General features: G+C 69.4%; 51 protein-coding genes (1 of these 51 running past the window's edge). 17 read left to right on the forward strand and 34 right to left on the reverse strand.

The window, feature by feature from the left end:
- Positions 1–185: 185 nt before the first annotated feature.
- Positions 186–614 carry a DUF4189 domain-containing protein gene (locus tag ACRWNM_RS33165; protein ID WP_431972109.1) on the reverse strand — a complete coding sequence of 143 codons (429 nt, stop codon included), beginning with the start codon at positions 612–614 and terminating at the stop codon, positions 186–188.
- Between the two features lie 188 nt (positions 615–802).
- Here ACRWNM_RS33165 and ACRWNM_RS33170 point away from each other — a divergent pair, with 188 nt between their 5' ends.
- The gene (locus tag ACRWNM_RS33170) at positions 803–1417 is read left to right on the forward strand and encodes a hypothetical protein (protein ID WP_431972110.1); all 615 of its coding nucleotides are present in this window, start codon (positions 803–805) and stop codon (positions 1415–1417) included.
- A 41-nt stretch (positions 1418–1458) separates the two neighbouring features.
- Here ACRWNM_RS33170 and ACRWNM_RS33175 read toward each other — a convergent pair whose 3' ends face one another.
- Genes ACRWNM_RS33175 through ACRWNM_RS33200 form a run of 6 tightly spaced genes read right to left on the reverse strand, consistent with a single transcriptional unit; the run spans position 1459 to position 9106 of the window.
- Positions 1459–2937 carry a flavin-containing monooxygenase gene (locus tag ACRWNM_RS33175; protein WP_431972111.1) on the reverse strand — a complete coding sequence of 493 codons (1479 nt, stop codon included), beginning with the start codon at positions 2935–2937 and terminating at the stop codon, positions 1459–1461.
- A 41-nt stretch (positions 2938–2978) separates the two neighbouring features.
- Positions 2979–4385 (reverse strand): cytochrome P450, encoded by a 1407-nt coding sequence (locus tag ACRWNM_RS33180; protein WP_431972112.1) that lies wholly within the window; start codon positions 4383–4385, stop codon positions 2979–2981.
- Between the two features lie 29 nt (positions 4386–4414).
- Positions 4415–5443, reverse strand: a complete 1029-nt coding sequence (locus tag ACRWNM_RS33185; protein WP_431972113.1) for an NAD-dependent epimerase/dehydratase family protein — start codon at positions 5441–5443, stop codon at positions 4415–4417.
- Positions 5440–7158 carry a fatty acid CoA ligase family protein gene (locus tag ACRWNM_RS33190; RefSeq protein WP_431972114.1) on the reverse strand — a complete coding sequence of 573 codons (1719 nt, stop codon included), beginning with the start codon at positions 7156–7158 and terminating at the stop codon, positions 5440–5442. Before ACRWNM_RS33190 ends, ACRWNM_RS33185 begins: the two co-directional genes overlap by 4 nt.
- Positions 7155–8063, reverse strand: coding sequence for a hypothetical protein (locus ACRWNM_RS33195; protein ID WP_431972115.1), 909 nt, complete (start codon positions 8061–8063; stop codon positions 7155–7157). The genes ACRWNM_RS33190 and ACRWNM_RS33195 overlap by 4 nt, the downstream gene beginning before the upstream one ends.
- A 5-nt stretch (positions 8064–8068) precedes the next feature.
- Positions 8069–9106, reverse strand: a complete 1038-nt coding sequence (locus ACRWNM_RS33200; RefSeq protein WP_431972116.1) for a 3-oxoacyl-ACP synthase III family protein — start codon at positions 9104–9106, stop codon at positions 8069–8071.
- A 281-nt stretch (positions 9107–9387) separates the two neighbouring features.
- Between ACRWNM_RS33200 and ACRWNM_RS33205 the strand changes: the two genes are divergently transcribed.
- Genes ACRWNM_RS33205 through ACRWNM_RS33220 form a run of 4 tightly spaced genes read left to right on the forward strand, consistent with a single transcriptional unit; the run spans position 9388 to position 15275 of the window.
- The gene (locus ACRWNM_RS33205) at positions 9388–10767 is read left to right on the forward strand and encodes a cytochrome P450 (RefSeq protein WP_431972117.1); all 1380 of its coding nucleotides are present in this window, start codon (positions 9388–9390) and stop codon (positions 10765–10767) included.
- Positions 10768–10775: 8 nt separating this feature from the next.
- Complete coding sequence (locus tag ACRWNM_RS33210; protein WP_431972118.1) at positions 10776–12164, forward strand: wax ester/triacylglycerol synthase family O-acyltransferase; 1389 nt, start codon at positions 10776–10778, stop codon at positions 12162–12164.
- A 1-nt stretch (position 12165) separates the two neighbouring features.
- On the forward strand, positions 12166–14091 hold the full coding sequence (gene asnB / locus ACRWNM_RS33215) for an asparagine synthase (glutamine-hydrolyzing) (RefSeq protein WP_431972119.1): 1926 nt from the start codon (positions 12166–12168) through the stop codon (positions 14089–14091).
- Positions 14088–15275, forward strand: coding sequence for a cytochrome P450 (locus ACRWNM_RS33220; RefSeq protein WP_431972120.1), 1188 nt, complete (start codon positions 14088–14090; stop codon positions 15273–15275). The genes asnB and ACRWNM_RS33220 overlap by 4 nt, the downstream gene beginning before the upstream one ends.
- On the opposite strand, the gene ACRWNM_RS33225 is transcribed toward ACRWNM_RS33220, so the two are convergent.
- The gene (locus ACRWNM_RS33225; RefSeq protein WP_431972121.1) at positions 15245–17416 is read right to left on the reverse strand and encodes an MMPL family transporter; all 2172 of its coding nucleotides are present in this window, start codon (positions 17414–17416) and stop codon (positions 15245–15247) included. The two genes, ACRWNM_RS33220 and ACRWNM_RS33225, sit on opposite strands and share 31 nt — an antisense overlap.
- Positions 17417–17922: 506 nt before the next feature.
- Here ACRWNM_RS33225 and ACRWNM_RS33230 point away from each other — a divergent pair.
- The 3 genes from ACRWNM_RS33230 (at position 17923) to ACRWNM_RS33240 (ending at position 21490) form a co-directional block, all read left to right on the forward strand.
- Complete coding sequence (locus ACRWNM_RS33230; RefSeq protein WP_431972122.1) at positions 17923–19962, forward strand: CocE/NonD family hydrolase; 2040 nt, start codon at positions 17923–17925, stop codon at positions 19960–19962.
- 79 nt (positions 19963–20041) lie between these two features.
- The gene (locus ACRWNM_RS33235; protein ID WP_431972123.1) at positions 20042–20686 is read left to right on the forward strand and encodes a TetR/AcrR family transcriptional regulator; all 645 of its coding nucleotides are present in this window, start codon (positions 20042–20044) and stop codon (positions 20684–20686) included.
- A 132-nt stretch (positions 20687–20818) separates the two neighbouring features.
- Positions 20819–21490, forward strand: coding sequence for a hypothetical protein (locus tag ACRWNM_RS33240; protein ID WP_431972125.1), 672 nt, complete (start codon positions 20819–20821; stop codon positions 21488–21490).
- Between the two features lie 261 nt (positions 21491–21751).
- Here the strand turns inward: ACRWNM_RS33240 and ACRWNM_RS33245 are convergent, their stop codons facing one another.
- The 4 genes from ACRWNM_RS33245 to ACRWNM_RS33260 form a co-directional block, all read right to left on the reverse strand.
- Complete coding sequence (locus ACRWNM_RS33245) at positions 21752–22516, reverse strand: ESX secretion-associated protein EspG (RefSeq protein WP_431972126.1); 765 nt, start codon at positions 22514–22516, stop codon at positions 21752–21754.
- A 257-nt stretch (positions 22517–22773) separates the two neighbouring features.
- Positions 22774–23934 (reverse strand): WXG100 family type VII secretion target, encoded by a 1161-nt coding sequence (locus ACRWNM_RS33250; RefSeq protein WP_431972127.1) that lies wholly within the window; start codon positions 23932–23934, stop codon positions 22774–22776.
- Positions 23931–24404, reverse strand: coding sequence for a hypothetical protein (locus ACRWNM_RS33255; protein WP_431972128.1), 474 nt, complete (start codon positions 24402–24404; stop codon positions 23931–23933). Before ACRWNM_RS33255 ends, ACRWNM_RS33250 begins: the two co-directional genes overlap by 4 nt.
- A 36-nt stretch (positions 24405–24440) precedes the next feature.
- The gene (locus ACRWNM_RS33260) at positions 24441–25034 is read right to left on the reverse strand and encodes a DUF3558 domain-containing protein (protein WP_431972129.1); all 594 of its coding nucleotides are present in this window, start codon (positions 25032–25034) and stop codon (positions 24441–24443) included.
- Positions 25035–25389: 355 nt separating this feature from the next.
- On the opposite strand from ACRWNM_RS33260, the gene ACRWNM_RS33265 reads away from it, so the two are divergent.
- Positions 25390–25860 (forward strand): DNA-directed RNA polymerase subunit beta, encoded by a 471-nt coding sequence (locus ACRWNM_RS33265; RefSeq protein WP_431972130.1) that lies wholly within the window; start codon positions 25390–25392, stop codon positions 25858–25860.
- The gene (locus ACRWNM_RS33270) at positions 25857–26282 is read left to right on the forward strand and encodes a DUF4254 domain-containing protein (protein WP_431972131.1); all 426 of its coding nucleotides are present in this window, start codon (positions 25857–25859) and stop codon (positions 26280–26282) included. The genes ACRWNM_RS33265 and ACRWNM_RS33270 overlap by 4 nt, the downstream gene beginning before the upstream one ends.
- A gap of 312 nt (positions 26283–26594) precedes the next feature.
- Here the strand turns inward: ACRWNM_RS33270 and ACRWNM_RS33275 are convergent, their stop codons facing one another.
- Together ACRWNM_RS33275 and ACRWNM_RS33280 are read right to left on the reverse strand one after the other, a co-directional pair.
- Positions 26595–28235, reverse strand: coding sequence for a WXG100 family type VII secretion target (locus ACRWNM_RS33275; protein WP_431972132.1), 1641 nt, complete (start codon positions 28233–28235; stop codon positions 26595–26597).
- Positions 28232–28558 carry a type VII secretion target gene (locus ACRWNM_RS33280; RefSeq protein ID WP_431972133.1) on the reverse strand — a complete coding sequence of 109 codons (327 nt, stop codon included), beginning with the start codon at positions 28556–28558 and terminating at the stop codon, positions 28232–28234. The genes ACRWNM_RS33275 and ACRWNM_RS33280 overlap by 4 nt, the downstream gene beginning before the upstream one ends.
- Positions 28559–28814: 256 nt before the next feature.
- Between ACRWNM_RS33280 and ACRWNM_RS33285 the strand changes: the two genes are divergently transcribed.
- The 5 genes from ACRWNM_RS33285 (at position 28815) to ACRWNM_RS33305 (ending at position 35283) form a co-directional block, all read left to right on the forward strand.
- Positions 28815–29819, forward strand: a complete 1005-nt coding sequence (locus ACRWNM_RS33285) for an NAD-dependent epimerase/dehydratase family protein (RefSeq protein ID WP_431972134.1) — start codon at positions 28815–28817, stop codon at positions 29817–29819.
- Positions 29820–29850: 31 nt separating this feature from the next.
- The gene (locus tag ACRWNM_RS33290; RefSeq protein ID WP_431972135.1) at positions 29851–30873 is read left to right on the forward strand and encodes an Rv2578c family radical SAM protein; all 1023 of its coding nucleotides are present in this window, start codon (positions 29851–29853) and stop codon (positions 30871–30873) included.
- Positions 30874–31000: 127 nt separating this feature from the next.
- The gene (locus ACRWNM_RS33295) at positions 31001–32965 is read left to right on the forward strand and encodes a 2-oxoacid:acceptor oxidoreductase subunit alpha (protein WP_431972136.1); all 1965 of its coding nucleotides are present in this window, start codon (positions 31001–31003) and stop codon (positions 32963–32965) included.
- Positions 32962–34041, forward strand: a complete 1080-nt coding sequence (locus tag ACRWNM_RS33300) for a 2-oxoacid:ferredoxin oxidoreductase subunit beta (protein ID WP_431972137.1) — start codon at positions 32962–32964, stop codon at positions 34039–34041. The genes ACRWNM_RS33295 and ACRWNM_RS33300 overlap by 4 nt, the downstream gene beginning before the upstream one ends.
- A gap of 90 nt (positions 34042–34131) precedes the next feature.
- A complete protein-coding gene (locus ACRWNM_RS33305; protein WP_431972138.1) occupies positions 34132–35283 on the forward strand; it encodes an FIST signal transduction protein in 1152 nt (383 codons plus the stop codon).
- 39 nt (positions 35284–35322) lie between these two features.
- Here the strand turns inward: ACRWNM_RS33305 and ACRWNM_RS33310 are convergent, their stop codons facing one another.
- From ACRWNM_RS33310 to hisS, 3 genes are all read right to left on the reverse strand, one after another.
- On the reverse strand, positions 35323–36330 hold the full coding sequence (locus ACRWNM_RS33310) for a malate dehydrogenase (RefSeq protein ID WP_431972139.1): 1008 nt from the start codon (positions 36328–36330) through the stop codon (positions 35323–35325).
- Positions 36331–36492: 162 nt separating this feature from the next.
- On the reverse strand, positions 36493–37140 hold the full coding sequence (locus ACRWNM_RS33315) for a hypothetical protein (protein WP_431972140.1): 648 nt from the start codon (positions 37138–37140) through the stop codon (positions 36493–36495).
- 122 nt (positions 37141–37262) lie between these two features.
- Complete coding sequence (hisS, locus tag ACRWNM_RS33320) at positions 37263–38543, reverse strand: histidine--tRNA ligase (protein ID WP_431972141.1); 1281 nt, start codon at positions 38541–38543, stop codon at positions 37263–37265.
- A 139-nt stretch (positions 38544–38682) separates the two neighbouring features.
- On the opposite strand from hisS, the gene ACRWNM_RS33325 reads away from it, so the two are divergent.
- Positions 38683–39549 (forward strand): peptidylprolyl isomerase, encoded by an 867-nt coding sequence (locus ACRWNM_RS33325; RefSeq protein WP_431972142.1) that lies wholly within the window; start codon positions 38683–38685, stop codon positions 39547–39549.
- A gap of 411 nt (positions 39550–39960) precedes the next feature.
- On the forward strand, positions 39961–40515 hold the full coding sequence (locus ACRWNM_RS33330; RefSeq protein WP_431972143.1) for a hypothetical protein: 555 nt from the start codon (positions 39961–39963) through the stop codon (positions 40513–40515).
- Positions 40516–40577: 62 nt separating this feature from the next.
- On the opposite strand, the gene ACRWNM_RS33335 is transcribed toward ACRWNM_RS33330, so the two are convergent.
- From ACRWNM_RS33335 to ACRWNM_RS33415, 17 genes are all read right to left on the reverse strand, one after another.
- A complete protein-coding gene (locus ACRWNM_RS33335; RefSeq protein ID WP_245668691.1) occupies positions 40578–40961 on the reverse strand; it encodes a DUF4913 domain-containing protein in 384 nt (127 codons plus the stop codon).
- A 295-nt stretch (positions 40962–41256) separates the two neighbouring features.
- Entirely contained in the window at positions 41257–43098 is a 1842-nt protein-coding gene (locus tag ACRWNM_RS33340; protein ID WP_431972144.1) for a type IV secretory system conjugative DNA transfer family protein, read from the reverse strand.
- A 40-nt stretch (positions 43099–43138) separates the two neighbouring features.
- Complete coding sequence (locus ACRWNM_RS33345; RefSeq protein WP_431972145.1) at positions 43139–43666, reverse strand: hypothetical protein; 528 nt, start codon at positions 43664–43666, stop codon at positions 43139–43141.
- Positions 43667–43767: 101 nt separating this feature from the next.
- Complete coding sequence (locus tag ACRWNM_RS33350; protein ID WP_431972146.1) at positions 43768–45438, reverse strand: peptidoglycan DD-metalloendopeptidase family protein; 1671 nt, start codon at positions 45436–45438, stop codon at positions 43768–43770.
- A 61-nt stretch (positions 45439–45499) separates the two neighbouring features.
- The gene (locus ACRWNM_RS33355; RefSeq protein ID WP_431972147.1) at positions 45500–45808 is read right to left on the reverse strand and encodes a transposase; all 309 of its coding nucleotides are present in this window, start codon (positions 45806–45808) and stop codon (positions 45500–45502) included.
- A gap of 79 nt (positions 45809–45887) precedes the next feature.
- Positions 45888–48212 carry a hypothetical protein gene (locus tag ACRWNM_RS33360; protein ID WP_431972148.1) on the reverse strand — a complete coding sequence of 775 codons (2325 nt, stop codon included), beginning with the start codon at positions 48210–48212 and terminating at the stop codon, positions 45888–45890.
- A 7-nt stretch (positions 48213–48219) separates the two neighbouring features.
- Entirely contained in the window at positions 48220–49710 is a 1491-nt protein-coding gene (locus tag ACRWNM_RS33365; RefSeq protein ID WP_431972149.1) for an SCO6880 family protein, read from the reverse strand.
- Positions 49707–51188 carry a hypothetical protein gene (locus ACRWNM_RS33370; protein WP_431972150.1) on the reverse strand — a complete coding sequence of 494 codons (1482 nt, stop codon included), beginning with the start codon at positions 51186–51188 and terminating at the stop codon, positions 49707–49709. Before ACRWNM_RS33370 ends, ACRWNM_RS33365 begins: the two co-directional genes overlap by 4 nt.
- Positions 51182–52033: a hypothetical protein gene (locus ACRWNM_RS33375; RefSeq protein WP_431972151.1), complete on the reverse strand. Its 852-nt coding sequence runs from the start codon at positions 52031–52033 to the stop codon at positions 51182–51184. Before ACRWNM_RS33375 ends, ACRWNM_RS33370 begins: the two co-directional genes overlap by 7 nt.
- Positions 52027–52839: a hypothetical protein gene (locus ACRWNM_RS33380; protein ID WP_431972152.1), complete on the reverse strand. Its 813-nt coding sequence runs from the start codon at positions 52837–52839 to the stop codon at positions 52027–52029. The genes ACRWNM_RS33375 and ACRWNM_RS33380 overlap by 7 nt, the downstream gene beginning before the upstream one ends.
- Positions 52836–53498 carry a hypothetical protein gene (locus ACRWNM_RS33385; RefSeq protein WP_431972153.1) on the reverse strand — a complete coding sequence of 221 codons (663 nt, stop codon included), beginning with the start codon at positions 53496–53498 and terminating at the stop codon, positions 52836–52838. Before ACRWNM_RS33385 ends, ACRWNM_RS33380 begins: the two co-directional genes overlap by 4 nt.
- 31 nt (positions 53499–53529) lie before the next feature.
- Positions 53530–53802, reverse strand: a complete 273-nt coding sequence (locus tag ACRWNM_RS33390) for a hypothetical protein (protein ID WP_068067780.1) — start codon at positions 53800–53802, stop codon at positions 53530–53532.
- 7 nt (positions 53803–53809) lie between these two features.
- Entirely contained in the window at positions 53810–54106 is a 297-nt protein-coding gene (locus ACRWNM_RS33395) for a hypothetical protein (RefSeq protein WP_431972154.1), read from the reverse strand.
- Between the two features lie 40 nt (positions 54107–54146).
- Positions 54147–54791, reverse strand: coding sequence for a hypothetical protein (locus ACRWNM_RS33400; protein ID WP_431972155.1), 645 nt, complete (start codon positions 54789–54791; stop codon positions 54147–54149).
- A complete protein-coding gene (locus tag ACRWNM_RS33405; protein WP_431972156.1) occupies positions 54788–55669 on the reverse strand; it encodes a MinD/ParA family ATP-binding protein in 882 nt (293 codons plus the stop codon). The genes ACRWNM_RS33400 and ACRWNM_RS33405 overlap by 4 nt, the downstream gene beginning before the upstream one ends.
- Before the next feature lie 16 nt (positions 55670–55685).
- Positions 55686–56591 carry a hypothetical protein gene (locus ACRWNM_RS33410; RefSeq protein ID WP_431972157.1) on the reverse strand — a complete coding sequence of 302 codons (906 nt, stop codon included), beginning with the start codon at positions 56589–56591 and terminating at the stop codon, positions 55686–55688.
- Between the two features lie 77 nt (positions 56592–56668).
- Positions 56669–57671, reverse strand: partial view of a cutinase family protein gene (locus tag ACRWNM_RS33415; RefSeq protein WP_431972158.1) — the 3' portion only. 635 nt of this gene lie beyond the right edge of the window; the window shows 1003 of its 1638 coding nt (coding positions 636–1638); the start codon falls outside the window, past its right edge; the stop codon is at positions 56669–56671.

A 57671-nucleotide genomic window follows, 5' to 3' on the forward strand; every position in this document is an offset into this window, starting at 1 on the left:
GGCCCGCCCGACAGACATCCGCGTGCCCGCACGGATTTACCGGGCGGTGTCCGGAAACGGTCGGATTCCGATACCACCGCCCTTGTGAATGTGTCAGGGCGCCAGCCCGACAACGGCCACTACAGCCGATCGGACCGACGCCCCACCCTTGGAACCGCTGACGCCGAGGCGCTGGTTCCGGTGCGTCACTCCACGCTCGGAGTGCAAGCGACGTAACTGATCGCCGCGGGCAGCGGAACGATACTGGCGCCGACCGCGTTGGACAACGCCAGCGCGTTCTGAATGGCCGCTTCACGATTCGGCCCCTCGGCCCACTGGTAGTCCACACCGCGCGTTGCGGCCGCCACGCACGCGTTGCTCCAGGTGACCAGATCGCAGACCGCGTCCGGGTTGCCCGACTCCGAGCCGCATCTGGCCGCCGCGGCCTGCCTGGCAACCTCGGGCGTCGCGGCGTGGGATCCGTAGAAGTACGTCACACCCAACGGATTCGGAGCCTTCTCGACAGCGATCGCCCCGAATTGATCTCCCGCGGCATGCGCCGTCCCCGCACCGACGACAGTGAGCGACGCGGCCCCGGCGACCAGGGCGATGGTGAGCTTTCGAGCCAGAGACATGGCAGTATCCCCCTCCCCAATGGGTGTCCGACTTCGGTAGATCGACACACCGAACTCCCCGCCAGGGAAAGTAGGCGAACCCAATGGGAATGTCAAAGGTACGCTCTACGGCACCCTGAGCCGCTGCGCCGGAAAGAGCTCACTTCCCGGACGAGGCGGACGGTCGACGCTATCGAGATGGGAATTCCATGCGACGAACGATATCGGCTCTGCTTGTCCTCGCGATGACGTTCACCGCCGGATGGGGCGTTGCCGCCGCCGATCCGGCCAAGCAGGCGCCGCAGCCCCCGGCAGCCGAAACCCACACTCCCGCAACGGAAAACCCGCCCGCGCTCGCCGCTCATCCGCCCCTTCCGCTGCCCGCACCCACGCCCGCGAGAGCGGACGTCGCGCTTCTCACGCTCACGACGATGCCCGCGGGCTGGCAGGACCGGATGGATCTGCGGCCCGTCCTCGAGGTCTACGCAGACGGCCACGCCGTCCGCAAACCGGATGCCGTCGCGCCCGAACGGGATCGGAACACCCCGCCGCGCGAGGTGAGCGGCGCGGTCCGCAGGGAGGTCATCGATACCGCCCTCGCCGAGCTCACCGCGCTGTCCACCCTCGACCTCGGCGTGCCCGGCTCCGGCGACGGCGGCAGTCAGATCGTCGACGTGATGCCCGAACCGCCGGGCCAGAACCTGCACGTGATCGTGTACGCGCCCGACGCGACCGACGGCCTGTCCACCGAACAGCAGAACGCGCGCAAGCGCTTCGCCGACGTCTACCGCAGCCTGCTCGACGCCTTCGTCGCCGACCGCTGACGGGCCCGTCGCCGTGCGCCGTCGGATTCGTTTCCGGACGATCAGCCGGCGGCGGCCGAGCGGCGGTCCCAATCCTCGGGGTGGATGTGGCGGCGGTCGCGGCGAACGCTGCGAGTGCCGCCCGGCCAGGTGAGGGTATTGGTGCCGGTGGCAGTGACGAAGTAGCTGGTGCAGCCACCGGTGGTCCAGACGCGGTCGGCGAGAACCCGGCGACAGCGGGCGACGAAGCGGCGCTGGGCGGTGTCCGTGGGTGTGTAGCGGGTGACGGCGCGATCACGCATGTGGGCGATGATCCGGGCGATGAGGCGAGTGGTGGGTTCGATGGCCTGGAACTGGGAGGTGTGCGGGAGCGCGGTATTGGGACCGGTGACGCAGAACAGGTTCGGCAGGCCCGCGAAGGCGATGCCGCGATAGGCGGTGAAACCGTTGCGCTCGTAACTGTCCCGTAGCGAGAAGGCGGGTGTGCGGAAATCGGGGAAGCGCGGGATCGAGTCCTGGACGTGGTAACCGGTCGCCCACACGATCGCGTCGACCTCGTGGACGACACCGTCGGCGGTGCGCACACCGGCCGGGGTGAGGTCGACGATCTTCTCCGTCACCAGGTCGACGTTGTCCCGGGCGAAGGCCGCGTAGTACTCGTCGGACACCATCGGCCGCTTGCACCCGAAGCGGTAGTCCGGTCGCAGCGCCTCGCGCGTGCGCGGATCGGGCACCTGGTTGCGCAGCGCACGCAAGCAGATCTGCTCGTAGACCGGCAGCAACCGAGGATGGAACTCGGCCAGATGCACCAACTCCAGCAGCGAGAACACGGTGCAGCGTAGGGCGAGTCGCGCGGGCGGGAACTTGCGCAGCACCGTCCGCACCGGTCCGGGGATCGCCCGGTCCCCGCGCGGCAGCACCCACGCCGGACTGCGCTGGAACGACACCACGTGCGCGCCTTGTCGAGCCAGCGCGGGCACGATCTGCACGGCGCTCGCGCCCGATCCGACGACGGCGATCCGCTTCCCTTCCGGCTGGAAGCCGATATCCCATGAGCCGGAGTGCATCTGGACGCCGGGGAACACGTCTCGGCCGGGGATGTCCGGGACGAACGGCACGTGCAACGAGAAGTACCCCATGACGACGGCACGCGCGCTGACGATGCGTCCGTCGGCCAGCCGCACGGACCACCGGTGCGTGGTCTCGTCGAACTCGGCCTCGACGACCTCACTGTTCAGCCGCACGTGGCTCCGCAGCTCGAACGCGTCGACCACGGATTCGGTGTAGGCGCGCAGCTCCGGTTGGGTGGCGAACAGTCGCGACCAGTCACCGGGGAAGAACGAGTACGAGTACAGCACCGACGGCACGTCGACGGCGCATCCCGGATACACGTTGTCACGCCACGTGCCGCCGACCGCGTCCGCGCGTTCGAGAACGACGAAATCGTCTATGCCGGAACGCTTCAGGTTGATCGCCACGCCGAGCCCGCTGAACCCGGAGCCGATCACCGCGACTTCACACCGTTCGGTGATCAGGGACATCGCCTCTCCTCGCACGGAACTGTGATCGGTACTGGCATCGGTCATCTCGCGATACCCGCGTCGGTGTCGCCGGATGTCCTCGCTTCGACACGCATGGGCAGGCTTTCGGGATGCACCAGCGCGCCTATGACGGTCTCGCGCGCCGTGAACCCCGGCTCCAGCCGGAGCCGCCAGCGCCCGCACAAGGTGGCGATCTGCAACGCCACCTGGGTCAGCGCGAACACGTTGCCGGGGCACTGCCGCGCGCCCATGCCGAACGGGATGTGCGCACCGCGCGACATCCCCTCCGTCGCCTCGGGCAGCCAGCGATCGGGGTCGAACCGGTCGGGGTCGGCGTGCACCTGCGGGTCGCGATGCACCGCGATCGGGCAGACGAACAGCATTGCTCCCTCGGGCAGCGCGTGCCCGCCCAACTGGTAGTCCGCGGGCACGTGCCGCACGGTGAGCCACGGCGAGTAGCGACGCAGCGTCTCCAGCACGAGCCGCTTGGTCAGGTCCAGCCGCGGCAGGTCGGTGAATTCGGCGGGCCGCCCGCCGAGCACCTCGTCCAGTTCGGCGTGCAGGGCGTGCTCCACCTCCGGGTTGCGCGCCAGCTCGTAGAGCAGCCAGGTGGCGGTCATGCCGATGGCCTCGGTGCCGCCGACCAGGAAGTTGACCAGTTCGTCGTGCACGTGCTTGTCGGTCAGCGGCGCGCCGTCCTCGTCGCGGGCCCGGATCAACGTGTCGAGCAGGTCGCCGTGGTCGAGTGCCGGGTCGGCGGCCAGGTCGGCGCGGTAGGCCGCGATGATGTCGGCGGTGGCGTCCTTGAGCTGATCGACCAGTGCGAGGAAGCGGCGATTGCCCGGTGTCGGCAGCCGGTCCAGCCAGGCGGGCCGGGTGACGCGGCGCGCAAGCAGCGTCATCACCTCGGGCAACAGCCGGTGGACGCGCCGCGCGGTGACCTCGCCGAGTTCGCCGGAGAACAGCGCGCCTGCGACGGTGCGCAGCGCCAGGTCGTGCATCTCCTCGTTGACGGCGAGCGTCGCGCCATCACGCCACTGATCGGCCCGCGCCTGCCCCATCGCCGTCATCACGGTGGCGTACTGGGCGATGCGCGCCTTCGCGAACGCGGGGGCGATGAGCCTGCGCGAACGACGATGTGTCGCGCCGGAGACGACGGTGACCCCCGCGCCGAGCAGCAATTCGGCGCGCTCGATCATCGAGCCCTGATCCGACAGCCCGGTGAAGGCCTCCCTGATCAGCTCCGGTTCGGTGACGACATACGTTTCGTAGCCGGGGATTCCGATGCGCACCACGGGTCCGTGCACCGACAGGGTGGACAGGAACCGGTGCGGTGTGCGACCGAACCGGTGCCAGTGCCCGAGGAACGGCAGCGCGCCTGGCGCGGTGGGAACCGTGGACGGGACGCCGGTGCGGCGGCCACGGACGGTGGCCAGCAGTGATGTCACGAGACAACCTCCGATTCGGCGCGATTCGTTCAGCCGCGGGCCAGGACGGCGTCGACGCCGCCTACCGAGCGCACCCACTCGACGTAGCGCGCCAGGCCTTCCGCGCGGGAGACGGTCGGGTTGTAGTCGAAATCCTTACGGGCGGCGGAGGTGTCGTAGGTGCTGGAGACGGTCAACGCTGCCGTCGTCCAACTCGACAGCGGGGGCGCCCACCGTTCCTTGACGGCGGGAATACGCCAGATGGTGTCGAAGACGGCGATCGCCGCGTCCAGCACGGGTGCAGGCACGGTGCGGGTCGGCGGGGTCAGGTCGAGCGCGACAGCCAGGTCGCGGACGAACTCCCACAGGTCGATGTCCTCGGGATCGGCCAGGAAATACGCGTTTCCGGCGACCTCGGGGGAACGGGCGGCCTGCAGACACGCGGCGGCCGCGTGCTCGCAGTAGGTGATCGACGCCATGACCCGGCGTCCGCCCGAAAGGTCGGGCAGCCGACCGCTTTTCAGCTTGCGCAGCAGCAGGCTCATCCACCCGGCCGAGCGCGGGCCCCAGATCATCCTCGGACGCAGCGCGCACGTGGTGAAGCCGGGCGAGTCGGCCGCGAGGACGTACTGTTCGGCCACCACCTTCGTCGCGACATAGAGGCTCTTGGGCGCGTCGACATAGGGCTCCGACTCGTCGATGCCGAAGCGGTCCGTCTCGTAGGAGGTGGCGACCGAGGGGCTGCTGACGTACACGAACCGCGATACTCCCGCATCGCGAGCGGCCGCGATCAGGTTCCGGGTGCCCTCCACGTTCGCTTGCCAGAACTGTTCCCGCGCACCGACTTCCGACACCAGGCCAGCGCTGTGATAGACGACGTCCACGCCGTGGCAGGCCGCCCGCAGCGAGTCCACGTCGCCGAGATCGCCCACGGCGGTCTCGAGTCCGGGGACGCCGGACACGTAGCCGAGGTCGCTGCCCACGCGGACCAGCGCCCGCACCTCGTCGCCCGCGCCGGTGGCGGCATCGACGAGGTGGCTGCCGAGGAATCCGGTGGCGCCGGTGACGAGAACCTTCATCGGTCCGTTCCTTCCTTCGTTCGCGGGAATCCGAGCTGATCCGAGGCCCATCGCGCAAGCCGCTCCCGCCCGATCTTCGCGTTGTGCCGGATGTCGACGGGAAAGTCGCTGTGCGGCAGGAAGGTCCGGATGCGCTCGGTCGCCTGATTGCTCTGTGCGATGGCCCACAGTTCACGCCGCACACGGGTGAGTTCGGCGGGCGTGAGATCCGTGGCGGGCTCGAAGCACAGCACCGGGATCTGCTCGGCCGGGGCGCCGACGCCGACCAGTGCGCTCCTGGCGACGTCCGGATGGGTGTTGAAGATCTGCTCGCACCGCACCGTGTACATGTCACCGCCCGCAGCCCGGACACGCTGGGAGAGCCTCCCGCAGAACCACAGTCGGCCCGATTCGTCCACGCGCGCCAGGTCGCCCGTGCGGTGCCAGCGCCGGACGCCGCCGTCGGGCAGCCGCTCGTCGATCTTGTGCCGCTTGTCGGCGGCGGCATTGCGGTGATAGGCGCTGCTGACCTGCGGTCCGCTCGCGACGATCTCGCCGATCTGCCCGGCGGGCAGCACCAGGTTCTCCTCCCAGTCGGCGATGGGCTCGTCGGTGGCGCCGATGATCCGGATCAGGGTCGCGCCGCCGCTCTCCGGCAGCGGGCGGCCGACGCACACGCCCGCGCCCTCGGCGGTCGCGGCGCGCGTCTCGACCAGCTCGGACCATTCCAAGGTGGTCAGCGGCAGCGCCTCGGTGGCGCCGTAGGTGGTGAACACCCTGGCTTCGACGCCGAGGGCGGCCCGGATACGTTCCAACGCGACCAGATTCGCCGGTGCGCCCATGGAGATGACCCGGGCGATGTCGGGCAACGACTCGCCGGTTTCGGCGAAATGCTCACCGAGCCGGGTCAGCAGGGCGGGCGAGGCGGTGAGGTCGGTGGCGCCGAAGGACCGCGCCACCTCGGTGAGCAGCGCGGGATTCGCCTTCGACACCCGTACCGGGTCGACCGGGCCGAGCACCACGTGCGCGCCCTGCAACAGATCGAAGAGCCCGAACAGGGGCACCGAGGTGAGCGAAACGAATCCCGTTGGGCGATTGTGCAGTTCGGCGACGACGTCGAGGGCGGCGGCGAAGCCCGACCTGGTGAACTCGACACCCTTGGCCGGTCCTGTGCTGCCGGTGGTGAAGGCGATCATGAACAGGTCGTCCGGAGCATGTTCGGCCGCAGGGATTTCCGGCTCGCCGCGCAGATCGGGCAGGCTGTGACCGCCCCAGTACGACCGCCCCGCCGTGACATGCACGCGGATCGAGCCGAAGGTGCGCCGCGCGGCCAGTCGCACCAGGTGCGCTTCGGGGATCCCGATGAACGCCTCCGCGCCGACGCTGTGGAAGCAGTGCAGCATGCGGCGCACACCCATGCCGGGATCCACCACGACCGGCACCGCGCCGACCCGGAACAGCGCGAACAACACCGCGAACAGGTCCGGATCGGGCCGCACGAGCACGATGGTCTTGACGCCCTCGGTGATACCGATCCTGGCGAAGCCCGCCGCGTACGAGCGGACGCGGCGGCCGAGCTCGGCGTAGGTCATGTCCGCGAACCGCAGGTCGGCGCCGCGCTCGGCCTTCGCCGCGTCCGAGCGGGTCGGGTAGCTGAGGGCGGGCCTGTCGGCCCCTTCCGCGATCCGGCGCTCGAGCAGGGCGTTCGGGTCCTCGTATCCGACGGCGCGCGTCACTCGGCACCGCCGGCGGGCACCCGGTAACCGACACAGCCCGCGGTCGGCCCCGACCCTCCCGCGACGAGCAGCAGCCGGTCACCCTGGCCGACGACGCCGGAGCGGATCAGCTGGTGGTAGGCGATGATGAGACCGGAGCTCCCGGCGTTCTTCGCTCCGGCGTCGGCCTGGTGGTGACGCGCGAAGCCGAAATCGGCGGCCAGCGTCGCCGCGAAGTCCGGCGCGGGATCGTTGGTGACGAGGACCGTCGAATCCGGTTCCAGATCAGGATGATTCGCGAGATAGTTCCGCACCGCCGTGCGCGCGACACCGGTGACCTGCTCGGCGAAATCGCCGGCGACGTCGACGGTGATCGTGCGCGCGCCGTCGTGGCCCATCGCCTTCAGATCGAGGTACCCCGCCACGCCGGGGTGTGCGCCGTCCGGACGCGGCGCGGGCTGCAAGTGCACCGCGCCGAAGCCGCTCGCGTCGTCGATGCCGTTCGTCACCAGGAACGCACCGCCCACGGTGGCATAGGGGAAGTCGGCGGCGTCCGCCCGGCCGCCGGGGTGGGCGTCACTGCCGACGATGAGGACGTGCTCGGCGGTGCCGTTGGCCAGCAACGCATTCGCGGCCTGGAGTGCGTTCAGCACGCCGCAGGAGCTGTTGCGCAGGTCGAGGGAGAACCCGGGCCGGGACGAGCCGGATTCGTAGTCGAGATGCATGCCGAGCTCGCGTTGGATCAGCGCGGCGTTGGACGGCTCCACGATGTTGGCGTCGCGGTACACGCCCACGTTCACCAGCACGTCCACGTCCGCCGCCGACAGGCCCGCCCCAGCCAGGCACTCCCGCGCCGCCGCGACCGCGTGGCCGATCGAGCCGAGCGCCGGATCGTCGCTCACCGCCGAATTCCGCAGAATGGTCACCACGTTCACTTCACCAACTCACCGATGGTCGCCGACAGGACGCCGAACACCATTCCCGACGCCGTCGGCACGAAACAGATCTTCGAACCCGGTTCGATCAGGCCGCGGGACAGATAGTCGTGCAGCACCAGGAAATGTGTACTCGCGCCGGTATTTCCGTACTTTTCGACGCACGCGAGCCGAGGCGGCATCGGTACGTCGTGGATCTTGCTGCCCGACTCCGCCAGTTTCTCGGTGAACCCGACGCCGAGCTGATGGAAAATGATGTAGTCGAAGCCTTCGGCGGCGAAGGTCGTGCCTTTCTTGGCCAATACGTCACGATGGAATTTCGCCCATGTTTCGCGCCTCGGCGCCGCCTGCATGGTGAGGTTGTCGGTCAACATGATCATGTTCTCGGTGGCGTCGCTGGGTTTCGCGATACACAGGCCGGAGTATTCCGCGCAGGTGATCATGTCGATGTAGTGGACGGCATCGTCGTCGTCGACGGCGCGGTCGAGCACCACCGCGACGGCCGCGTCGGCCAGGGTCAGCGCCGCGAACTGGGGATCGCGGGCGTCCACCGCCTCGGCCAGCGCGCCCTCGGTGACCGGCGAGATGACCTCAGGAGTCACCACCATGCCGGTCCGGACGACCCCGGCCCGAATCAGGTTGTCCAGCAGGTAGACGCCAGTCATGGTGCCGCCGCACGCGTTGGCGACGTCATAGCCGGTGGCGTTGACCGCGCCGATGCGGCGGGCGATCTCCCCCGCGGCGGACGGCTCGAACACCATGCGGAACCCGTCGTGCACGGTGGTGCCGCCGCAGATGATCACATCCAGATCGGCGGGGTCGTACCCGGAGCCGGCCAGGCAGTCGAGTGCCGCGGCGACACCCAATGTCAGGGTGTCCTCCTCGGTGCGGTCGACCATATGCCGGTGTGCGATACCGGTAATGCGTTCGACGTCGAACTCGCCGCCGCTCGACATGCGGTCGAGCACTTCGTTCGTGGTGAATTCTCCGGAAGGGAGAGCGGCCCCGAGCGCGCGTATTCGAGAGCGATTCATACGAGATTTCCTCCGAGGGCCGCGACTACCACAGAAATGGAGCGACACGGCGCCGATACAGCAGGGGGGCAACGGAAAACCCGGACTCGACCGGATGATTGTGACACTACGACCAGACCGCGACAGCGGTCCACTTCGGCCGCCGATCGGTGAGGGGGATCACCAATCGATGTGTGCGCGTTGCTACTTCGCGACAAATATTCGGCACGAAGCTGGTTTCCCGCGATGAATTACCGTCGCCGATTGCGCCGGGCCCTCGATTCGTGATTAGGCTCGGCCCGGTGTCCGCCCCGCTCCGCGCACCGATGTCGCTCCTCGATCTTCCCGGCCCGGACGGCTGGCCGGTGCTGGGCAACCTCCCGCAGCTCACCCCGACCCGGCTGCACCGGCAAGTGGACAGCTGGTGCGCGGAATACGGCCCCGTCTACCGGCTGAGCATGCCGGGCAGGCGACTGGTCGTGGTCGGCGATCCCGAACTGAGCAAGGAGATCCTGCGGCAGCGGCCGGGGACCTACCGGCGGCAGTCCTCGATCGAGTCGATCATGAGCGAGATGGGCTCCAACGGGCTGTTCTCCTCCGAGGGCGACGCGTGGCGGCGGCGCAGGCGGCTGGCCATGCCCGGTTTCAACGCCGCCCATCTCACGCGGTTCCACACCACGCTCGAGCAGATCACCGAGCGGCTCCGGCGGCGCTGGCTCGCGTCGGCACCCGAGGACGTGCGCGCCGACCTGACCCGCTACACCGTGGACGTGACCGCCAAGCTCACCTTCGATTACGACATCAACACCCTCGAGCAGTCCGGCGACGTCATCCAGCAGCACCTCGAGCACGTCTTCCCGATGCTCAACCGCCGCTTGAACATTCCGCTTCCCTACTGGCGCTGGGTCAAGCTGCCCGCCGATCACGCGCTGGACCGGGCACTGGAAGCGTTGCGCACCGAGGTGAACGCGGTCATCGCCCGTGCGCGCACGACCGCGCCGGAACAGCCGACGAACTTCATCGAGGCATTCCTGCTCGCCCACGATGGCGGCGAATCGTTCACCGACGACGAACTCTTCGCCGAGGCGCTGACGATCCTGATCGCCGGGCAGGACACCACGAGCAATGCCGCGGCGTGGCTGCTCTACCACCTGGCCTCCGAACCCGAAGCGCAGGAACGCATCCGAGAGGAAGTCGCGCGGATCCCGTCGGCGCTGGAGCGTCAGCCCTATCTGGAAGCCGTTGTCGCCGAGTCGATGCGGCTGCAACCCACCACTCCCCTGCTGCTCATGGAGGCGGTGCACGACACCGTGCTACGCGATATCGCGCTGCCCGCGGGCACGTGGGTGCTGGTCAACGTGCGGTATCCGGGTCTCCAGGAGGAATATTTCGCCGATCCGCAGCGGTTCGACCCCGAACGGTGGCTGCGCGACGCCGACAGCAGGGCGCACCGCCCCGACGTCGCGATCCCCTTCGGGTCGGGGCCGCGGTTCTGCCCGGGGCGCGGCCTGGCGATGCTGGAGGTCAAGAGCGTGGCCGCGATGGCCTGCCGCACTTTCGATTTCCGGCTCCCGGACGGTGTGCCGCCGCCCGACGACCGTTTCCATTTCGCCGTGATCCCGGTCGGCCTGCGGCTCGACCTCGCGCCACGACCGGCGGCCGACCGCGAATTCGAAGGATAGGAGCCGATATGGCGGTGAAGCGCTTGTCGGCGACCGACGCGACCTGGTTGTCGCTGGAGTCGCCGGAGATGCCGATGCATGTGGCGTTCCTGATGGAATTCCACTGTCCCGAAGGCGATGCCGAGAGTTTCGTCCGCCGCTGGCACGCGCGGCACGCCGCCCCTTTCACCGCTCCGGCGCCGTGGAATCTGCGGCCGGTGCGCGGCCGCCTCGGCCAATCCCTCGCCCTGGTGCGGGAAGTCGATGAGATAGACCCGGCCGACCACATCAGGACGTGGCGGCTGCCCGCGGGCACCGGCCGCGACGAACTGGTCGACCTTGTGACGCGCATCCACCGCGAGCAGTTGGACCTGGGCAAGCCGCCGTGGGAGCTGCATTTCGTGACGGGACAGTCCGAGGACCGGTTCGCCGTGGTGTTGAAGACGCATCACAGTCTGCTGGACGGCGTTTCGCTGGTGCGCGTCATCACCGGCGGTCTGTCCCCCGACGCGCGGGCGCGCGATCTGCCGCCCTTCTTCACGATCGGTCCCGAGACCGACCTCGCTCCGGCGCGAACGAGCCGGATCCGCGCGCTGCGCACGGCGGTGTACGGATTCTTCGCGATACTGTCCGGGATCGGCGGGGCGGCGCGAGATGCGCTGCGGCGCAAGAAGGGACAGTCGACCGCGCAGCAGACCTACCGGCAGCCGCCCTCCGTCCTCGACGGTCCGATCACCGGCGCGCGCGACCTCTCGCTGCGCCGCTATCGGCTCGACGAGATCAAACGACTGGCGCGCGCGGCGGACTGCACCGTCAACGATCTGGTGCTGTATCTGGTCGCCACGGCGTTGCGCGGCTACCTCGCCGATCACGCCGAACTGCCCGACCGTCCGCTCACCGCCGGTGTGCCGACCGATCTGCGCGACGGCGACCAGCGGGTGGGCACTCGCGCGGGGCTGATGTTCACGGCGCTGGCGACCGACGTCGAGGACCCGGTGCGGCGTCTCGCCGCCGTCAAGGACGCGATCGACGCCGCCAAGCGGCACATGGGCGCGATGTCGCCCGGCGCGGTCATCGGCTACGGCTTGGCGACCACCTTCCCGTGGGTCTTCGCGCTGCTGCTCGGCATCCGGTCGGCTCCGTCCTCGCACCCCATGGGGATCTCCAATATTCCGGGGCCACGGGAAACGCTGTTCTGGGAGGGCGCTCGCCTGGACGCGATGTATCCGATATCCCTTCTGATGCACGGCAATGCGCTGAACTTCACCTGCTTCGGCTACCGCGACGAGCTGTTCATCGGCGTGCTCGGCGCCGCCGGCAAACTGCCGCCGATCGAGCATCTGACGGCCGCGCTGGACGCCGCCGTCGCCGAACTGGACGGGTTGCTCGCGCCGCCTGCCGCGGTCGGCCAGGACTGACATGTGCGCCATCTGCGGCATCGTCGACGTCGAGGCGCCGGTCGACCCCGGCCCGCTCGCCGCGATGTGCGCCGTGCTGCGCCACCGCGGCCCCGACGACCACGCCACCTGGAACGACCGGCATGCCGCGCTGGGGTTCCAGCGCCTGTCCATCGTGGACGTGCGGCACGGCGCGCAGCCGACCGCCGACGAGAGCGGTTCGGTCCGTGCGCTGCTCAACGGCGAGATCTACAACCACAAGGCGTTGCGCCGCGACCTGGCGGCGCGTGGGCACCGGTTCCGCAGCGACAGCGACGCCGAAGTCGTCCCGCACCTGTACGAGGAGTACGGGGACGGGTTCGTCGAACACCTGGACGGCGATTTCGGCATCGCGATCTGGGATGCCACCCGGCGCCGTCTGACGCTGGCCCGCGACCGCGTCGGGGTCAAACCGCTCTTCTACCACGTGCGCGGCACTCGCCTGACGTTCGCGTCGGAGATCAAGGGCATCTTCGCCTCCCGCGCCTGCACACCCGAGATCGACCGGCAGGGGCTGAGCGACTGCCTGTTCTACGGGCACACGATCGCGCCGGGCACGTTCTGGCGGGACGTGCGCGACCTGGAACCCGGCACCGTCCTCACCGCGGACGCCGACGGCCTCCGGAGCCGACGGTATTTCCGCATCTTCCAGCGCGCGGACCCGGACGCGCCGCTGCTCACCGGGCGCGCGGCGATCGAGGCGTTCGGCGAGCGGTTCACCGCCGCGGTCGCCAAGCGCGTCCCCGACGAGGTGGACGCGGGCGTCGCGCTCAGCGGCGGGCTCGACTCGTCCGCCATCGCCGCCGTCGCCGCCCGGCGCTGCGACGCGCCGCTGACCACGCTCAGTGTGCGGCTGTCCGGCGCGATCCACGACGAGACCGAGATGTCGCGGCTGGTCGCCCGGTCGTTGCGGGTGCCGAACGCGGAAGCCGAGATCACCGGAGCCCGTGTCTGCGAGCTGCTGCCGAAGAGCATGTGGCACTTCGAGTCTCCGTTCTGGTACGGCGGCGTCGCCTCACCCTTCCTCGACCTGACCGCGCTCGCCCGAGACCGAGGACTCAAGGTGGCGATGAGCGGCGACGGCTCGGACGAACTGCTCGCCGGTTACGACTTCTATCGGTTGATGCGGCTGAGTTCGCGGTTGGAGGCCCTGCGGCTGGACGCGCTGCGACCGCTGGTGTGGCGGCAGGCGACGAAGTGGATCGGCGCACCGAGCGGCATCGACCGCCACATCGTCGAGATCTCCACGCAGCGTGGGCAATACACCGAACGGTACGGGCAGATGCCGCCGTGGATGTATCTGTGGAGCGCGCTGTCCGGTACGGCGCGGCCCGCCGTGCTCGCCGAGCTGCCCGAGCCATCGGCGCTGCCCCGCCCGCCGGAACACAGCGCGCTGCACCGGCAGATGCATTTCGAATTCCACACCCGCCTGCCGCACTGGGTGCTACCGATCTCCGACCGGCTCGGCATGGCGCACGGCATCGAGGTGCGGGTGCCGTTCCTCGACCGCGATGTCCTGGACGTCTGCGCCGAGCTCGACCCGCGCATGCTCATGCGCCTCGGCACCGAGAAGTACGTGCTCAAGCGGGCGGTGGCCGACGTGCTGCCCAAGCGGATCGTGCGGCGGCGCAAGAAACCCTTCATGACACCGGTCGGCCCGTGGTACCTCAGCGGGCCGGGCGCGGAGCTGGCCGCCGACCATCTCTCCCGTGCCGCCGCGCGACGCTACGGGCTGTTCGATCCCGAAGCGACGGAACGGATCTGGCGCACGGCCGTGGACCGGCCAGGCACCTGGGACGGCGTCACCGCCGAATGGGCGGCGATGGCGATCCTGTGCACCCACCTCGTGGTCGACCAGTTCAGCGCCGATCGCTTCACCGCCGACGCGATCGCGGGAGCCCGGACATGACCGTGACACGGCCGCGTGCCGCCGAATGGCACGAACTCGCACTGCACGCCGCCGCCCAGCCGGGCCTGGCGCTGCTCGCGCCGCTCGGGGCCGTCACCCGCCCCCTCCGCAGGGTGCCGAAATTCGGCTGGGTGGTGTCGGATCCGGAACTCGCGCGCCGCGTTCACCGCGACAGCGAGCATTTCAGCATCGCGACGGACGGCGCGTCGGGGCACTGGTGGTCACAGATGCTGGGCGACTTCGGCGCCGAACGATTCGAGGGTCCCGAGCATCAGCGGTTGCGCGCGGGGCTCGGGGATCTGTTCAGCAGGCCCGCGTCCGAACACCTGGTCGAGGAGTCGACGGGCGCGCAGCTCGAGCGGCTGCGCACCGATCTGGCCGCGGGGCGGACGGTCGACATCGCCGAGTTCGGTCGGGTGTTCACGGCGCGCACGATGGTCGACGTGGCCGGTCTGCCGCGCGAAACCGTTACCGACACACCGTATCTGGACCTCTTCGCGGCCATGGAACGGCTGGCCGATCTGGGCAAGGGCAACTGGGCGACGACCGTCGTCCCCTCGCGCAATCGACGCAAGGGCAACGAGCTGGCCGCACTGATCGGCGAGAACGTCGAGCACGTCTACGACACGGCCGACGCAGGCACCGTCATCGGACGCTGCCGCGACACAGGGTTGACGCTCGAGCAGACCCGGGGATTCACCGTGCTGCTCGTGGTGGCCGGGACCGTCACCCTCGCGAGCACCATCGGGCGGCTGGTCGCGTTGCTGCACGACACCGGCGACCAGCATCGGCTGCTGGCCGACGCGGGCCGGATCCCCGACGCGATCCGGGAGGGGCTGCGGGTGACGAGCTCGATGCCGGTCGTCGGGCGGGGCGTCGTCGGCGACGTCGAACTCGGCGGCAGGCAGTTGCGCGCAGGCGACCGCGTCAAGGTGATGACCTGGTACATCGACAATTCCGTCGGCCGGTTCGACCTCGATCTGGGTTATGTGCCGCAGACGCGGCAGCTGTGGTTCGGCGGCGGCAAGCACTTCTGCCTCGGCGCGGCGCTCACTCACGTGCAGCTGACGCGCTTCCTGGAGACGCTGCTCGCGGCGGGCCGCCCGTGGGAGATCACCCGCCGCCGCTACCGGTTCAATGCGTTCGTCCCGCTCTACCGCAGGCTCGACATCCGCTTGCGCTGACGCGGGGCGGGCAACCACCAGTTCCAGCGGCCGAGCAGCCGCAGGGTCGCCGGTACCAGCACCAGTCGCACGACGACCACATCGAGCAGGACCGCGACGGCCAGCGCGAAGCCGAGCTGCTTCAGCTCCAGGGTGCTCGCGGTGAGGAAGCAGGCGAACACCACCACCATGATCGCGGCGGCGACCGCGACGGGTTTGGCGGTGGCGCCGATCCCGTCGACGACCGCGTCCTGGTTGGCGGCGGCCGGGTCGGTCGCGGCGCGCGGCGCAGTCGAGTCCCAGTTCTCCCTGATCCGGCGGATGACGAACACCTCGTAGTCCATCGAGAGGCCGAACAGGATCACGAACACGATCAGCGGCATCACGACCTGGAGGAATCCCGGACTCTCGAAGCCGAAAAGCGCTTCGCCCCAGCCCCATTGGAACACCGCGACCGTGATGCCGAGCGCGGCCGCCGTAGCGAGCAGGTTGACCGCGACCGCCTTGACCGGCACGGCGACGCTGCGGAAGACCGCCACCAGCAGAGCGAGCGCGCACAGCACCGTGATCGCCACGACGAGCAGGTAGGCGCCGCGAACCGCGTCGCTGATCTCGAGCAGACCGGCGGGCGCGCCACCCGCGGTGATCCGCAGGTTCGGGGCCGACGCGGCCAGCGTGCGCGCCCGCGCGTCGAGTTCGGCGACCAGATCCGAGCCCGCGGCCGAGTCGATCTGCGTGCGGGTCACGACGGTCAGGTGGACGCGGCCGTCCGACTGCCGCGCCAGCACGGCGGCGACGCGGGGATCGGCGCGCAGCTCGTCGGCGAAGCCTTGCACGGTGCTCGCCGCCTCGGGGTCCAGCGGACCGCGGTCGGGCCCCGTGGCGACGAACTCCATCGGCGAGAGCATGCCGGGCGGGAACTTCTCCGCGACGGTGTGCGCCGCGACACCGGAGGGGTACTCGGTCAGCGATGAGATGCCGAGGTCGAATCCGGTGCGCAGGCCGGTCAGCGGCAGCGAAGCCACGACCAGCAAGCCCGCGGCGGCCAGGCCGAATACGACGGGCCTGCGCATCACCCGGCGCGCCCACCGGCGGGCGGCGTCGCTGTCGTCGGAGTCGACGCTCCGGCCGCGCACGCGCCAGCGATTCACGGCCGGGCCGAGCTCGGTGAGGACGGCGGGCAGCAGGGTCACGGCGGCCAGCATCGCCGCCGCCACGGATACGCCGACGCCGAGCACGATGCCGCGAAAAACCCCGGCGGGCACCACGAGCAGCGACGCCAGCGACACGATCACGACCGAGCCGGAGGCCAGGACCATGCCGCCCGTGGTGGCCATGGTCGCGGTGACGGCGGCGCGGATCGCGTCGGTGTCGGCGCGCGAGGTCACTGCGCGCGCCGAGAGCTGCTCGCGGAACCTGCTCACCACGAACAGGGCGTAGTCGATGCCCACGCCGAGACCGATCATGCTTGCGATGGACAGCATCAGGGGGTCGACGGAGGTCACGGTGCTGGCGAGCAGCAGCACGCCGGTGCACGTCAGCAGCCCGGCTACGGCCATGAGGATCGGTAGCAACGCCGCGGACACCGCGCCGAGCGCCAGGGTCAGCAGCACGAAAGCCACCGGAACGCCGAGGGATTCGGCGCGGCGCGCATCGGCCTGTTCGGCGATGATCACATCGTTCTGGATCGCGGTGTAGCCGGTGAGGTCGACGCGGACCACGTCGCGGCCGGGCAGCGCGGACAGCGCGTCCTGCACGTCGCCGGAGACGTCGACACGGTGCGACTGGTCGCCCTCGATGGCGACGACGGCAAGGGCGGTGCGGTGGTCGTCCGAGACCAGTTGTCGCGCACCGAGATCGCCAGGTGCCGCGAGCACCGTCACGCCCCCGACCGATTCGACGGCGTGCCGGGCCCGCTCGATCTGGACGCGGTATTCGGGGGCGTCCACGACCGCGGTGCCGGAATCGAACACCAGCAGCGCCTGTTCGGCCCGCAGGCCGGGAAAATGCGCGGCGATCAGACGTTGCACCGCCACCGATTCGGCGCGGTCCACGGTGAGATCCGGTGCCTGCAGGCGTAATTCGAGCAGTGGGTAGCCCGCGGCACACAAAATGAGCACGATCGACCAGACCGCGATCACCACGCGCGGACGGGTCGTCACGCGACGTGTCCAGTGCGACAGTGGATCGCGTCGCACGGGCTCCGAATCGGAAGCGGCGGGCAACTCTTCGGCAGCGCCGAGGCTCATCGGCGGGCACATCCCTCGAGCCTGATCGTGCCCGCCGCGAGACACCCCAGGTCCGAAACGCCTACCACCGCACCGCGTCCTTCCCCGGCCCACGAGATCACCCCCGGAGCGGGGGCCGGTGAATCACCGTACGCAGCGCGGCGGCGGGGTGTCACTGCATCGTCGGGAGAACATTCGCGCCAGATCTTGTTCGGGAAGACGAACGTCGCAGCAAACCGACGGCGATCGCGCACCAGCATCGATGATGTTGCCGCGCTGCATGTTTCACCCAGCGATTCCAGAACCGGGGCGGCCCTGCGTCCCGGAATGCGCGGCGCGATGTGAGCCCGGTCATGGTGGCGCGGAATCGTGGCGTGCGTTACCTTTACCTCACTTATGGGAACGAAGTAGTTCCTCTTTGCGGGAGGGTTTGGCAAGGCATGATCAGACGTCGGGGTCCGATCGCTGTGGCAGCCGCAGCGCTGTCCGCGTTTCTCGTGATAACAGGTGGAGTGGTGTCCGCGCCCTCGGCCGAGTCGACGCCGGCGAGCGCCGGGCTCGACGCCGAGTTCATCGCCACACACAATGCGCCGCCGCAATATCCGCACGTCTTCATCGAATGGGATGTGCCGATCACCATGAGCGACGGCACGGTGTTGAAGGCGAACGTCTACCGTCCCGCCGATGCGACGGGTCAGCCGATCCAGGAGCCGACACCGACCGTCGTCAACCTGACGCCCTACACGAAACTCGTTGCGAACCTGGCGGATTCCGCGCTGGCGATTCCCGGGCTCGCGGACCCGTTGATGCATGTGCTGCGCAATCTGGATTTCTCGGCGTTCGGGATGAGCGGGCTCAGCGATCTGATGCGGGCGCTGCCCGGCGGCGCGGCGCGGACCTTCGGCGTGGATCGCAAGCTGATCCAGAGCGGATACACGCAGGTCGTCGTCGACGTGCGCGGAACCGGTTTCTCCCAAGGCCTTTGGCAGGTCTTCGGCGATCGCGAACAGCAGGACGGCGCCGAGGTCGTGGACTGGGCGGCGAACCAGCCGTGGTCCAACGGACGGATCGGCATGAGCGGAATCTCCTATTCCGCCGTCAACCAACTGCAGACCGCCGAGCGCAGACCCGCCGCACTGCAGGCGATCTTCCCGATCGTCCCCGGCAGCGACCTCATTCGCGACGTCGCGGCGCCCGGCGGCGCGCTCGGCATCGGTTTCATCCCCGAGTGGCTGCTTGCGGTCAATGCCACGAAGTTGCTTCCCGACGTGGTCTCGGTGCTGACCGGCAGATTCGACTGGACCTGGCTGGCCGACCGCATCCGCGACCCGTTCACCTTCTTCAACACCGTCATCGCGGCGCTGGTCACGCCGAACATCGACCAGATCCCACCGGACATGATGGCGGTGCTCGACGACGAGAGCCCGCTGCGGACCGCGTGGGTCGGGCATCCGGAGCGGATCCAGACGCCGACCTTCATCTACGGCGGCTGGCACGACATCTTCACCTATTCCTCGCCCCGGGTGTACAACGCCATCGATGTCGCGGACAGCCAGAAGAAGCTGGTGATGGGCGACACCTACCACGTCACCACCGGCGCGGGCATGGGCGACCCCGGCGCGCCGCCGTCCCTGGACGTCCTGCAGCGCGCGTGGTTCGACAAGTGGCTCAAGGGAATCGACAACGGCATCGACGGCTACGACCAGGTGACGTCGTGGCAGCAGGGCGGCGGTTGGAGCGACAGCCCGTCCTTCCCGCGCCCCGGGATGGAGTACCGGCGGCTGTACCTGAACGCGGTCCCGTCGGGCACCGCGCCGACCGCCGCGGGCGACGGCTCGCTGAGTATGGCGCCGGGCGGCCCCGCACGACTGACGATCGCACCCGGCCTGTCCACCTTGTGCTCGCGCGATGCCGCGCAGGGCACGGCGGGCATCGTCTCGGCACTGGACATCTGCGCCGAAGACGCGCGGATCAGCGAGATGAACGCGCTGACCTTCACGACGGCGCCGGTGAACCGGCCGACCCAGATCTCCGGTCCGCTCGCCGTCCACCTGAACACCGTCCTCGACGCCACGGACGGCTACTGGACGGTGACCGTGAATGACGTAGCGCCGGACGGGCGTTCCACCGTGTGGACGACCGGCCAGCGCACCGCCTCGCTGCGCGCGGTGAACGAGGCCGCCTCCACCCGCTCCCCCAACGGCGACTACACCGATCCCTACCCGATCTTGACCCTGGCGAGCCGCGAACCTGTCGTCCCCGGCCAGCCGACCGTGCTCGATATCGGGCTCTTCGCCACCGACGGCATGCTACAGCCAGGGCATCGGCTTCGCATCGACGTCTTCGCGAGCAACTTCCCCAGCAGCATCCCGCTGCGCCCGCTGCTGAACGAAAGCGGACTCAGGCCACAGCATCTCGTCCTGGACCCAGATCAGCCCAGCTGGGTGAACATCCCGGTCGAGGGCGATCCCGGCTGGTGAGCGGAGTGTGACCGCCCTCCGGCGAGCACTCCGATCGGCGTGGTTTGTCTCGCACGGAAGGCGATGCCACCATGGTGGCGTGACCGTTTCCGGCCTCGGCGCCCCGGGCCGCAAATACCGGGGCGCCGGGCCCGAACAGCGTCAGCAGCAACGTCGCGCCAGGCTCGTCGACGCGGCGATCGAGGAATTCGGCACGCGGGGCTATCGCAACACCACCATCGACGCCGTCTGTGCGCGCGCCGGCGTCGGCAAACGCTACTTCTACGAATCATTCGACGGCAGCGAGAGTTTGCTGCTCGCCGCGTACTCCGTCGCCACCGACCGGCTGCGCCGGTCCATCGTCGACGGAGCCGCCGCGTGCCCCGGCACCGTCGACACCGCCGTGCGCGGCGCGATGACCGGCTTCTTCCGCGGCATCGCCGAAGACCCGAGGATCGCGCGGATCGAGTTCTTCGAAATACTCGGCGTCAGCCCGGCCGTCGACGCGGACTACCGCGCGGTGACCGGATCTTTCGTCGACACCTTGCTGGAGCTGGTCACCCCGCTGACCGACATCGAATCCGTGCCGCGCCCGCGCCTGCGTACCATCGCCACCGGCCTGGTCGGCGCCGTGCTCATGATTGCCCAGCAATGGGTCCTCGGCGACTGTCGCCAACCCCTCGACGATGTCGTGGACAGCGCCCACACGGTGGTGACCTCGGTGCTGGAGGGATTGGGCCGGTAGTCGGACCGGCTGTGCGAGCATGGCCGCCGCTGCCCTCGGTTTCGAACTCCACGCACCAGCCCGCCACCCCGACCCGGCTGCGAACACGTCCGATGAACCGTCCCGCGACGGGACTTCTGGAATGATCTGCCCATGGCCGAAGCACGCGGTGAGGTCGAGTCCATCCCACTGCGGACGCCGCGCTCCGCGGCGGTCGCCGGCATCGCCTTTGCCGCGCTTTTCGCGACTGTCATCGTGCTGGTGGGGACCGCCCTGCCGCCTACACCGTCCACCGCATCTCCCCGGGTCGTAGACGACGGGAGGATCGGTGCGGCATTCTTCCTCGCACCTTTCGCGAGCATCGCGTTCCTGTGGTTCATCGGCGTTGTTCGAGACCGTCTCGGCAGGTTCGAGGACCGGTTCTTCTCGACGGTGCTGCTGGGCAGCGGGATCCTGTTTCTCGCCTTCACATCCGTTTCGACGGCGATCGCCGGAGGCCTTCTGGCCGTCTCGCAACGCTCGGATCTCGACGTGAACGGAATCCTCTTCTTCGGACGTGAGGTGGTCCTGGGCATCAACCACGTCTACGCGGTGCGGATGGCGGCGGTCTTCATGATCACCCTCGCCACCATTTTCCTGCGTACCCGGATCATGCCGCGCTGGCTGCCCCTCCTCACCTATCCGCTGGCGCTGCTCTTGCTGATCGTCTTCAGTCTCAATCTCTGGGTGGCGCTGGTCTTTCCCTCGTGGGTGCTGGTGGTCAGCGTGACGATCCTGATCGGCAATCGACCGAAATCACGCCCCGCACTCGACGAGCTGCCGTGACACCGTGGATATTCTTCGGATGGATTGTCGCGGCTTGACCTAGCGGCGTGGGCGCGGTGGCAGGATGCCGCCGACGCGCATCGTGGGCACTGGACCGGCTGCGCGTTACCGGGCTGCCGCTGCGCACACCATTGCCGCGCACTGTCATGGACCGACGCACACCTCGCCGCCGGTCCGGAACACATCGCGGACAGGCGGTCACGGCAAGCGCGGGGTGCGCGAAGAACACCGTCGCACCGAACGATCGCCGGTAACGCGGTATCAGTCGTCGTCGCGGAGGTGGTCAAGCGCTCGGCTGATCCAGGTGGCGAACTGGGTGGTCAGTTCGGCGGGGACGGTGGGGCGGACGGTGATGTGGGCGCCGCGGAGCTCGGTGTAGCGGCCGTCGCCGGAGATGTCGTGCCATTGCAGGACATTGCGGGGTTTGGCGGGGGTGTGCAGGGAGCCGGTGAGCAGGACTGCGGAGCCGCCGCCGTCGGCGGGGCGGCCCAGGAGGCGCTGGTAGCGCTCGCGCGGGGTGTTGCGGGCGTTGTCCTGGAGGTAGCTGTCGCGGCGGGGACTGAGTTCATCCGGGTGGAAGGTAGCGGGTTTCTCGGCGCCGGGTGCGCAGCCGGGAATCGACTTCGCCAAACGGGCGGGCAGTTGGTCGGCGTCGAAGGCGCGCAGGCGGATCGGGCCGTGCTCGCTGTCGGTGCCGTACTGGGTCAACGTGACGGCGCGATGACCGGCGCGTGCGCCGAGGATCCGGTACTCGCGCAGGTCATCGCGGCCGGTGCTGGCGCGATGTTTGCAACTGCCGCCGAGGATTTCGATGCGGAACTCGGAATCACCCAGCGTGTGCAGGGCGGCGCGGATCTCGTCGAGTTCGTCGGCGGAGTAGCGCCGCCGGACCGCGTCGCGGTGCGCGGCGAACTCGTCGCGGAAGGCGAACTGGCTAAGGTGGCGCAGCGGGCTTGGGATCCGATCATGCGCGTCACCCAGCCAGAGCGCCGCGAAATCGTCTGTTTCCCAGGCCCATTCAGCCATTTACTATCCTCATCTCCCGATCCGGCACCCAAAGCCCCGCACGCCTGCTGGTCACGCGAAGCTCAGCACCGAGCCCAGCAAGCGGAGCTTGCCACGGCGCGCCTGGCACGTGCCGCCCAGCGAACGGGGGCTCGGCACGTAGCGTGCTGACACGTGCGGCTCAGCATTGAACATCGTGCAATACCGTTCCACCCGATGCACCGCCCGTCTCGGCCCGCACGCCCCCTATGGCGAAGCATGCGGACCGCCGGTCGGTATCAGTCGTTTTCACCACCGATGACGCCGCCCGGGATCGTCCTCGGGACCTCGCCGAGCAATTCGTCGGTGTTCTCCTGCGTGACAAGATATTCCGGCAGCTTGTGCTCCTCGTCGTCCTTGCCGCCGCCGCGCGCGCCCGGCGCGGCCATGCCCGGCATACCGGCCATGCCGCGCGTGGACGGGTTGCCCGCCGCCGCCAAACCGCCCACCGGGCTTTGCGTGCCGGGCGCCGTCGGCACGCCCTGGACACTGCGGCCCATGCCCGGTGGTGTCGGGACGCCCGGGGTGCCGGGTCCCGGGCCGCCGGGCGAGCCTGGGCCGGAGGGGACGCCGCTCGGTACCGTGCGGTTCGGGTCGGTCGGGTTGACTCCGGCCGGGGTTGTCGACGTCGGAGTCTGGGTGGCGGGTGTGGTCGTCGTGCTGGTCGGGTTCGTCGAGGTGTCGTCGGTGGTCGTGTCCTCGGGGGTCTCCCCTTCCGCCGGCTCCGCGCCCGGAGTGTCGGGTATACCGTCGCCGTCGGTGTCGCCCGGCACGCCGGAACCAAGGCCGGGGCCGGGGCCGGGGCCGCCAGGGCCTGGTCCGGGGCCGTTCGGGTAGCCACCAGGTGGTGGGGCCGAAATGTCCAGCGAGGAGGTGGGACTCACGGGCGTGGGCAGCACCGGAATCTTGCCGTCGATGTCGGCGAACGGTTTGACGTAGTGCGTCTCCATCGCCACTTGCGCAGCCTGTTCCTCCTGCGACTGTTCTCGCTGGAGTTCCCACCGATTCGGAGGCCACAGCCAAGATGTCCAGGTGACCACGACGGGGTCGGGAAGGGCCTTCTTGGTGTTGACGATCGCATCGGCGGCATCACGCACCCGGGTGTACATCTCCGCGAGTACGGGCGTCAGCTCGTCCGCTTTCTTCGTGTATTCCTGGATCCGCGTCTTCGCCATCTCGGCTGTCGGGCCGGACCAAGCCTGCGACATCGAAGTTCGAATCGAGCGTTCGAAAGTCCGTAGACCCTGATCCCACAGATTGCGCACTTGCCAGTACTGCTGGGCCTGGTTCACCGCATTGGTCACATCCAACGGACTGAAGGCGTCGTTGATGTCGGGATGCTTCCAGCCCTGCGGATGTTCGCCGCCGATGGGGATGCGCGTGCCCTCGTAGCCGCTCATTTGGCCGTCCCATCCGGCAGAATGAAGGGACCGAGCACTTGCCCCTCCGGAGGACGCTCCGGCAAGGTCTCGTTCAATCGATTGAACTCCGCGGCAAAGTCACTGTCCGCCTGCATCATCCGCTCGCGCACCAGTCGGTGCACCTCCTGAATGTCCTCCACGATGCGGTAATGCTGCTCCATGATCTTCCACACGGAATTGCCATCCTCGGCGCCATTCGCCTTTGTCTTGAAGCGGTTGACGAGTGTCCCGCCGGACACCAACTTGTCGTTGCCGTCGCCCAGACCCCAATTCGGTTGACGTGATACCGCGTCCATGATGCCCTGAATCTGCTGGATTGCCAGTTTGAAGTACTCGCAGTCACGTTCGATGTAGACGAACTCGTCGGGCTTCAAGACAACCGAGAGGTTGCCTTCGCGCGCCGCGTTGATCATGTTTGCCATCGGCCTTGGCGCTTGATTCTCAGTCATGTATCCCCCGATTGTGTTGAGTTGCGGTTTGCATATTCAGGCTCCCGCGGGCAACGTCGGCACAACTTTCTCGGCCAGCGCTTGAGTGAGACTACATGTATCCAGATGGCCGGTATTCTTTCGCGATGGCGGATTGCTCAGATTGAATTCGAGGCTGCCCCCACGCATCTCGACGTTCAACGTGCACGCGGCCTCGGGATGGTCATCGACTTGGCGGGTCGATATCGCGCGGCGACCGCCGATCGTGAACTCCCGTGCATCACGGAAGTTCTTTCCCTTCACCATGTCAACGGTGATATTCGTAGTTTGGATGCTCGCCCCATAGCCATCAGACTGAACCCACTGGCAGCCTCGCCATTTGATTCCACCGGACGCATCCGAGTCGGCGGGAATCTTCATCCGCAGCTTCTCCGAGTCCAGCACATTCTGCGGAATGTCATCACACGGCTTGAACCCGGACGGCACGTCCGCCGCGACTCCCGTCCCAGCGTTGGTCGTGGCGGTGGAACTACCAGACGGCGTCGCATCCCCGCCCACCGACGACCCACACCCCACCAGCACGAACGCGGCTCCGAGAGCGAGAACGCCCACCCGCCACGCATTCGACTTGCTCGTCATCGGCACCTTCACCGCCGGACCCTCGGCATCACGGGGTAGACCGGCTTCTCCGCCCCCAGCCAACTGCGGGTGAGACTACCATCGGCGCGCGAACACTCGCGAGATGCGGAAGCGCCTTTCTGCCCAGCCCGCATGGCTCGCGCCCGATCGCAACGCGGCGAGCCAACTGGAACCAAATCGACGGGAATCCTTGGAACCTCGGCGAATTCCGCCGGTTCCACCACCTCGAACATTCCCGCCGCGCAATACCCGGTGCTTCACTGAACGCGCCCCGGTCCGAATCAGAAAGTCCTGAAACTCTATCCACCGCAAGGGTTCCAGGTCCAGGACGGCGCGCATGTCAAGACTTCCGGCGAATCGAGGACCCATGAACGACACGGCGTTCGCGGACACCCCGGTGTCCAGATGCACCTACTATCGGCGCACCTGCGGCCTACCGGCGGGCATCGAACCGAAGGCCGGTCGCATCGTCATGACGGCGGGCTTCGTCGGCGGTGTCACCATGCCCGCGACGCTCGGAAGGCAGGTCCGCGACGAAATGTTGTTCCAGGGCGGCGCGATCGGCCCGATCATCGACCATGTTCGTTCGCGCAGATGGACTTTTCTGTGCCGCCCGGATTGCACCGAGGACGCAGACCTGCGCCTGCGTTTGCTCCGACTGGACGTTTCGGTCGTCGCGCAGGGCGGCGAGATCGCGCTACCCGCTCCAGCGGACACCGCATTCCGCCGCTGGGTGAACCCGCCCCGCGATACTTTCCGCCCCTCGGGAGCGACGATCGTCGCGCTCGCGCTCGCCTGCGCGGGGGTGAGCCGAGTGCCACGGCGGGTCGCCCGATGACCGAGCCATTGCCGACGAGAAGCCAACTCCTGCAAGCGTGTCGGGGCCGCCCGCCGGTCGACCACTTTCTCGCGCCGCACGCGCGGGAACTCACGGTCCTGCACCACCGCAGGCTGGGCGAGGAGCGCGACGCCGTCCCCACCCTCGATGAGCGCCGCGCCCAACTGGTGCGCGGCATCGACCGCTGGGCGCGTGCGAACCTCCCCGTCGCGCACGGCGGGGCTTACCTGCACACCGAGGGACTCGGCGCGATCATCGATCGCCTCGCCCAGCTCACCGCCCATGCCCACAGCGCTCTCGCCGAGAGCTCCGACTGGGACCTGTGGTTCGCCTGGGAGCGCCTCGCGGAACTCGCCGTCGCCTACGAGGATCTCGCCACGGAACTTGTCGCGGGCCGCCGCAGGCTTCCCGATATCACCTGACGGCGCACACATCCCGGAGCTCGGACAATCGCACGCCGGAGGCGCCGGGCTGGGGGCAGACCGATCCACGGGGCTGTGGCAACCGATGGCGGGCCGGTTCACAGAAGCACCGCGCCGACCGCCGCGGGCGCGTTACTGCTGCCGCACGACCACCGAAGTCCGGATCGATCACCCCCACGGCACCCCGCTTCGGTGTCGACGACGACTTCTTCGACCTCGGCGGCAACTCGCTCGTCGCCACCGGCACGAACACGAACAACGGCGCCCTCCTCCGAACTCGAAGAAGGGCGCCGTGAAACCCCTTACGAATCCCTAGAACTGATCCTGCTCGTAATCCGAGCTGAGCAGTTCGTCGGTGTGCGTCGCACCGATGACATCCGGCGTCGACTCACCGAGCGGTCCGGTCAGATCGTCGTTGCCGGTGCGGCTCTGGTACGGCTGCACATTGCGCGAGTGCTCGTCGTCGTCACCCTGACGGGCGCCGGCCGCACCCGGCGAACCGCCCATGAACGAGCTGCCGGTGCCCGCGGGCGTGGTCGCCGCGCCGAGACCGGTCGGCAGCGTCGCGCCGGGCATGCCGATGGGGCGGACGGCGGGCACCGCCGAGCCGGGCAGGCCCGGGATGCTCGGCAGTCCGGAAGAGCCGGGCCCGGGGCCGCCGGGGCCGGGGCCGCCAGGACGACCCAGCGGACCCAGCAGACTGCTCGGCGAGCCGGGCGTGCCCGCGGGCGAGGTGCTGTTGAGCGAGGACGGGACCGTCGAGGTCGACGTGTTGAGACCACTGCTCGGGCTGCTGCTCGCCGCCTGCGTCGCGGCCTCCTGCGCCTGCGTCAACAGCGGCTCGCCGATGTTCTGCGCGGCCGCCTGCGCCACCTCTTGCGCCGAGGGCAACCCGCTCTGGCCGAGCAGCTGACCGACGACGCCGTTCAGCTCGGCGGTCTTTCCCGCCAGATCGCCGCGGGTCAGGTTGACCACCGAGACGGCCTGCCCCAGATGCTCGGTCGCGCTGGCGATCAGCGCGGCCTGCCCCGGCGGGGTAAGAATTACCGGCGCCATCGCGGTCGCCTGAGTCGCGAACGAGCCCGCGATGCCGAGCAATTGGGCGTTGCCCTGCTGCACGACGGCCGCCGCCCGCTGGGTGAGCTCGGAGATGTCGAAGCCGCGCTGGCTGGTCTCCTGCCCCTGCTGGTTGGCTTCCTGCCCGGCGGCCTGCGCCTGGCGCGACGCCTGTCCCTCCCAGAGCTGCTCGACGGTGGCCAGGCTGCCCTTGCCGATCTGCATCGCCGTCTCGATGATCTGGGACGACTGGCTCAGGATCGCGGTCGGGTCGAGTGCGCCAAGCACCCCGGTGCCGAAGCTGCCGAGCAGATCCAGGATCGGCTTGAACAACAGATCGACGCCGGGCAGCGCCGGGATCTGCAGTCCGTTCATCAGCGCGCCGATCGGATCGGCGGGCAGTTCCGGCAGCGTGGGCAGCTGCGGGGTCGCCGCCGCGGCGGGCGTCGCGGCGCCGGACGGGCCTCCGCCCAGCGCGCCACCGAGCAGTCCGCCCGCCTGACCGATGAGGTTGGTCGCCGCGTCGTGCACCTGTTCGGCGGCGTGGCTGATCGCGGTGTTCGCGCCGCCGAGCAGGCTTTCCACATCGGTGGGCATCCCGCCGAGGATGTCCTGCGCCTCCGGCGCGGGCGTGCCGCCGAGGCCGGGCATTCCGGCGGGCACGGTACCGAGCGCGGGCGCGTCCTCACTCACCTTGTGCGACAACACGAATTCGGGCGGTTCGATGGCCGGGATGTCCTCGGGCAGCTGCGGCAGCGCCAGATCGATGATGGCTTGATCGGTCGGGATCGCCGCGGGGACTGCCTGATTCGCACCGGCCGCGGCGTGGTCGAGCGAGTCGGCGGCGGGCTCGGACGGGGCGATGAGGCCCGTGGACGAGGAGTCGAGCGGCTTCACGCCCCGCCTCCGATCTCGCCCGCCTGGACGTTCATCGCGGCCGCGTTGCCGGTGTCGGTGCCCTCGTAGAGCGAGGCGGCGTTGAACGCCTTGAACGACAGGTCGGCGTACTTGGCCGACAGATCGTTGATGTCTTTGGCCTGCAGAACTTGCGCGGCCGCGAAGCTCAGCAGATAGTCGGCGCCGATCAGTCCGAACACCGGCGTGAGCGCGGCCACCTGAGCCGGCCCGTCGAAACCGGCCGAGGAAATCTGTGCGGCGATCCCGGCGTTCTCCGTGGCGAAAGCCTGGACCGCTTCGGTCTCCACCGAGAGATTACTCATCGAGTTGCCCCCCAATTCGTCGTGAACATCTGTGTCGTGCACATAGCGTTGTCGAAACGTCTCCCTGCCCGAAACGACTGTGCCCCCGGACAGCTCGGGCCGTCCGAACCGCGAAGCCGCTGCGGTTGGGCTCAATATAGCCGACGCCACCGGCAACTTTCGAGACCGCGGCCGCCCGAAGCGGAACGGATCGCGCCACGACAAGAGGGAACTACAACGTGTTGCAAATTAGAACAAGTTCTATATTCTAACGGCCATGAAGGTCGCAGTGACCGGCGCAGCCGGCTACCTTGGCACGAATCTGCTCCGCCTGCTCGTCGATCAGGGACACGAGGTCACCGCCATCGACAGGGCGGTCCCCGGGCAGTCCGCGCACACGAACGTCACCTGGGTCGCGGGGAACGTCCTCGACCCGGCGTCGATGCGCGAAACACTGGCGGGCGCGGAGGTCGTGTACCACTTGGTCGCCGTGATCACCCTGGCCGAGAAGAACGATCTGGCCTGGAAGGTCAACACCGAGGGTGTGCGCGTGGTCGCCGAGGCCGCGCTCGAGGTCGGCGCGCGCCGGATGGTGCACGCCAGCTCCATCCACGCGTTCAACCAGTACAGCTGCGGCGGCCGCATCGACGAGAGGTCGGGGCGTTCGACCGACCCGGCGCTGCCGGTGTACGACCGCTCCAAATGGGCGGGCGAGGTCGAACTGCGCAAGGTCGCCGACAAGGGACTCGACGCCGTGCTCTGCAACCCCACGGGCGTGTTCGGCCCCGTCGACCACAGCACCCCGCTGTCCCGGATCAACCGCACACTGCGCGACGCCGCCCAGGGCCGGGTGCCCGCGATGATCGGCGGCGGCTTCGACCTGGTCGACGTGCGCGACGTGGCACAGGGCCTGATCCTGGCGGGCGAGAAGGGCCGGACCGGCGAGAACTACCTGCTCGGCGGGTCGATGATCTCGATGCTCGACCTGTGCCGGATGGCGGCGGCGCACGGCGGCAAGAAGGGACCGAAGTTCACCATCCCGCCCAAGCTGGTCGGCGGCCTGATCCCCGTGCTCGAGCCGGTCGGCAAGATGCTCGGCACCGACATCCTGTCCAGGGCCGCGCTAGGCGCGCTGATCTCGGCGCCGGTGGTCGACCACGGCAAGGCGGAACATGAGCTCGGCTATCGGCCGCGCCCGATCGACGACACCGTGCGCGATCTGGTCGCGTTCTTCGCCGACGCGACCGCGTTCGACGCGACCGACGTGCGACGGATCGCTTGACACACCCTAGAACACATGTTCGACTGAGTGGGTGCGGTGGCAGAACCAGACCCTGGACGCCGACGACGGCGCACTGCCCGGCTTGAGCCGGGCGGGGTTCGTTCGCACCGTGCAGACCCCGGAATTCGAGGGCATCACATTCCACGAAGTGCTCTGCAAGAGCGCGCTGAACAAGATGCCCGAGAGTTCGACACTGCCCTTCCAGTGGACGATCAACCCGATGCGCGGGTGCTCGCACGCCTGCCGCTACTGCTTCGCCCGCCCCACCCACGAATATCTGGACCTGGACGCGGGCCGCGATTTCGACGCGCAGATCGTGGTGAAGACCAATATCGCCGCCGTGCTGCGCAAAGAGCTCGGCAGGCGGTCCTGGCAGCGGGACCCGGTCGCGCTCGGCACCAACACCGACCCGTATCAGCGCGCCGAGGGCCGATACCGGTTGATGCCGGGCATCATTCGCGCGCTGACCGATTCCGGCACCCCGTTCTCCATACTCACCAAAGGCACGTTGCTGCGCCGGGATCTGCCGCTGCTGACGCTGGCCGCCCGCGAGGTGCCGGTGAGCCTGGCCGTCTCCATCGCCATCCTGGACCCGGAACTGCACCGCGGCCTGGAATCCGGAACGCCGTCGCCGCGCGCCCGGCTCGACATGGTCCGCGCGCTGACCGACGCGGGCTTCCCGGTGCACGTCCTGGTGGCGCCGGTGATCCCCTACCTGACCGACGGCCGCGCGCACCTCGACGAGTTGTTCGGCGCGATCGCGGCGGCGGGCGCGACCTCGGCCGTCGCCTTCCCGATGCATCTGCGCGGCAGCACCCGCGGCTGGTTCCTCGAGTGGCTGGCCGAAACGCACCCAGCCCTGCTGCGCCGCTACCGCCAGCTGTACGGCCGCGGCGCCTACGTCGCGCCGGAGTACGCGGCGTGGCTGCGCGAGCGGATCACGCCGCTGCTGGAGCGGCACGGCCTGACCAGGGACGGAAAGACCACCGCCGCACCCGCGCGGGAGCCGGAGCCGGAGGGCGCCGTGGACACCCAACTCGCGCTGTTCGCCTGACCGGGCGCCACCCGACCTCCGGAAACCAATCGGGAGCGGACTGCGCGCTTCGGCGGCGATACCCGGTCCAGGCGGAGTAGGTTGGCCACTGGCACCTCTCACCTCGACGAGGAAGTGAAGCAGGCACATGGTTTCGCACCAAAACGATGTCGGCACAGCCAAATTGGAAAAGGTCGTCATTCGGTTCGCCGGGGACTCCGGCGACGGAATGCAGCTGACCGGCGACCGCTTCACCCACGAAGCGGCCGCGTTCGGCAACGACCTGGCGACCCAGCCCAATTTTCCCGCCGAGATCCGCGCGCCGCAGGGCACGCTCCCTGGCGTCTCGTCCTTCCAGATCCAGATCGCCGACTACGACATCCTCACCGCGGGCGACCAGCCCGACGTGCTGGTGGCGATGAATCCGGCGGCGCTCAAGGCGAACCTCGAGGATCTCCCGCGCGGGGCCACCCTCATCGTGAACACCGACGAGTTCACCAAGCGCGCCATGGCCAAGGTCGGCTACGCCACCGATCCGCTGCAGGACGGTTCGCTCACCGACTTCGTGGTGCACGAGGTGCCGATGACCTCGCTGACGCTCGCCGCCACCGAACCCGCCGAGGTCGGCAAGAAGGACGGCCAGCGCGCGAAGAACATGTTCGCGCTCGGCCTGCTGTCCTGGATGTACGGCAGGCCGATCGGCGGCACCGAACGCTTCCTCCGTGAGAAGTTCGCCGGTAAACCGGACATCGCCGAGGCCAACGTGCTCGCCTTCCGCGCGGGCTGGAACTACGGCGAGACCACCGAGGCCTTCGCCACCACCTACGAGATCGCGCCCGCCACGCTGGCGCCGGGCACCTACCGCCAGATCACCGGCAACACCGCGCTGGCCTACGGGCTCGTCACGGCGGGACATCTGGCCGGGCTGCCGGTCTTCCTCGGCACCTACCCGATCACGCCGGCCTCCGACATCCTGCACGAGCTGAGCAAGCACAAGCACTTCGGCGTCACCACCTTCCAGGCCGAGGACGAGATCGCGGGCATCGGCGCGGCGCTCGGCGCCTCGCTGGGCGGCGCGCTCGGCGTCACCAGCACCTCGGGCCCGGGCCTCGCGCTGAAGAGCGAGACGATCGGGTTGGCGGTGATGACCGAACTGCCGCTGGTGATCGTCGACGTGCAGCGCGGCGGTCCCTCCACCGGCCTGCCCACCAAGACCGAGCAGGCGGATCTGTTGCAGGCGCTGCACGGCCGCAACGGCGAGTCCCCGGTGGCGGTGCTCGCGCCCCGCTCCCCCGCCGACTGCTTCGCCACCGCCGTGGAGGCGGCCAGGATCGCGCTCACCTATCGCACGCCCGTGCTGTTGCTGTCCGACGGCGCCATCGCGAACGGCTCGGAGCCGTGGTCGATTCCGAACGTCGCCGACCTGGCGCCCATCGACCCCGCGTTCGAGCCGGACGCCGATGACGAGGCCGGATTCCAGCCCTACGCCCGCGATCCGGAAACCCTGGCCCGCCCGTTGGCGGTGCCGGGCACCAAGGGCCGCGCGCACCGGATCGGCGGCCTGGAGAAGGCCGACGGCAGCGGCAACATCTCCTACGACCCCGCCAATCACGAGCTGATGGTCCGGCTGCGGCAGGCCAAGATCGACGGCATCGCCGTCCCCCGGCTCGAGGTCGACGACCCCGACGAGCGCGCCGAGCTGCTGCTGATCGGCTGGGGCAGTTCCTTCGGGCCGATCGGCGAGGCCTGCCGCCGCGCCCGCCGCCGCGGCGTCCCCGTCGCCCAGGCGCACCTGCGGCACCTGAATCCGTTGCCGCCCAACCTCGGTGCGGTGCTGCGCCGCTATCGGACGGTAGTCGCGCCGGAGATGAACGGCGGTCAGCTGGCCATGCTGCTGCGCGCGAAGTACCTGGTGGACGTGCAGCCGTGGACGAAGATCGCGGGCACCGCCTTCTCGGCGCAGGAACTCGTCGGCGTCATCGACGCCGCGCTGGACGGCTCCCTGGAGGACATGGAGCAGGACAAGTCGTTCGCCGCCCGCGCGCGGGCCACCTATCGAACGCAGGACACACGGCGCCCGGCCGCGGCCGAGCGGATCGGGGGCAACCGATGACCATCGTCGAAACCTCACTCGTCGGAACCGATCTCGGGCTCACCGGCGTATCCGGGGTGCCCGCCGCGGACGGACCGCAGAAGGTCAAGGACTTCACCTCCGATCAGGAGGTGCGCTGGTGCCCCGGCTGCGGCGACTACGTCATCCTGGCCACCGTGCGCGGGTTCCTGGCCGAACTCGGATTGCGCAGGGAGAACCTGATGTTCGTGTCCGGGATCGGCTGCTCCAGCCGGTTCCCGTACTACCTGGAGGCCTACGGCATCCACTCCATCCACGGCCGCGCGCCCGCCATCGCCACCGGCTTGGCGGTGACGCGTCCCGATCTGTCGGTCTGGGTGGTCACCGGCGACGGTGACGCGCTGTCCATCGGCGGCAACCATCTGATCCACGCGTTGCGCCGCAACGTGAACATGACCATCCTGCTGTTCAACAACCGCATCTACGGGCTGACCAAGGGCCAGTACTCACCGACCTCGGAGCAGGGCAAGATCACCAAGTCCACCCCCATGGGCTCGGTCGACCACCCGTTCAACACGCTCTCGCTGGCGCTGGGCGCCGAGGCCAGCTTCGCCGCCCGCGCCATCGACTCCGACCGAGCCGGGCTCACCGAGGTGCTGCGCGCCGCCGCCGAACACCGCGGCACGTCCTTCGTCGAGATCCTGCAGGACTGCCCGATCTTCAACGACGGCTCCTTCGACGTGCTGCGCCGCGGCGACGCCGAATCGCGGCTCATCCCGCTGCACCACGGACAGCCGCTGCGCTTCGGCGCCGACGGTGAATACGCCGTCGTGCAAAGCGGTTTCGGCCTGCGCGTGGCCCGCACCGCCGAGGTCGCGGAGGCCGACATCGTCGTCCACGACGCCTACTCCGACGACCCTGAATACGCCTACGCCCTCTCGCGTCTGTCCGACCAGGACCTGGGCCACGTGGTGACCGGCATCTTCCGCAGCGTCACCCGTCCCACCTACGACGACGCCGTCCGCGCCCAGCACAGCGCCGCCGCGGACCGCAACCCCCTCGCCCCCGACTCCCTCCAAACTCTCCTCACCGGCCCCGAGACCTGGACCGTCGGCTGACCGCGCAGCGTCTCCGTACGCGTCGCAGCGCCGGTATCCTCTGCGAGGCGTGCGGCAGCCGTGTGACGTGTCGCGCCCTACGATGGATGTGTGCGGATCGCGGTCGGACTCTCCACCGCGCCTGACGCGCGGGACGCCGGCGCGGAAGCGGCCCTGCATGCGCGCGATCAGCTCGCGGGTGCGTCACCCTCGATCGCGGTGCTCCTCGCATCGCGAGCACACTCGGATGCGGCTCCGGCCGTGCTGGAGGGTGTCCATCGGTCGGTCCGGGTGCCCGCGCTCGTCGGATGCGTGGCGAACGCGGTCGTGGCCGGACGGCGCGAACTCGAGGACGAACCCGCGACGGCGGTGTGGCTGGCCACCGGTGCACCCGCCGAGACGTTCCACTTGGACTTCGTCCGCACGGCCTCCGGCGGGCTGCTCGCCGGTCACCGCTTCGACCGGGCCGAGCACGACTTCCATCTGTTGCTGACCGACCCGTACACGTTCCCGACCGAAGCGCTGCTCGAGCACCTGAACACCGACCTGCCAGGCATCATCGTGATGGGCGGGCTGGCGAGCGGCGCCGCGGGGCCCGGCGAGAGCCGGCTGTTCCGCGACCACGAGGTACTGGCCTCGGGCGCGGTCGGCGTGCGGCTCCCCGGACTGCGCAGTGTGCCGGTCGTGTCGCAAGGCTGCCGCCCGATCGGACAGCCGTACATCGTCACCGCCGCGCGTGGCGCGTTGATCACCGAGCTCGGCGGGCGGTCGCCGATCGATCGGTTGCGCGAGATCGTCGAAGCGCTGCCACCCGATCAGCAGGAGTTGGTGGCGCACGGCGTGCAGATCGGCATCGTCGTCGACGAGCACCTGGCCACCCCTGGACAGGGTGATTTCCTGATCCGCGGGCTGCTCGGCGCCGATCCGGCGAGCGGCGCGATCGAAATCGGCGAAGAAGTCGAGATCGGCACGACCGTGCAGTTCCAGGTCCGCGATGCGATCGAGGCCGACAAAGATCTGCGCGCCGCACTCGCACAGGCGCGCGCGGAGCTCCCCGGCCGCCCCGCGGGGGCGCTGCTGTTCACCTGCAACGGACGCGGTAGGCGGATGTTCAAGATCGCGGATCACGACACCGCCGCCATCAGCGACGTGCTCGGCGACATCCCGCTCGCGGGCTTCTTCGCCGCGGGCGAGATCGGCCCCATCGCGGGCCGCAACGCGCTGCACGGATTCACCGCATCGCTGGCGCTGTTCGGCGAATGAGCGTCGGCGTCCGCACCCGGAGCCGTCAGACGATTCTGCTCAGACTCGCTTGGCGAAGCCCAGGTCGACGACGGCGTCACGTTCCTGTTCGAGTTCGCCGACGCTCGCGGTGACGCGGGTGCGGGAGAAGTCGTCCAGGGCGAGGTCGGGGACGATCGTGTAGGCGCCGTCGGCGCAGGTGACCGGGAACGAGCTGATGAGCCCCTCCGGGACACCGTAGGAGCCGTCGGACGGGACCGCCATGGAGGTCCAGTCGCCCGCGGGGGTGCCGAGCACCCAGTCGTGGATGTGATCGATGGCGGCGCTGGCCGCGCTGGCGGCCGAGGACGCGCCGCGGGCCTGGATGATCGCGGTGCCGCGCTGCTGCACGGTGGGGACGAAGTTCTCGCGCAGCCAGGCGTCGTCGACGAGGTCGAGGGCGGGGCGGCCCGCGACGGTGGCGTGCGTGATATCGGGGTACTGGGTGGCCGAGTGGTTGCCCCAGATCGTGACGCGGGCGATGTCGGCGGCGGGCGCGCCGGTCTTCTTGGCCAGCTGGGCGATGGCGCGGTTGTGGTCGAGGCGGGTCATCGCGGTGAAGCGCTCGGCGGGCACGTCGGGGGCGTTGCTCATGGCGATGAAGGCGTTGGTGTTGGCCGGGTTGCCCACCACGAGCACCTTCACGTCGTCGGCGGCGCTGGCGTTGATGGCCTGGCCCTGTTCGGTGAAGATCGGGCCGTTGGCGGCGAGCAGATCGGACCGCTCCATGCCCGCCGTGCGCGGGCGCGCGCCGACCAGCAGCGCGACGTTGGCGCCGTCGAAACCGACCCACGGATCGTCGCTGATGTCGATGGACTCCAGCAGCGGGAACGCGCCGTCCTCGAGCTCCATCGCCACGCCTTCCAGCGAGGCGACCGCGGCGGGAATCTCGAGCAGCCGCAGCCGCACCGGCGTCTCCGGTCCGAGCATCGCGCCGGACGCGATACGGAACAGCAGGCCGTAGGCGATCTGCCCGGCTCCACCGGTCACGGCAACGGTCACGGGCGCGTTCCGAGCGGCGGTGCTCACGGGAACTCCTTGCGTTGGACGGACACTCAGGCCCAACCCTACTCAGGCTCACCACGGCCCGAACCCACCCGTGAGCAACGCCTCACGTCCCCACACGCCGCATGTACGCCCCACACAGACGAGGCCTGTGTGGGGCGTGTGCGGGAGGTGTGGGAACGCGGGTCAGCCGAGTTCGGCGACTTCGCGGTCGGTGAGGACGACAGGGGAAACGTAGTCCTTGGCGCGGGCCAGCTGGACGGCGCGATAGAGGGGGCGTTCCTCCAAGCCCGCGTCGCGGGCCTCCGCGCGGAGCTGGTGCACCAAGAGCGCCGAGACCGCGACCGCCGCGGCCAGGTGGCTCGCCGCGAGGGCGTCGGCGAGCTTGCGCAGCCCGAGCAGGTGCAGCTCACGCCCGCTGCCCACGTCGGTGTACATGGCGAGCGGGATGAGCTGGACGTCCGGGCCTGCGGTGACGCGCAGCACGATGCGGCTCAGCCGCGCCGGGAAGACCAGGATCTCCACGCCGGTGGCCGCCGCGACCTCGAGCCTGCGTTCGCCGAATACCCGGCGGGCGTGGATCGTGGTACCCGTCACCCACATGCGGCGCCGCCGCAGCGCCACGGCGTAGCCGACGGTGGGCAGCCCGACGACGAGACCGATGGCGATCGCGATCGGCCAATCGACGACGGTCGCCGAGAGCAGCGCCGCGCCGATCCCGACGCCGGCCGCCGCCAGCGCCAGCCGCCGCAGCATCGGCGCGTACATCTCGGGGGCGACGAGATCGAGTCCGACCGGCGGAACCGATTCCGGCTGACCAGGATTCGCGTCCACTCTCCACCTCTCCGCAGGGTCACCGCAGCGGCGGTGCGCAGTCACGGTACCGCGCGCGACCCCGAGGGGCGCGGCGTCGGGTGGGCACGGAATGTCGCCCCGCACCCCACCCCGCCGGTGGGTCAGCGCCCGGCGATCAGCGCCTCACGCAGGACGCCGACGACCTCGCTGAGCGGCACGTGCCGCTGGTCGCCGGTCGCCATGTCCTTCACGGCGATGCTGTTCTCGGCCAGGTCGCGGTCGCCGAGCACCACGGTGAACTTCGCGCCCGAGCGGTCGGCCGCTTTCATCGCGCCCTTCACGCCGCGCCCGCCGTAGGCGAGGTCGACGCGGATGCCCGCGCCGCGCAGCTGCGCCGCCAGCACGACGAGGCGCTGCTTGGCCGCGTCGCCCAGCGGCACCCCGAACACGTCGCAGCGGGACGGCACGGCGGCCGTCTTGCCCTCGGCCTGCAGCGCGAGCACGGTGCGGTCGACACCGAGACCGAACCCGATACCGGACAGCGGCTGACCGCCCAGCTCGGCCATCAGGCCGTCGTAGCGGCCACCGCCGCCGATGCCGGACTGCGCGCCCAGCTGGTCGTGCACGAACTCGAAGGTGGTCTTGGTGTAGTAGTCCAGACCGCGCACCATCCGCGGGTTCAGCACGTACGGCACCCCGAGCGCGTCGAGGTGACCGAGCACCTGCTCGAAGTGCGTCTTCGCGGACTCGGAGAGGTGGTCGATCATCAGCGGGGCTTCGGCGGTCAGCTCACGCACCTCGGGACGCTTGTCGTCGAGCACGCGCAGCGGATTGATCTGCGCCCTGCGCTTGGTCTCCTCGTCCAGCGGCAGGCCGAACAGGAAGTCCTGCAACAGCTCCCGATACTGCGGACGGCAGGTCTCGTCGCCGAGCGAGGTGATCTCCAGCCGGAAACCGTCCAGCCCGAGGCTGCGGTAGCCCGCGTCGGCGATGGCGATGACCTCGGCGTCCAGCGCCGGATCGTCCACGCCGATGGCCTCGACGCCGACCTGCTGCAACTGCCGGTAGCGACCGGCCTGCGGGCGCTCGTAGCGGAAGAACGGCCCCGCGTAGCACAGCTTCAGCGGCAGCTGGCCGCTCTTGTCCAGGCCGTGCTGGATGACGGCGCGCATCACGCCCGCCGTGCCCTCGGGGCGCAGGGTGAAGCTCTCGCCGTTGCGGTCGGCGAAGGTCCACATCTCCTTGCTGACCACGTCGGTGGACTCGCCGACGCCGCGCGCGAACAGCAGGGTCTGCTCGAACACCGGCAGCTCGATGTGCCCGTACCCGGCCAGTCGGGCCGCATGGACGAGGCCGTCGCGCACGGCGACGAACTCGGCGGAGCCGGGTGGCACGTAGTCCGGTACCCCCCTCGGGGCGGAGAAGCTGCTGGTCTTGGTCACGATGGTCCAGTTTCCACCACTACCGGCCGTCAAGTCCAACCGGTTAGCCTTCGACCCGTCCGAGGAACTGCGGGGCGGTCTCAGGAAGAGATGGCACACTCTTACCTCGGAAGCAAGCCGACACGGGAGGAACGTGGTAGTGCCGAGCAACGAACAGCGACGAGCAGCGGCCAAACGCAAGCTCGAGCGCCAATTGGCCAACCGGGCCGAACGCGCGCGCCGACGCAAGCAACTGACCATCGCGGGATCCGTGCTCGGTGTGGTCGTCGCGATCGCGGCTGTGACCGGCGTCTACTTCCTGACCAAGGGCGAGGACAACCAGAACACAGCCTCGGAGACCAAGGACGCGTCGCTCTCCGCCGCGCCGCCCGCCGCGAAGGCGAAGCCCGAGCTGGTCAACTGCACCTACCGGGACGGGGCCAAGCCCGCGGACAAGCCGGTGCAGAAGCCGTCCAAGACCGACGGCATTCCGACCACCGGCGGCGACGCCCAGGTCAGCATGAGCGTGGACACCAACCAGGGTCCGATCGGCCTGACGCTGAACAACGCCGAATCGCCCTGCACCGTCAACAGCTTCGTGAGCCTGGCCAGCCAGGGCTACTTCGACGGCACCGACTGCCACCGCATGACCGCGGACGAGACGCTGAAGGTGCTCCAGTGCGGTGACCCGACCGCCACCGGAATGGGCGGTCCCGGTTACGAATTCGACAACGAGTACCCGACCGATCAGTACGCGCAGGGCGACCCCGCCTCGCAGATGCCGATCGACTACAAGCGCGGCACGCTCGCCATGGCCAACGCAGGCCCGGGCACCAACGGCAGCCAGTTCTTCGTCGTCTACGGCGACTCGCAACTGCCGCCGCAGTACACCATTTTCGGCACGGTGGACGAGAACAGCATGGCCACCCTGGACAAGATCGCGCAGGCCGGACAGGACAATTCCAACGGCCCCGGCGACGGCAAGCCGACCTCGCCGGTGACCATCCAGTCGGTTCGCCTGGACTGAATCCCCGGCAACTTCTTCGGGCCCGGCGCCGCGATCGGCGACCGGGCCCGAAGTCTATGGACTACGGCAACTCAGGGTAGGCGAGCCTAAATATCCGACGCCGCAGCGCATGTGCCGAAGATCGTCCGGCGCTTCTCGGTGCGTGTCGTAATTGTGCGATATATGCTGTTACCGGCACGTCCGTACGGTTGTGCCACGCGTTTCTCGGGTAATCTCGAAACATGGAGTTCGCGTAGCGTAGCCATCCCTAACGGGCGATCCCCAGCCACGAGGGAACGCGACGAAACGAGACCTCCTGGTGTGCACGTTTGCAGGCGGGGCGCCGGCCGACGAACTACAGTTCGCGTGGCGGTGTCCGTGACGAAGCACCACAATCATCCATAGTGATCACTGCAGCATCGGGGAGCAGCCATGTCCGAGGAACTGGACGACATCGGCCGGGAAACCGCGGCCATGATAAAGAGTATGTTGCAGCTGGCGACCCTGGTCGCACTGCGCACCCGTGAGCGTGGTCAGAAGGAAGCCGAGGCGCGCGCCAAGATCACCGAGGCCCGCATGAAAGAGGCTCGCGAGCTCCAGATTCGGGAGGCTCGCGACTCCAAGGCCAAGGATCCGCGCAACCTCGAGCTCGCGCGCATGGTGGAGAAAGCGGCTCCGGCCAAAGGCATTTCACTGGAGAAGGATCGTTTCTCCGCGCAAGCCGAAGCCACCCGCATGGCGGCCACCGCGTCCGCCGCGAAACAACCGGTCGTTCGGTACGATTCGGCCGAACGGCGGATGGCGATCGCGGCCCATCTCTCGCGGATCGGCGTCGCACCGGAATTGGCGGCGGTCCGCATGCTCATCGAAGTAGGCCAGGGGCAGCCGCCGGAAGAGGCCGTCCGAGCCCGCCTCGAAGAGAACCGCTCCGTCGCGTCCCGCGGCAGGGAGCCCGAGGCCCGCGGCCTCGAACGCGCCAGGCAGTGACCGCGCGGAAAACCTGAAACACCAAGAGCGCCCGCTGAATTCAGCGGGCGTTCTGATGTCCGCTACACCCGGAAATCGCCGACCGTCGGATCGCCGAACATCCCCTGCGCGGGAGACTTCAACGGCAGCGGGCTCAGCATGTCCTTGTGCCCGTTGCGCACACTGCAGTACTTGAACGGCCCGCGCGGGTCGAACAGCTTGGTCATGTGCGGATCGGCGTGGTCGAGGAACCAGATGCTCAGCCCGGTGCTCGGTTCCAGCCGGTAGTGCTCCCAGGCACGCCACAGCGCGTCGAGTCGCGCGACCGCCTCGGCGTGCTTCCACCACTCGGGGCACCACACCGTCTCACTGATGTCGGTCACCTGCCGCCGATACACCAGACTCAAGTAGTTCTCGACGAATTCGACGACATTGGTGTAGATCATCTGCTGCTGCTGTTCGGTCACGACTCCACCTCGCTGGCGCTCGGCTCCGTCGTGCCGAGCGGTGCTGTGCTCATGGTTCGCTCGCTCCGCTCACTCACGCCTCCACCTCGCTGGCGCTCGGCTCCGTCGTGCCGAGCGGTGCTGTGCTCATGGTTCGCTCGCTCCGCTCACTCACGCCTCCACCTCGCTGGCGCTCGGCTCCGTCGTGCCGAGCGGTACTGTGCTCATGGTTCGCTCGCTCCGCTCACTCACGCCTCCACCTCGCTGGCGCTCGGCTCCGTCGCGCCGAGCGGTACTGTGCTCATGGTTCGCTCGCTCACAGAGGCCGAACCTCCTCGACTTGCCCGGACTCGGGTGGCGGAGTGACCTTGGTCAGCGAGGGCGAGCCGATCAGGTCGGTGATCTGGGTCTTGCGTTGCGGATCGTGCTGCGCGATCGACTTCTTCACGTCCGAAGCGTACTCGCCCTCCCACCAGGGGACCGTGCGGATCAGCACCGCGGGCTGACCCGAGGTGAACACGATCGCGCGGCCGCGCGGCAGCGTGGCGAGCGCGTTGACGTTGAACGTCCTCGACGAACCCAGCGATCGCGAATAACTCTTGCTGCCTTTGGATTCCGAGACCGAACCCGAGATCGAATCGTAATCGCCGATCGCCTCGGAGCGGTCGCGCAGGAAGTTCATGTCATCCACGCCGCTGCCGAGTACCTTGATGTTGGCCGCCGACCACAGCGCGAGCATGCCCGCGTCGCCCCAGCAGCGCGCGCCTTGGGCCCAGGACTGCAGCACCGTCATCACGACGATGCCGCGCGAACCGAAGTGGCTGTACTGCTTGGGCAGATCCTTCCAGCGCACCACGTTGGCTGCCTCGTCGAGGACGGCGAGCAGCGGGATGGGCAGGCGGCCGCCGCGCGAACGGGACGCCTTGCGCATGGCCACGTCGATGACGGCCTCGGTCAGCGCACTCACCAGCGGTGCGGCCGAGCCGCGGCCCTCGAGCGACAGGCAGTACAGCGTGCCGTTGCGCTCGATGAACTCGAGTTCGTCGAACTGCCTGCGTGGCTGGCCGCTGCCCGGGTCGGCGCCGGGCAGGATCCAGTCGTGCACGTTCGACAGCTGCAGGCAGCGCACCATCTTCTTGGCGGTGCCGAAGATGCCGCTTCGGGTGCGGGGGTCGGCGTTGTACTGCATCGCGAGGCCCGATGCCATGTAGTGGTGGCGAGCGTTGCGCAGCAGCTCGATCGGCTCGGTGTCGACCGGGTTGGTGACCCAGTCCCAGACCTGCACGATCGGCCGCTGGCCGACCGCCGCGGCGAGGAACAGCGCGGCGAGCAGATCCTCGGCCTCGGGGTCGAAGAACTCGTCGGACTTGGACTCGGTGCCGTTGTCGGCGTCGGCGAAGTGCCCGGCCAGCCGCTGCGCGCGCATCTCGCAGCCCTCGTGCCCGGCGTCGACCCAATCCAGCGGATTCCAGTACCAGCTCGGGCTCTCGTCGGCCACGCCCTGCGGATCGAACACGAACGTGGGGCTGCCCTTGGACTCTCGCACGTCGCGGGTCGCGTCGACGACGTCGCGCTTGTTCGAGGTGGAGAGCACCGGGCCGATCGCGGACAGGATCGCCGGGATCACCCGTGAGGTCGACTTGCCCTGGCGCGGACCCCAGATGTCCAGGTGCAGATCCTCGTAGGAGCCGTACAGCATGGCGCCGTCGGCGACGCCGACGCCGATCGGCACGCCCGGCGCGTCGTCGTAGCCGAGGTTCATCCCGAGCTGTTCGGCCTTCTCCCGCACGCCTGCCTCGGTGAGCGCGCGGATCGCGCCGCCCGATCCCATGTGCTGGGCCTTCTCGTCCACCGGCAGCGCGCCTTTGGACTTGCGCTTGGTCGTCTGCTGGCGCACCACCAGGTAGGCGACGGCGCACAGCACCACGAGCAGCAGGATCACCGTGGCGCCGGTCGGCCAGGTGTACTTTCCGCGCGCTATCCCGGCGACGATCTCGATCGGATTCACCGGCAGATCCTGCGGCTCGGCCGCCATCTGATTGCCGAGATGCAGAGCCACCAAGAGCGTTCCGATCACCACGGCACCGGCGTAGACCGATATCAGGCCGAGATCGGGTCCGGGTATCGCCGGATCCGTCACCTTCTTCTTTTTTGCCATGTCTGCCTCCTCGAATCGCCGTGCGGTGGAAAGCGTGCGGTCAGCGGAACGCGTCGAGCCGCCAGCCGTCGGGCGTGCGCACCACGGTGGCGATCACCGTCGCGGGCGGCAGCGGTTCCTTGCGCCCGTTCGGGTAGACGACGGTCTGTTCGATGCCGATCTTGAATTGTGCGACGTCCGGATCCGGACCGGGTGGCGGCCGGTCGCCCGAGGCGAAGGTGAACGCCTCGACGGTGGCGTTCGCCTTGGCCCAGTCCGCCCACTGCAATGAGGGCTTGGGTGTCTCGGTGATCGACGGCGAGCCTTCCAGCATCCGGATCAGGCTGGGGCCGAGCCACTTCCGGGCCCGGACCAGGGAGTCGCCCGGTCCCTCGCCCGCGGGTCGCCAGGTGTAGATCTCCCGCAGCGCCGTCACCGCGACGCCGTCCGGCGTCACCGGATCGGGGGCGGGGACCTGTTCGAGCAGCCTGGTGGTCGACGTGGCGGGCTGCGGCGCACCGGAACCCGATTCGCCGGTATCGTCGCGCCCGCAGGCCGCGATCGTCATCGCCACGCTCATCACCAGCATCACCACCAGTTTCGCGCGTGCAGTTGCTCTGTCTTTCAAGGCTAACCGCCCGGACCGACACGGTGGTGGTCCGATCAGAACTCGCGCCTGCGCGTGTTCGCTCACAGTACCCTCCGCAGCCGTGCGTCGCCGGGCACCGCGACCTCGCTGACGCCGCCGCCCGACCGCGTGTCCGAACCGGGCACGGACTGGATCATGCGTCCATCACCGGCATAGATTCCCACCTCCGCGGGCCCGCGCGGGCCGAAGGAACTGAACACCAGGTCGCCCGGCTGCGCCTTGCTCATCGGCACCTCGAAGCCTGCCTCCCACTGCTGTTCGGCCGTGCGCGGCAACGTCACCGCTCCCGAGGAGGCCGCGAACACCGCGGCCGCGGTCAGGCCGGGGCCGTCCATGCCGCCGCCGCTGGGGCCCTGCGGCCCGCCGCCGCCCCAGATGTACGGGGTGCCGAGCCAGTCGTGCGCGGCCTCCAGGATCTGTGCGCCGCCGCTGCCCTCCTGCGGGCTGAAGCGACCCGTCGAGCCCGGGGCGCGATATTGCGGTTCCATCGCGAGGATGTTGGCCACGTACGGCCGGGTCTCGGAGTAGTGCGCCGCATACTGATTCGGCATGCCGCCGGAGGCGAGCACCGCGCCCTCGCCCGCGTTGTAGGCGGCCAGCGTCAGCGCGGTGACATCCCCTTGGACGCGCCCCTCGGACACCCACTGGGTGACCTTGCGGGCGATGGCGCACATGTAGCGGCCCTGCCCGATGATCGCGTCGCCGTCGTCCCACACGCTCGCCACACCGTTGCCGTCGGCGTCGATGACGTATGGCCTGCCGTCGTCGGGATTGGTGGCGGCCGCGGTGCCCGGAAGGAACTGCGCCAGGCCCTGCGCGCCCGCGGGCGACGTGGCGCCCCTGCGGAATCCGGACTCCTGCCTGCCCTGCGCGGCCAGCAGGGACGAGGTGATCTGCGGGCACAGCGAACCCGCGCGGCGGTACCAGATCTCGAGTTCCGGCGGCACCTTGCCCGCGGCCAGCGCGCCGCCCGCGCTGCCGAAACCGCGCTGACAACGCGGATCGGACGAGTACCACTGCGCCCCACCGAGATCCGGGGTCGGCGCGCCGTCCAGCCAGGGCAGCGGATCGATCTGACGGCCGCCGGTGAAGCGCCCGCCGGGGACGATCTCGAGATGCAGGTGCGGGCCGCTGGATTCGCCCGCCGAACCGACGGCGCCGATCTGCTGGCCCGCGCGCACCGTCTCCCCCACCCGCACCAGCACGCCGTGGTCCCACATGTGCCCGTAGACAGCCGAATACGACCGGCCGTTGACGTCGACCGAGTCGACGACGATCCAATTGCCGAAGCCCGAGGCCGGTCCGGCCGCCACCACCCGGCCGTCGGCCACCGAGAAGATCGGGGTGCCGTCGCTCGCCGCCATGTCGACGCCTCGGTGCCCGCCGTTGCGTGAGCCGAAGACGTCCGAGATCGTGAAGGTGCCGACCGCCATCGGCAGGGTGCGGCGGATGGGCCCGATGCCCGCGGCCAGCGAGGGGGTGCCCGTGACGCTCGGATTCGCCTGGGAGGCAGTGGGTTCGCCCGAGGCCGCGGCAGCGGGCCGGTCGCCAGGGGCGTAGCCGCCGAGCGGCGGCAGCGCGGTCTGCGAAGGACCGAGCACCGTGGCGTCCTCGCACGGATCCTCGACGGCGGGCAGGACCACGACGAGTACCAGGGCGATCAGTCCGACCACCGCGCCGAGAGCGGTCCACAAGACGCCGCGGGCGCTCACCACGCCCTCACACGGGGCGGCGGCGGGGCGCCGATGGTCGAATGCGGCTCGGGGGAAATCGTCACGTGTGGCGTCTGGCTTCGTTGAGTGTGTCGGCTAGGGTGCGGTTCATTTCGGCGGCGGCCGCCAATTGTTGTTGCAGCAGCGCCACTTTGCGGCGCAGCGCGATCGCGTCCATGCGTTCCAGGCCGGAGCCTTCCGCGGCGCGCACCCAATTGCGCACCGAATTGGTATGCACGCCTATCTGTTCGGCGACCACCCGGCACGCCTCGGATTCACTGCGTAGTCTGCCGGTCAGCGCGACGACCTGCTCGACGGCGGCCTTGCGCACTTCCGGCGACACTCTGCGATACGCACGATGCGGCATCATGCGGCACTCCTTCCGCCGAACAACACCGCCCGTCCAGGCGCTCGGCCGATCCTTGTTGCTCCGCGTCCTGGACGGTATCTCATGCCGCGCTCCCGTTCGGGGATTCACCACCGCGCGCGGTGGATTCGTTGTCCGGGCCGCCGGTGAATTCACTGAACCGCTGGTTCGTGTCGTGGATCCCGCTTTCCTTCTCCGACAACGTGAATTCCATGTGGAATGGAATACCGGGACGCCGGTCCTCACCGATCTTCAGCAGGAATTTACCCGTGCCCGGCGGGGACGGACGCTGCTGCCCCGGTTTCAGCGCCTCGCCGGTGAGCGCTTGCGGCGCCGACCATCCGGTCACCATGTCCTCCTCGGCGGAGGTGAACGGAACCGTGCTGTCGAGCCGCTTGACCTCCTCGGCGGGCAGCGCACCGAAGATCTTGGCGCGCGCGCGTTCCAGGAAGCCGAGCGCCTTGGCGATCGCGGCTTCGGAGCCGAGCGCCTGCAGGTCCTTGATGGTGTGGCTGATCATGATCAGCGCGGTGGCCAGGCCGCGCTGCAGACGGGTCAGCTCGTCGACGCGGTCGACCATGAAGTCGCCGAGCCCGAGCACCTGCCACAGCTCGTCCATCACCACCTGGAAGTACCGCTGCGGGCCGAGGCCCGCGTCGGCCAGCACGTGCGCGGCCTCCACCGAGGCGAAGCCGTCGGCCCAGCAGGCAAGCATCACAGCGGCTTTCAACTTCTTGTCGCCGGTAGGGATGTGCGAGACATCGATGCAGACGGCGACCGCCTCGGTGTCGATCGGCACCGAGGTCTGGCCGTTGAAGACCGCGCCGAACGGGCCCTGCGTGAGCGCGCGCAGCGAACGGCGCAGGCCCTTGATCGCGACCTGGTATTCGGCGGGATCGTCGGCGCCCGCGTCGAGCTGGAGTTCCTCGCCGCCCGCCTGGATCACCTCCAGTAGGTTCTCCATGATCGGCGGCTGGTCCGGGGTGTAGCCGCTGCCCGGCTGGAAGAGGATGCGCAGCGCGGTCGAGATGAGCGTCTCCTCGTAGTCGCGCACCCGCGCGCCACGCACCAGCTCGACCAGACCCGCGATCAGCGTGACCTGCCTGGCCCGCATGTCCTGCAGCACTTGGACTTGCAGCGCGGGGAACTCCTCCAGCTGTGGAACCACCGAACCGAGCACGCCTGCCGCCAAGGGGTTCAGCTTGCCGTGGCCGTAGCCGAGGTCGATGACCTGGCCGCCGACCAGTTCCACCAGCTTGCGGTAGTCGGGCTTCACATCGGCCAGCACCAGCGGCGTGATGCCCTGCGCGATGCCGCCGAGCACGATCCGGCGCACCAGCGAGGACTTGCCGAAACCGTTGAGGCCGAGCACGAACAGGCTCGGCGCGGTGATGAAGCTGCCACGCATGAACCAGTTCATCGGGTCGAAGCAGACCGGTGCGCCGGTGTGCAGGTGCGAGCCGAGCGGCGTGCCGATCAGCGGCGCGCCCGCCCCGACCGACCACGGCCACAGGCCGGCCACCTGGGCCGTCGTCGCGCGGTATTCGACGGGACGACCCACCACGTTCATCCGGCCGCCGCCAGGTCCCGCGTAGCCGCGGTCGGTGAGTTGGGCTGTGCTGCGGTCGAATCCGTCCTCGATGGTCTGCTCGGCGCGCGCGGCGTAGTTACGGCGGCGGATGTCGTCGGTACGGATGCGGAAGGTCGCCCACGCCGCGCGCAGGCCGGAGCCCTCCCGGCTGATCGCCTCCAGCCGCGCCCGCGTCGAGTCGTCGAGCAGCGGCGGGCCGGACTGTTTGCGCCTGTCCGCCTTGGCCTTCGCGCGCTGGGCGGCCTTGTCCATGCGCGGGGCGCCCATGGCGCGGTCCGCGGTGTAGTCGATCTTCGCGGGGCGCGGCGGGACGCGCCCGCCGCGGCCGTTGTCGGAGCGGACCGGCCGGTCGCCGCGCATCGGACGTTCGGCGGGCCGCTGCGGCCGTGCGCCGTTGCCGCGGCCGCGTTCGGCGGCGGCTCGCTCGGCCCGTGCCTGTTCGGCGCGCGCCCGGTCGACCGGCGGCCGGTCGGCGTGTGCCCGATCGGCACGGACACCGTCGGCGCGACCGGGACGCCCGCGCCGCTCGGCCGCGTCCCGGGACGCCCTCCGCTCCCGATCGGACAACTCCCCGTGCATGGTCCGCTCGTCGCCGCTCGCCCGCCCCGAATCCCGGACCGGACGCCGCCCGCGCTCGGGCATCTCCTCGACGCCGCCGCGCTGCCCGCCACGGGGACGCGCGCCCTCGGCGGGCGGGCGATGCGTCCTGCCCTCGCCCGCCGGACGACCCCATTCCTCGCGTTCGACGTCCTCGCGCCTCACGCGCCGCGCCGCCTCGTCTCGCTCCCGTACGGGTGGCTCGTGGTCACCTGCCATGGATCGCTCACCCCGCCAATGCCTTCGGAATCGTCGCGTGCTCCGGCAGGATCACCCCGCACCCGAGCGACGCCGCGAAGGCCGCCGCCTGGTAGCGGTAGCACCGCCGGATCTTCAAGCGCGCCTGGGTGGACAGGTCGCGCGTAATGGCTTCGATGCGCGGCAGATCGCCGCGCAGTGGCTCGGTGATGGTCACCAGCGCCCCGAAGCGGGTCACACCGTGACCCCTTGCCTGTTCCTCACGGGCCTGCTGGGTGGCGCCCACCCGCAGGGTCGCGGCGGCCGAGACGACGCCGCGTTCGCTCTGCTGGGCCACCAGCGCGTTCTTGAAGTCGTCGTCGACGATCTCGGCGGCGTCGGCGGCCGAGTGCGGCCGGTACACGATGGCGATACGCTTGCGCGGCACTTCGGGATTGGGCGCGAGCAGGCGCTGCAGCACCCGCTCGTCCACCGCGCCCTCGGGGGCGGCGTCCATCTCCCAGGTCACCGAGCGGCCGCCGTCGTGCATGAAATGGTCCCACTTCTCGTCGTACGAGACCGGTCCCGCGTCGGCCCAATCCAGCCCGTGCCCTTCGGGTTCGGAGGCGGCGACCTCGAGATCGGCCTGCGAGGCCGGGTCGTAGCTGCGCCGGATGAAGGCGATCACCTCGTCGGCCGACATCGGCTGGGCGCGCACGCCCGCCTCGGCCAGCGCCGCGCAGATGCCGGGCAGCCGCCGACCGATCTCGACGGCCTCCTCGGCCGGGTTCTTGCGGCGCTCCGCGGTGGTGGCCTTGAACGTGATGGCGACGCGCGGCAGCAGCTGCACCCGCTCCTGCGGCAGCTCGGTGGCCAGCTCGTACATCACTTGCTGGGCCAGTTCCGGCGCTTCGGGGCGGGTGATGGTGGAAACCTCGGTGAGCAAACGGTTTCCGGTCTCCGGGACGGTGTCGATCACCGGAACCACGGCCACGATGTCGCTGGTCTGACCCACCGAGGCCAAGAAGGTGCCCCACGCCGAGACCCACCGATCGATGACCGGCTGGTCCACCGCCTCGTGGCCCTGCGGCCAGGCCCGCAGCACCACGGTGTACTGCGCGAACTGCGGGAGGTGGATCATGCCGAAGCTGTAGCCGCCCGCGTCGATGCCCTCGTACAGCTTCGAGGGCGCCAGCAGGCCCGGCAGCCGGGTGACGCCGCCGGGGATGCGGGAGAACCGTCCGCCCCGGTACACGTGTTCGCCGTTGTTCCGCGAGCGCATCCAGTTGAACATCATCAATCCCGTCTCATAGCCGGAGCGGCCCCCCGTCCGCCACACCAGTGGAACCATCACCGCCACGCCGGCGCCGCCGACGATGAGACCCCATTGGAAGCCGCCGACCATCGCGCAGATCAGCGCCGTGATCACGACCACGAAGCCGATCACGGTCTCTTCCCAGCGCAGGCCGAAAAGACCTGCGCTGCGCGGCTTCTGCCACAGGCCGTAGGAACGGCGCTCGTAGGGTTCGGTCATCGTCATCGCGGAATGGTGCTCCTCCCGAGGTCGGGCGAGCGGTTCGCCCAACGATCGCCTGCGACATCACCCATGGAATCGTCGGCGTTGCGCATACTGCCCGCCGCGGCTCTCGCCGCGCCGATACGGCCTGCCGCCCGCGCTGCCCCGGACGGTACTCCGGCCGAGCCCTGCGGTCCGGAGGCGCGCGGTGGTTGTCCCGCCGCTCCGCCGCCGCCTCCGCCGCCGCGCGGGGGCGTCGGACGTGGAGCGCCGCCGCCGCGTCCGCCGCCCGCGCCGCCCGGCGGGCGCGGTCCCGATCCGCTGCCGCTGACGTAGCCCGCCGAGCCGGGGGACGCCGCGGCCTTGACGCCGACCGCCTTGGTGCCCATCGCGCCCAGCGCCAGCGCGCCGACCACGGCGCCGCCGGTCCAGGCCAGACCCGAGCCGCCGGAGCCGACGATCGCGACGGCCGGGGTGACCAGGCGCATGAGCGCGGGCAGCACGAACGCCACGCTGCACAGCAGCACGATCGCGACCAGCATGCGCTGTGCCTCTTCACCTTCCGGCAGACCGCCGGTCGAGGTGAGCCCGTCGACGTGGCCCGCGGTGGTGAACGCGATCATGTAGACGATCGCCGCCACCGGTTTGAACAGCATGAAGGCGATGATCCAGCCGATCAGCTTCTGATACGACGACTTGCCGATGTTCATGCCCGACGCGGCGGCCGCCAGCGGCAGCACGCCTGCCGCGATGATCAGCAGACCTTGCCTGACGATGGCGAACACGATCTGCGCGAGCGCGCCGAGCAGGCCGACGATCGCGATGATCAGCACCAGACCCGGTGAGAAGGCTTGCAGCTTACTGGTTTTCACCATCAACTCGGCCAGGTCCTTGGCATTGCCGTTGGTCGAGTCGTTGATGATCCACTCGGCGAAGCGATCCGAGGCCTGGGTGCCCGCCACGATGATGGCGCCGAGCATCCAGGAGCTGAACACCACCCTGGCGAACATGCGGAACGATTCGGCCGCCTCGCTGACCGCCGCGCCGCGCCTGGCTTCGGCCAGTCTCGCGCCCGACAGGATGACCGAGGCGATGAGCAGCAATATCTGGATCTGATAGGTGTAGTCGTTGATTCTGGTGAACAGTGACCCGTTGTCGCTCGCGGCTTCGTTCGGCACCTTCATCCAGAACGTGAGCGCCAGGATGATGGCCTCACCGAGGCCGTTCATGAGCGAATCGACCACCTTGCCGAAGGTGGAGTCCCACGCCTTGTCCTTGACGGCCGTCGCGGCGTCGCCGGGATGCGAGGCGGCGTTGCCCGCCTTGCACACCGCGGACGCGGCGTCGCCGAGCGAGATGCCGGGCAGGCCGACACCGTCGAGGGTGTCGTGGATCTCGTTACAGGTCTCGTCGAAGCCGTAGGTCTGGCCGTAGGCCACCGTCGGCGTCGCGATCATCACGGTGAAGATGACCGCGAGGATCGTCACTAGTTTTTTCACCATCGTGTCCACCCCTCGATGCTCCGCAGGGACTCGATCTGGACTTGCTGCTCGCCGGTCACCGGTCTGAGCTTCCAATCGCCGTCGCGCCAGACGATCGCAAGGCGCATGCCCACCCATGTTGGTTGGCCATCAATTGTTTCCCGGGCCTTTCTCGCGAACTGGACGATCGCGGAATCGTCTGCGTAGCTTTCGATCCGGAACGCGTCCGACGCGAACAGCAGGGGTCTGAGCTTCTCCGGAATCCGCTCGGAGACCTTGCCGCTCGCGACCAGCCGGTCGTACTCCGCCAGGTAGTGCGGAGTCACTTCGACCAGCCGCAGCAGCAGGTCCCGATCGCGCGGATTGGCGTTGGTGCGCCAGTAGATCTGTTCGGCCGCCAGTGCCGCGCCCCGCGGGGTGTGCGCGAAACCGACGGCGGCGTTGCCCTCGATGCGCGCCGGGCCGTCCGAGCCGGAGAAGCGCACGACCGGACCGCCGAACAGCTTCTGCCAGATGCCTTCACCCTCGGCGGGCGCGGGAGCGGCGGTGAGCCAGTCCGGCTGGCCGGGCCGCGTCGGCAGGCTCGCAACCTGTTCCAGTGCAACGCCCGCCGGGTTCGCTGGGATGTCCACCGGCCTGCCGAAGAGGTCGGTCTCCCGTCCCGCGAAGCCGACGAGGCCTGCCGCACCGGCGCCGGGGGCGTGCTGAGAGGCGGAGCCCGTCACCGTCGAGTCGGCGGCCGTGCCGCCGTCCCTGGTCGCCGTCACCGTCACGCCGACGGCGATCGCCACCGCCAGCCCCGCGCCGACGCCGAGCAGCGCGAGCGGCGGGCGCTCACGGACGGATCCCGGGCCGCCGGTCACCATTTCGTCCACCCCTCGAGCGATTCGATGTACTCGGTCTGCGCGCCGTTGCTGGTCGCGGGCTTGAGCCGCCAGTCGCCCGCGTCCCACACCATGACCAGGCGCAGCGCCGCCCACAGCTGCTTGCCGTCGACGACGGGCCCGCGCGAGGCGAACCGGACGATAGCCAGGTCGTCGGCATAGTTCTCCACCTTGAACGCGTCGGGGGCGACGAAGTAGCGAGTCACCTTCTCCGGCTGCTGTTTCGGCAGCCGGTTCTCGTCGAGCGCTCGGTCGTAGGCGGCGATCTGCTGTGCCGAGACGCGCACCTGCCGCACGTAGAGGTCACGGTCGGCGGGGCGGGCGTTGATCCGGTAGGTGATCTGCGCGGCCGCCAGCGCCGCGCCCTGCGGGGTGTGCGCGTAGCCGACGGCGAGCCCGTCCTCGATGCGGGTCGGCCCGTCGGAGGTGGAGAACGGCACGGACGCGCCGTACACCCGCTGCCAGCCGCGCGGGGCGACGGTGCCCTCGGGCGATGCGGTCAGCCAGTCCGGGTCGGACGGCTTGCGCTGGTGCGTCGGATCCTGCGGAAGCGGTTGCCCCGCAGGGTTGTTCGGAATATCCACGCGCCTGCCGAACAGGTCGACCTCCGGGCTCGCGAAACCCTCTCCGGTCGTCGCGGCGAACTCGGCCTCGTTGCTGCCGGTGGCCTCGTCGTCGCGCGTGAGATACACCACGGTGCCGACGATCACGATGAGCGCAAGCAGCGCCGCGGACGCGATCGCGCCGAAGGAGACGCGATCGCGCGCGTAAGAATCCCGCTCGCTCACTTCTGCGCCTCCAATGTCACGATGTCGGTGGGTAATACGTCGATCGCCTCGACAGGGCGTGCGGTCGATTCGGGCTCGGGCAGTCGTAATCTCCAGTCTTCGGCGAACCACTCGACGACGGTGTGGTTCACGGCTTTCGAGCCGTCCGAGTACTCGGTGTACACATCGACGGCGCTGCGCTGCTCGGTGTAGTCGGTGATCTTGTACCCGAGCAGGCGCGGGGCGTACTCGGGATCGGCGGGACCGGTGATGGACAACTGCACCCGGCTCACCGCCCACTCGTCCCGAGCGACTCCCGGCACCACCTCGGCGGCGATCACCTTCGACCACTGGTTGTCGGCGGCCACCGAAAGGCGCACGGTGTGGGTGATGGCCGCGACCGCGGCGCCGGGCGGCGATTGCTCGAAACCCGTTGCGGCGCCGTCGGCGACGGACGCGGGTCCCTGGTCGGTGCGCGGCAGCGCCACGCCCTGATAGGGCTCCCATCGCAACCCACTCGGCCGCGCGGCGAGATCCGGGCCCGCGGCTTCGTCCGCGCCGCCGCAGCCGACGGCCGCCGCCAGCAACACCGCGCCGACCATTCCGGCCGCGCGACCCCGACGCCCCGCGCCGTGCTGCGAGTGCGCCACCGAATGCGACCGCGTCGCTGTGCAGTTCATGTCCGAACCGTCTCCATCAGGGTCCCGCGGCTCACGTCGGCAGGAACGCCAACGCGATCCCCGAGGCCGTACTGGCGACCGTCGCGCCGATCAGGCTCATCACCACGCCGTGGGTGGCGTCGTTGACGGCCAGATCGCTGCGGAAGGCGATCCACAGCCTCCCCGCGGACAGGATCATCCAGGCCAGGCACACCAGCAGCACGAACCAGAGCAGCCAGTTCAGCAGCTGCATCAGCGGTTCGAGCACCTCGGAGGGCATCTGCTTGTAGGCGAGCAGCTCCGCCGACATACGCGCGGTGGACATGCTCGTCCTAGGTCCCGATGACGGCGTTCATGATGGTGCCCGCACTGGTGGCGACCACGCCGCCGATCATCGCGCCCGCCACCATCTTCGGAGACTCGAGCCCACCGCCGGTCCACTTCTCCCAGGCGAATCTGCCACCGGCGTAGATGATTCCGCAGACACCGGACAGCAGCACGAACCAGGTCAGGTAGCGCACCATCTGCAAGATCTTCTCCGATCCCGGCGGCGCCTCCGGCGTCGGATTGCCCACCTGGGCCAGCACGGTGCCGTACGTGTCCTGCACGGCGAGGAGGAACATGCTCATCGGATGCCTTTCTCGAAATTGCTGCGCGCGCCGGTCTCCGTCACGATTCCTCCCCCTCGTCGAAACCCGCAGTGCTGTCAAGCTTCTCACGCACCACGGAGACGATGTCGACGCCCAGCTCGCGCACCTCGAGCGGGACCTCGGCCAGCGGATCGATCTTGCGTTTCTTCTCCGGCATCGGATCGCCCGGCGTCCACACCGGCAACTGCTCCGGCTCGACCAGGGTCCACTCCTCGTACCACGGCACCTGCCACAGCGGACCGGCCAGCGAGCCGACCACGTCGCGGTAGCGCCGGATCTCGGCGGGCATCCTGCCCGGGCGCGCGGCCACGGTGATCAGGCCGAGCACCTCGGAAGGGCCGCCGAAGCCGAAGTGGTGCTGGCGCAGCAGATCGTGCGCGCGGGTCAACCCGGCGATCGTCTCTCTGGCCACCAACACGACAAAGGGGGATTCACGCTCGAAGACGCCGGGCCAGCGGCGGCTCGAATCCGCCGCCGGCGCAAGCACATGCGCGAGGGTAGTGGCTCCGGCTCCGCCGTGCACACCCAGCAGCCAGACCAGCGGCGCGCGTCCGACACCGGGTACCGGACGGTCCCAGACCGGGGCGCGACGGGACTCGGGCGGCGCGACGACGCCAGCGGGCTGCGGATCGAGTTTCCGGCGAAGTTTCATGGCGGCGGTCATGATGCCACCCCCGACAACAGCACCCCGTACGCACGCCGCGTCTCGGCGGCCAGCGCGCTGTGCCGGACGAGTTCGCCGCGGGCGAGGTGCGGGTCGTAGGGAATCTCCCTGATGTCGCGAACCCAACCGGCCAGGTGTTCACGCAAATGGTCGGCAACCCGCGAATCGCCGCCGGGCTGCTGGTGCGAGACCACGATGGTGGTGTCGCCGACGATGCCGTCGCCCTGTCCCTCGGCCGAATCGCCGAACTGGTCGTCGAGCCATTCCAGGGCGACGCGCAGCCGGTTCGCGGCGTCCGGGCGCGCCGGAATGGCAAGCACCAGAGCGACATCCGCGTCGTCCAGCAGTGGACGCAGCTGGCGTCCTGCGATCGCGCTGCCCCCGTCGTAGACCGCGGTGAAGCCCGCGTCCTCCACCGCGCGGGCGACCGTCAGATAGGTCGCACGGCGGCGCAGCGGGGCGTCGTCGCGCCACAGCAGGCCGATGCCGGAGGTGGCACGGGACAGACATTCCTTCAGCGGGGCCGGTTCGTCGTCACCGCGCCCGTACAGCCACGATTGCAGACTGATCGGGTGCAGGTGTTCGTCGGCGCCGCGCAGCGCGAGATCGCTGCCCGCTGCGGTGGCGTCCACCGCGACGGTCGACGTTCCGGCCGAACCCAATTCGCCCGCGATGCCCAGTGCGGTCGTGGTGGTTCCCGCGCCACCGCACCCGCCGACCACCAGAATCGGCCGCTGTGTGGAGCCGGTGTCCTCCTCGCCGTCACCCCGCTTGCCGCGCCGCAACCGCACCACCGGAGCCTTCGCACGCGCCTGACGACCCTGCGTGGCGCCCTCCTCGGGCGCCTCGTCGAGCCAGCGGCTCCAGTCCTCTCCCATCGTTCTCAGCTCTCCTTCATCCGGCCGCGATACCCATGATCAGGGTGCGGCCGCCGATCACCGCGGTGGTGACCGTCTGCTTGTTGTACGTGGCCGGCGCTCCGCCCGGCCGATACTCGGTGACCTCTACCGAATACATGTTGTCGGCCACCGTGACGATGCGCACGCAATGCGTGGTGCCCTCGGGCACGCTGTCGATCCCGCGCTGGATCGTCGGGGCGGCGGAGATGTTCGCGTCCGGCGCGACGAATGCCCGCGCCCGCTCGCCGGATCGCTCCACGTAGTAGGCGTACTGGAAGGCCAGCACCACGTCCGGGCCGCTGGCCGTGCTGCCCGGCGCCGCGCTGCGGATCAGCCGGTCGGCGCGCTCGGTCGGGCAGCCCGAGGTGATGCCCGCCTGAGCGCTGCCCGCGGTGAACTGCATCGGCGGGGTCGTCGGCGCGATGGCGGCGCGGTTGCCCGAGGACCGCAACAGGTAGAGCGCGCCCGCGGCTACGAAAACCAGCAACAACACCGCAACGATCAACACCACGACCACGCGACCCCGGCGCGAGGCGGGGTGGTCGCGCAGCGCGCGCGGCAACTGACGGACCGGCGGCGAGGGCTCGTCGTCGTAGTCGTCGTCCTCGGGCCAGGGGAAGCGAACGAGATCGCCGTCGCGCGGGGCGTAGTCGTCGTCGGGCCCCGGTGCGCGGTCGGCGACCCAATCCGACCAGCCGCCGGTGAACTCGGCGCGCCGCGACGCCAGGTCCGCGGGAACCTCGTTTCGGGCGCGCGCCTCCTCCGGGTCCTCTTCCTCGCGAATGTAGTGCGGATACCGGGCCGGTCCGTCGTCCTCGGTCGCGTCGAGGCTCGCGTCGTCCTGCTGTGCCGGGGCGGGTGACCCATTGTCGGGCTCGAGCGCGTCGTACCATCGGGACAAGTTTTTGTACGACTTCAACATTCCCCCAATCCCGCAGAGCCAGGCACGTGGTATCGCATCGTCGGACCTCTCGGCGATCAGTTCGTGGAGAACGGGTAGCTGTTGGTGGCGGCACCGGGTCGCTCGGTGGGCGGAATCGAGGTCGCGCCGCCGGATGAGGCGCCATCGGCTCCTGTCCCGAACGGAAATTGTCCCGTACCGGACGAATTCGGCGTAGCCGACGCGCCGGTGCCGTGGCCGAAGAATCCGGCGGGCGGCTTGTCGGCCCCACCCCGCGGCTCGGCGCCCGCGCCGAAGCGATCGGCCAGGTCACGGGCCAGTGCGGCGAACCAGTCGGCCACGAAGCGCGTGGGCGCGTCGCCGTTGGCGGCCACCGCCGCGGTGCTGTACGCGCCGTGTCGCTGCACGGTGTCCCAATACCGTACCCAGGTGGTGACGTTCAGCAGTTCGCTGTTGTCGGTGATGTTCTGCACGACCGCGTCGAACGCCTGGGTGACCAATCGCGAGACGGTCGTCGGCGGGATCAATTGTGGAATGGCGCCGAGCAACTTGGCGCCGAGCAGCAGCAGACCGGCCGCCGGATTGGACAGTCCCGCGGTCGCCAGCTCGGAGATCGCGGCCGGACCGATCACCGCTCTCGCGACGGTGGCGACCGCGTTGAGTCCGATCGAGCCGACCTTCAGCACGGCGCGCAGCGCGCCGTTCAGATCCAGCGGCGTGCGCGGATCGGAGGCGTCGGCGATCCGCTGCGAGATCGACTTCTTCGGGGAGAGTGACAGATTCGCCAGCGAGGTGCCCTGCACATCCTCGTCGACGACCTTGGTCGCGGTCTTGATGGAGGTGAAGGCGAGCGCTTGGGCGATGGAGACCAGCGAGGCGATGGGGTCGCCGCCGCTCAGCTTCGCCTGGCCCGCCACCGAGGCCACCGCCTTCAGGATCGGCGCCCCCTGCGGCGCGTCGCAGGCGAGATCGCCTGCGGCACAGAAGCTCGCCACCCGGCCGGTGAGCGCCGCGAAGTCGGCCGCCTGGTCCCGTTGCGGGCCGATACCGCCGCCGCCCGCGGGCGTCTGCGGCAGCGCG

The sequence above is a fragment of the Nocardia sp. bgisy134 genome, assembly GCF_965341865.1.
GTDB lineage: Bacteria > Actinomycetota > Actinomycetes > Mycobacteriales > Mycobacteriaceae > Nocardia.

Excerpts from the sequence above, each read along its gene's own strand:
- ACRWNM_RS33245 (WP_431972126.1), bottom strand. The coding sequence starts at position 22,516 with ATGGCTGAATGGGCCTGGGAAACAGACGATTTCGCGGCGCTCTGGCTG.
- ACRWNM_RS33185 (WP_431972113.1), bottom strand. The coding sequence starts at position 5,443 with ATGAAGGTTCTCGTCACCGGCGCCACCGGATTCCTCGGCAGCCACCTC.
- ACRWNM_RS33265 (WP_431972130.1), top strand. The coding sequence starts at position 25,390 with ATGAACGACACGGCGTTCGCGGACACCCCGGTGTCCAGATGCACCTAC.
- ACRWNM_RS33345 (WP_431972145.1), bottom strand. The coding sequence starts at position 43,666 with ATGCTGGTGATGAGCGTGGCGATGACGATCGCGGCCTGCGGGCGCGAC.
- ACRWNM_RS33280 (WP_431972133.1), bottom strand. The coding sequence starts at position 28,558 with ATGAGTAATCTCTCGGTGGAGACCGAAGCGGTCCAGGCTTTCGCCACG.
- ACRWNM_RS33365 (WP_431972149.1), bottom strand. The coding sequence starts at position 49,710 with ATGACGATGACCGAACCCTACGAGCGCCGTTCCTACGGCCTGTGGCAG.
- ACRWNM_RS33255 (WP_431972128.1), bottom strand. The coding sequence starts at position 24,404 with ATGACTGAGAATCAAGCGCCAAGGCCGATGGCAAACATGATCAACGCG.
- ACRWNM_RS33220 (WP_431972120.1), top strand. The coding sequence starts at position 14,088 with ATGACCGTGACACGGCCGCGTGCCGCCGAATGGCACGAACTCGCACTG.
- ACRWNM_RS33295 (WP_431972136.1), top strand. The coding sequence starts at position 31,001 with ATGGTTTCGCACCAAAACGATGTCGGCACAGCCAAATTGGAAAAGGTC.
- ACRWNM_RS33375 (WP_431972151.1), bottom strand. The coding sequence starts at position 52,033 with ATGGTGACCGGCGGCCCGGGATCCGTCCGTGAGCGCCCGCCGCTCGCG.
- ACRWNM_RS33300 (WP_431972137.1), top strand. The coding sequence starts at position 32,962 with ATGACCATCGTCGAAACCTCACTCGTCGGAACCGATCTCGGGCTCACC.
- ACRWNM_RS33370 (WP_431972150.1), bottom strand. The coding sequence starts at position 51,188 with ATGGTGAAAAAACTAGTGACGATCCTCGCGGTCATCTTCACCGTGATG.
- ACRWNM_RS33175 (WP_431972111.1), bottom strand. The coding sequence starts at position 2,937 with ATGTCCCTGATCACCGAACGGTGTGAAGTCGCGGTGATCGGCTCCGGG.
- asnB (WP_431972119.1), top strand. The coding sequence starts at position 12,166 with ATGTGCGCCATCTGCGGCATCGTCGACGTCGAGGCGCCGGTCGACCCC.
- ACRWNM_RS33250 (WP_431972127.1), bottom strand. The coding sequence starts at position 23,934 with ATGAGCGGCTACGAGGGCACGCGCATCCCCATCGGCGGCGAACATCCG.
- ACRWNM_RS33385 (WP_431972153.1), bottom strand. The coding sequence starts at position 53,498 with ATGAACTGCACAGCGACGCGGTCGCATTCGGTGGCGCACTCGCAGCAC.
- ACRWNM_RS33240 (WP_431972125.1), top strand. The coding sequence starts at position 20,819 with ATGGCCGAAGCACGCGGTGAGGTCGAGTCCATCCCACTGCGGACGCCG.
- ACRWNM_RS33285 (WP_431972134.1), top strand. The coding sequence starts at position 28,815 with ATGAAGGTCGCAGTGACCGGCGCAGCCGGCTACCTTGGCACGAATCTG.
- ACRWNM_RS33355 (WP_431972147.1), bottom strand. The coding sequence starts at position 45,808 with ATGATGCCGCATCGTGCGTATCGCAGAGTGTCGCCGGAAGTGCGCAAG.
- ACRWNM_RS33330 (WP_431972143.1), top strand. The coding sequence starts at position 39,961 with ATGTCCGAGGAACTGGACGACATCGGCCGGGAAACCGCGGCCATGATA.
- ACRWNM_RS33165 (WP_431972109.1), bottom strand. The coding sequence starts at position 614 with ATGTCTCTGGCTCGAAAGCTCACCATCGCCCTGGTCGCCGGGGCCGCG.
- ACRWNM_RS33200 (WP_431972116.1), bottom strand. The coding sequence starts at position 9,106 with ATGAATCGCTCTCGAATACGCGCGCTCGGGGCCGCTCTCCCTTCCGGA.
- ACRWNM_RS33270 (WP_431972131.1), top strand. The coding sequence starts at position 25,857 with ATGACCGAGCCATTGCCGACGAGAAGCCAACTCCTGCAAGCGTGTCGG.
- ACRWNM_RS33390 (WP_068067780.1), bottom strand. The coding sequence starts at position 53,802 with ATGTCCACCGCGCGTATGTCGGCGGAGCTGCTCGCCTACAAGCAGATG.
- ACRWNM_RS33405 (WP_431972156.1), bottom strand. The coding sequence starts at position 55,669 with ATGGGAGAGGACTGGAGCCGCTGGCTCGACGAGGCGCCCGAGGAGGGC.
- ACRWNM_RS33395 (WP_431972154.1), bottom strand. The coding sequence starts at position 54,106 with ATGAGCATGTTCCTCCTCGCCGTGCAGGACACGTACGGCACCGTGCTG.
- ACRWNM_RS33170 (WP_431972110.1), top strand. The coding sequence starts at position 803 with ATGCGACGAACGATATCGGCTCTGCTTGTCCTCGCGATGACGTTCACC.
- ACRWNM_RS33340 (WP_431972144.1), bottom strand. The coding sequence starts at position 43,098 with ATGGCAAAAAAGAAGAAGGTGACGGATCCGGCGATACCCGGACCCGAT.
- ACRWNM_RS33360 (WP_431972148.1), bottom strand. The coding sequence starts at position 48,212 with ATGGCAGGTGACCACGAGCCACCCGTACGGGAGCGAGACGAGGCGGCG.
- ACRWNM_RS33230 (WP_431972122.1), top strand. The coding sequence starts at position 17,923 with ATGATCAGACGTCGGGGTCCGATCGCTGTGGCAGCCGCAGCGCTGTCC.
- ACRWNM_RS33210 (WP_431972118.1), top strand. The coding sequence starts at position 10,776 with ATGGCGGTGAAGCGCTTGTCGGCGACCGACGCGACCTGGTTGTCGCTG.
- ACRWNM_RS33400 (WP_431972155.1), bottom strand. The coding sequence starts at position 54,791 with ATGACCGCCGCCATGAAACTTCGCCGGAAACTCGATCCGCAGCCCGCT.